General features: G+C 65.7%; 54 protein-coding genes and 1 riboswitch (1 of these 55 cut by a window edge). Of the genes, 32 read left to right on the top strand and 22 right to left on the bottom strand.

The features are described 5' to 3' along the window. A protein-coding gene (locus FOY53_RS07955; protein WP_146587522.1) for an Mrp/NBP35 family ATP-binding protein crosses the window boundary here: on the top strand, positions 1 to 852 show its 3' portion. It extends 213 nt beyond the left edge of the window; only the last 852 of its 1065 coding nucleotides appear in the window; its start codon lies off the left edge, out of view; its stop codon occupies positions 850 to 852. Between the two features lie 33 nt (positions 853 to 885). On the opposite strand, the gene FOY53_RS07950 is transcribed toward FOY53_RS07955, so the two are convergent. The 8 genes from FOY53_RS07950 to FOY53_RS07915 form a co-directional block, all read right to left on the bottom strand. Continuing rightward, positions 886 to 1899 carry a TonB family protein gene (locus tag FOY53_RS07950; protein WP_146587520.1) on the bottom strand — a complete coding sequence of 338 codons (1014 nt, stop codon included), beginning with the start codon at positions 1897 to 1899 and terminating at the stop codon, positions 886 to 888. After that, the gene (locus tag FOY53_RS07945) at positions 1899 to 2288 is read right to left on the bottom strand and encodes an ExbD/TolR family protein (RefSeq protein ID WP_246107323.1); all 390 of its coding nucleotides are present in this window, start codon (positions 2286 to 2288) and stop codon (positions 1899 to 1901) included. The genes FOY53_RS07950 and FOY53_RS07945 overlap by 1 nt, the downstream gene beginning before the upstream one ends. Then, entirely contained in the window at positions 2285 to 2671 is a 387-nt protein-coding gene (locus FOY53_RS07940; protein WP_146587518.1) for an ExbD/TolR family protein, read from the bottom strand. Before FOY53_RS07940 ends, FOY53_RS07945 begins: the two co-directional genes overlap by 4 nt. Next, complete coding sequence (locus FOY53_RS07935) at positions 2671 to 3354, bottom strand: MotA/TolQ/ExbB proton channel family protein (protein ID WP_146587516.1); 684 nt, start codon at positions 3352 to 3354, stop codon at positions 2671 to 2673. The genes FOY53_RS07940 and FOY53_RS07935 overlap by 1 nt, the downstream gene beginning before the upstream one ends. Beyond that, positions 3348 to 4133: a cobalamin-binding protein gene (locus FOY53_RS07930; RefSeq protein ID WP_146587514.1), complete on the bottom strand. Its 786-nt coding sequence runs from the start codon at positions 4131 to 4133 to the stop codon at positions 3348 to 3350. Before FOY53_RS07930 ends, FOY53_RS07935 begins: the two co-directional genes overlap by 7 nt. Continuing rightward, the gene (locus tag FOY53_RS07925) at positions 4130 to 4888 is read right to left on the bottom strand and encodes an ABC transporter ATP-binding protein (protein ID WP_146587512.1); all 759 of its coding nucleotides are present in this window, start codon (positions 4886 to 4888) and stop codon (positions 4130 to 4132) included. Before FOY53_RS07925 ends, FOY53_RS07930 begins: the two co-directional genes overlap by 4 nt. Next, positions 4885 to 5865, bottom strand: coding sequence for a FecCD family ABC transporter permease (locus FOY53_RS07920; protein ID WP_146587510.1), 981 nt, complete (start codon positions 5863 to 5865; stop codon positions 4885 to 4887). The genes FOY53_RS07925 and FOY53_RS07920 overlap by 4 nt, the downstream gene beginning before the upstream one ends. A 93-nt stretch (positions 5866 to 5958) precedes the next feature. Beyond that, positions 5959 to 7854, bottom strand: a complete 1896-nt coding sequence (locus tag FOY53_RS07915) for a TonB-dependent receptor plug domain-containing protein (RefSeq protein WP_246107322.1) — start codon at positions 7852 to 7854, stop codon at positions 5959 to 5961. A gap of 79 nt (positions 7855 to 7933) precedes the next feature. Continuing rightward, positions 7934 to 8144, bottom strand: a riboswitch (cobalamin riboswitch). A 422-nt stretch (positions 8145 to 8566) separates the two neighbouring features. Between FOY53_RS07915 and FOY53_RS23415 the strand changes: the two genes are divergently transcribed. The 9 genes from FOY53_RS23415 (at position 8567) to murD (ending at position 18321) form a co-directional block, all read left to right on the top strand. Next, the gene (locus FOY53_RS23415; RefSeq protein ID WP_146587508.1) at positions 8567 to 8890 is read left to right on the top strand and encodes a hypothetical protein; all 324 of its coding nucleotides are present in this window, start codon (positions 8567 to 8569) and stop codon (positions 8888 to 8890) included. Positions 8891 to 8956: 66 nt separating this feature from the next. Further along, positions 8957 to 9463 (top strand): division/cell wall cluster transcriptional repressor MraZ, encoded by a 507-nt coding sequence (gene mraZ / locus FOY53_RS07905; RefSeq protein ID WP_146587506.1) that lies wholly within the window; start codon positions 8957 to 8959, stop codon positions 9461 to 9463. 3 nt (positions 9464 to 9466) lie between these two features. Beyond that, positions 9467 to 10453, top strand: coding sequence for a 16S rRNA (cytosine(1402)-N(4))-methyltransferase RsmH (gene rsmH / locus FOY53_RS07900; RefSeq protein WP_146587504.1), 987 nt, complete (start codon positions 9467 to 9469; stop codon positions 10451 to 10453). Further along, positions 10453 to 10800, top strand: a complete 348-nt coding sequence (gene ftsL, locus FOY53_RS07895; RefSeq protein WP_146587502.1) for a cell division protein FtsL — start codon at positions 10453 to 10455, stop codon at positions 10798 to 10800. The genes rsmH and ftsL overlap by 1 nt, the downstream gene beginning before the upstream one ends. After that, positions 10797 to 12584 (top strand): peptidoglycan D,D-transpeptidase FtsI family protein, encoded by a 1788-nt coding sequence (locus FOY53_RS07890; protein WP_146587500.1) that lies wholly within the window; start codon positions 10797 to 10799, stop codon positions 12582 to 12584. Before ftsL ends, FOY53_RS07890 begins: the two co-directional genes overlap by 4 nt. 42 nt (positions 12585 to 12626) lie before the next feature. Then, positions 12627 to 14111, top strand: a complete 1485-nt coding sequence (locus FOY53_RS07885) for a UDP-N-acetylmuramoyl-L-alanyl-D-glutamate--2,6-diaminopimelate ligase (protein ID WP_146587498.1) — start codon at positions 12627 to 12629, stop codon at positions 14109 to 14111. Next, positions 14108 to 15544 carry a UDP-N-acetylmuramoyl-tripeptide--D-alanyl-D-alanine ligase gene (locus tag FOY53_RS07880; protein ID WP_146587496.1) on the top strand — a complete coding sequence of 479 codons (1437 nt, stop codon included), beginning with the start codon at positions 14108 to 14110 and terminating at the stop codon, positions 15542 to 15544. Before FOY53_RS07885 ends, FOY53_RS07880 begins: the two co-directional genes overlap by 4 nt. 33 nt (positions 15545 to 15577) lie before the next feature. Continuing rightward, positions 15578 to 16660 (top strand): phospho-N-acetylmuramoyl-pentapeptide-transferase, encoded by a 1083-nt coding sequence (gene mraY / locus FOY53_RS07875; protein WP_146587494.1) that lies wholly within the window; start codon positions 15578 to 15580, stop codon positions 16658 to 16660. Positions 16661 to 16914: 254 nt separating this feature from the next. After that, positions 16915 to 18321: a UDP-N-acetylmuramoyl-L-alanine--D-glutamate ligase gene (gene murD / locus FOY53_RS07870; protein WP_146587492.1), complete on the top strand. Its 1407-nt coding sequence runs from the start codon at positions 16915 to 16917 to the stop codon at positions 18319 to 18321. Here murD and FOY53_RS07865 read toward each other — a convergent pair. From FOY53_RS07865 to FOY53_RS07855, 3 genes are all read right to left on the bottom strand, one after another. Beyond that, positions 18318 to 19007 carry a hypothetical protein gene (locus tag FOY53_RS07865; protein WP_146587490.1) on the bottom strand — a complete coding sequence of 230 codons (690 nt, stop codon included), beginning with the start codon at positions 19005 to 19007 and terminating at the stop codon, positions 18318 to 18320. The two genes, murD and FOY53_RS07865, sit on opposite strands and share 4 nt — an antisense overlap. Positions 19008 to 19177: 170 nt before the next feature. Continuing rightward, on the bottom strand, positions 19178 to 20371 hold the full coding sequence (locus tag FOY53_RS07860) for a BaiN/RdsA family NAD(P)/FAD-dependent oxidoreductase (RefSeq protein WP_146587488.1): 1194 nt from the start codon (positions 20369 to 20371) through the stop codon (positions 19178 to 19180). A 160-nt stretch (positions 20372 to 20531) separates the two neighbouring features. Then, positions 20532 to 21152 (bottom strand): VPLPA-CTERM sorting domain-containing protein, encoded by a 621-nt coding sequence (locus FOY53_RS07855; RefSeq protein WP_186766542.1) that lies wholly within the window; start codon positions 21150 to 21152, stop codon positions 20532 to 20534. Between the two features lie 546 nt (positions 21153 to 21698). On the opposite strand from FOY53_RS07855, the gene ftsW reads away from it, so the two are divergent. The 14 genes from ftsW (at position 21699) to recN (ending at position 36163) form a co-directional block, all read left to right on the top strand. Then, the gene (gene ftsW / locus FOY53_RS07850; RefSeq protein ID WP_146587483.1) at positions 21699 to 22865 is read left to right on the top strand and encodes a putative lipid II flippase FtsW; all 1167 of its coding nucleotides are present in this window, start codon (positions 21699 to 21701) and stop codon (positions 22863 to 22865) included. A gap of 45 nt (positions 22866 to 22910) precedes the next feature. Beyond that, positions 22911 to 24023, top strand: coding sequence for a UDP-N-acetylglucosamine--N-acetylmuramyl-(pentapeptide) pyrophosphoryl-undecaprenol N-acetylglucosamine transferase (locus FOY53_RS07845; protein ID WP_146587481.1), 1113 nt, complete (start codon positions 22911 to 22913; stop codon positions 24021 to 24023). 26 nt (positions 24024 to 24049) lie between these two features. After that, the gene (gene murC / locus FOY53_RS07840) at positions 24050 to 25459 is read left to right on the top strand and encodes a UDP-N-acetylmuramate--L-alanine ligase (protein ID WP_146587716.1); all 1410 of its coding nucleotides are present in this window, start codon (positions 24050 to 24052) and stop codon (positions 25457 to 25459) included. A 118-nt stretch (positions 25460 to 25577) separates the two neighbouring features. Beyond that, a complete protein-coding gene (locus FOY53_RS07835) occupies positions 25578 to 25832 on the top strand; it encodes a DUF2484 family protein (protein ID WP_146587479.1) in 255 nt (84 codons plus the stop codon). Then, a complete protein-coding gene (locus FOY53_RS07830; RefSeq protein ID WP_146587477.1) occupies positions 25829 to 26083 on the top strand; it encodes a DUF2484 family protein in 255 nt (84 codons plus the stop codon). Before FOY53_RS07835 ends, FOY53_RS07830 begins: the two co-directional genes overlap by 4 nt. 4 nt (positions 26084 to 26087) lie before the next feature. Next, positions 26088 to 26375, top strand: a complete 288-nt coding sequence (locus tag FOY53_RS07825) for a hypothetical protein (RefSeq protein ID WP_146587475.1) — start codon at positions 26088 to 26090, stop codon at positions 26373 to 26375. After that, complete coding sequence (gene murB, locus FOY53_RS07820) at positions 26368 to 27318, top strand: UDP-N-acetylmuramate dehydrogenase (protein WP_146587473.1); 951 nt, start codon at positions 26368 to 26370, stop codon at positions 27316 to 27318. The genes FOY53_RS07825 and murB overlap by 8 nt, the downstream gene beginning before the upstream one ends. Before the next feature lie 84 nt (positions 27319 to 27402). Further along, complete coding sequence (locus tag FOY53_RS07815) at positions 27403 to 28317, top strand: D-alanine--D-alanine ligase (RefSeq protein ID WP_146587471.1); 915 nt, start codon at positions 27403 to 27405, stop codon at positions 28315 to 28317. A gap of 38 nt (positions 28318 to 28355) precedes the next feature. Then, positions 28356 to 29171 carry a cell division protein FtsQ/DivIB gene (locus FOY53_RS07810; protein WP_146587713.1) on the top strand — a complete coding sequence of 272 codons (816 nt, stop codon included), beginning with the start codon at positions 28356 to 28358 and terminating at the stop codon, positions 29169 to 29171. Then, positions 29172 to 30506: a cell division protein FtsA gene (gene ftsA, locus FOY53_RS07805; protein ID WP_146587469.1), complete on the top strand. Its 1335-nt coding sequence runs from the start codon at positions 29172 to 29174 to the stop codon at positions 30504 to 30506. It abuts the gene before it with no gap. A gap of 172 nt (positions 30507 to 30678) precedes the next feature. Next, a complete protein-coding gene (ftsZ, locus tag FOY53_RS07800) occupies positions 30679 to 32319 on the top strand; it encodes a cell division protein FtsZ (protein WP_146587467.1) in 1641 nt (546 codons plus the stop codon). 243 nt (positions 32320 to 32562) lie between these two features. Beyond that, positions 32563 to 33486 carry a UDP-3-O-acyl-N-acetylglucosamine deacetylase gene (gene lpxC, locus FOY53_RS07795; RefSeq protein ID WP_146587465.1) on the top strand — a complete coding sequence of 308 codons (924 nt, stop codon included), beginning with the start codon at positions 32563 to 32565 and terminating at the stop codon, positions 33484 to 33486. 133 nt (positions 33487 to 33619) lie between these two features. Beyond that, positions 33620 to 34474 carry an outer membrane protein assembly factor BamD gene (locus FOY53_RS07790; protein ID WP_146587711.1) on the top strand — a complete coding sequence of 285 codons (855 nt, stop codon included), beginning with the start codon at positions 33620 to 33622 and terminating at the stop codon, positions 34472 to 34474. 39 nt (positions 34475 to 34513) lie between these two features. Then, positions 34514 to 36163 (top strand): DNA repair protein RecN, encoded by a 1650-nt coding sequence (gene recN, locus FOY53_RS07785; protein ID WP_146587463.1) that lies wholly within the window; start codon positions 34514 to 34516, stop codon positions 36161 to 36163. Here recN and FOY53_RS07780 read toward each other — a convergent pair. Next, complete coding sequence (locus FOY53_RS07780) at positions 36149 to 37537, bottom strand: FAD-binding oxidoreductase (protein WP_146587461.1); 1389 nt, start codon at positions 37535 to 37537, stop codon at positions 36149 to 36151. The genes recN and FOY53_RS07780 overlap by 15 nt on opposite strands. 74 nt (positions 37538 to 37611) lie before the next feature. Here FOY53_RS07780 and FOY53_RS07775 point away from each other — a divergent pair, with 74 nt between their 5' ends. Then, positions 37612 to 39294: a chloride channel protein gene (locus FOY53_RS07775; RefSeq protein WP_146587459.1), complete on the top strand. Its 1683-nt coding sequence runs from the start codon at positions 37612 to 37614 to the stop codon at positions 39292 to 39294. Positions 39295 to 39472: 178 nt separating this feature from the next. Here the strand turns inward: FOY53_RS07775 and FOY53_RS07770 are convergent, their stop codons facing one another. The 3 genes from FOY53_RS07770 to cobT form a co-directional block, all read right to left on the bottom strand. Continuing rightward, positions 39473 to 39817: a DUF427 domain-containing protein gene (locus FOY53_RS07770; RefSeq protein WP_146587458.1), complete on the bottom strand. Its 345-nt coding sequence runs from the start codon at positions 39815 to 39817 to the stop codon at positions 39473 to 39475. Between the two features lie 75 nt (positions 39818 to 39892). Then, positions 39893 to 41677, bottom strand: a complete 1785-nt coding sequence (locus FOY53_RS07765) for an aminopeptidase P family protein (RefSeq protein WP_146587456.1) — start codon at positions 41675 to 41677, stop codon at positions 39893 to 39895. A gap of 294 nt (positions 41678 to 41971) precedes the next feature. Beyond that, positions 41972 to 43849 (bottom strand): cobaltochelatase subunit CobT, encoded by a 1878-nt coding sequence (cobT, locus tag FOY53_RS07760; protein ID WP_146587454.1) that lies wholly within the window; start codon positions 43847 to 43849, stop codon positions 41972 to 41974. 119 nt (positions 43850 to 43968) lie between these two features. Between cobT and FOY53_RS07755 the strand changes: the two genes are divergently transcribed. Next, on the top strand, positions 43969 to 44793 hold the full coding sequence (locus tag FOY53_RS07755) for an alpha/beta fold hydrolase (RefSeq protein ID WP_146587452.1): 825 nt from the start codon (positions 43969 to 43971) through the stop codon (positions 44791 to 44793). Here the strand turns inward: FOY53_RS07755 and FOY53_RS07750 are convergent. After that, positions 44785 to 45195 carry a hypothetical protein gene (locus FOY53_RS07750; RefSeq protein WP_146587450.1) on the bottom strand — a complete coding sequence of 137 codons (411 nt, stop codon included), beginning with the start codon at positions 45193 to 45195 and terminating at the stop codon, positions 44785 to 44787. The two genes, FOY53_RS07755 and FOY53_RS07750, sit on opposite strands and share 9 nt — an antisense overlap. 173 nt (positions 45196 to 45368) lie before the next feature. Then, positions 45369 to 46355, bottom strand: a complete 987-nt coding sequence (gene cobS / locus FOY53_RS07745) for a cobaltochelatase subunit CobS (RefSeq protein WP_146587448.1) — start codon at positions 46353 to 46355, stop codon at positions 45369 to 45371. A gap of 142 nt (positions 46356 to 46497) precedes the next feature. Here cobS and FOY53_RS07740 point away from each other — a divergent pair, with 142 nt between their 5' ends. The 4 genes from FOY53_RS07740 (at position 46498) to msrB (ending at position 49001) form a co-directional block, all read left to right on the top strand. After that, positions 46498 to 47043 (top strand): sigma factor, encoded by a 546-nt coding sequence (locus FOY53_RS07740; RefSeq protein WP_146587446.1) that lies wholly within the window; start codon positions 46498 to 46500, stop codon positions 47041 to 47043. Continuing rightward, positions 47040 to 47750: an anti-sigma factor gene (locus FOY53_RS07735; protein ID WP_146587444.1), complete on the top strand. Its 711-nt coding sequence runs from the start codon at positions 47040 to 47042 to the stop codon at positions 47748 to 47750. Before FOY53_RS07740 ends, FOY53_RS07735 begins: the two co-directional genes overlap by 4 nt. Positions 47751 to 47874: 124 nt before the next feature. Continuing rightward, a complete protein-coding gene (locus FOY53_RS07730; RefSeq protein ID WP_146587442.1) occupies positions 47875 to 48438 on the top strand; it encodes a fasciclin domain-containing protein in 564 nt (187 codons plus the stop codon). A gap of 101 nt (positions 48439 to 48539) precedes the next feature. After that, on the top strand, positions 48540 to 49001 hold the full coding sequence (gene msrB / locus FOY53_RS07725) for a peptide-methionine (R)-S-oxide reductase MsrB (protein ID WP_146587440.1): 462 nt from the start codon (positions 48540 to 48542) through the stop codon (positions 48999 to 49001). 287 nt (positions 49002 to 49288) lie between these two features. On the opposite strand, the gene FOY53_RS07720 is transcribed toward msrB, so the two are convergent. Beyond that, complete coding sequence (locus tag FOY53_RS07720) at positions 49289 to 49912, bottom strand: J domain-containing protein (protein ID WP_146587438.1); 624 nt, start codon at positions 49910 to 49912, stop codon at positions 49289 to 49291. A gap of 74 nt (positions 49913 to 49986) precedes the next feature. On the opposite strand from FOY53_RS07720, the gene FOY53_RS07715 reads away from it, so the two are divergent. Then, complete coding sequence (locus FOY53_RS07715) at positions 49987 to 50244, top strand: BolA family protein (RefSeq protein ID WP_146587436.1); 258 nt, start codon at positions 49987 to 49989, stop codon at positions 50242 to 50244. A gap of 24 nt (positions 50245 to 50268) precedes the next feature. Here FOY53_RS07715 and FOY53_RS24055 read toward each other — a convergent pair whose 3' ends face one another. From FOY53_RS24055 to FOY53_RS07700, 3 genes are all read right to left on the bottom strand, one after another. After that, positions 50269 to 50943: a DUF4177 domain-containing protein gene (locus FOY53_RS24055; RefSeq protein WP_342783965.1), complete on the bottom strand. Its 675-nt coding sequence runs from the start codon at positions 50941 to 50943 to the stop codon at positions 50269 to 50271. Positions 50944 to 51109: 166 nt separating this feature from the next. Then, a complete protein-coding gene (gene gatB / locus FOY53_RS07705) occupies positions 51110 to 52624 on the bottom strand; it encodes an Asp-tRNA(Asn)/Glu-tRNA(Gln) amidotransferase subunit GatB (RefSeq protein WP_146587434.1) in 1515 nt (504 codons plus the stop codon). A 139-nt stretch (positions 52625 to 52763) separates the two neighbouring features. Beyond that, positions 52764 to 54011, bottom strand: a complete 1248-nt coding sequence (locus tag FOY53_RS07700) for a hypothetical protein (RefSeq protein WP_146587432.1) — start codon at positions 54009 to 54011, stop codon at positions 52764 to 52766. 183 nt (positions 54012 to 54194) lie between these two features. Between FOY53_RS07700 and FOY53_RS07695 the strand changes: the two genes are divergently transcribed. Continuing rightward, on the top strand, positions 54195 to 54872 hold the full coding sequence (locus tag FOY53_RS07695) for a transglycosylase SLT domain-containing protein (RefSeq protein ID WP_146587431.1): 678 nt from the start codon (positions 54195 to 54197) through the stop codon (positions 54870 to 54872). Between the two features lie 126 nt (positions 54873 to 54998). Here FOY53_RS07695 and FOY53_RS07690 read toward each other — a convergent pair whose 3' ends face one another. After that, positions 54999 to 55865 carry a lysophospholipid acyltransferase family protein gene (locus FOY53_RS07690; RefSeq protein WP_146587428.1) on the bottom strand — a complete coding sequence of 289 codons (867 nt, stop codon included), beginning with the start codon at positions 55863 to 55865 and terminating at the stop codon, positions 54999 to 55001. Positions 55866 to 55868: the final 3 nt, after the last annotated feature.

Below are 55868 nucleotides of genomic sequence, written 5' to 3'. Positions count from 1 at the left end.
GTTTCCGTTTCCGTTGCGCTGACGGCGCACGGTCCGGCGAAAGCCGCGCCCTCGCTGAAAATCGGCGGACATCCGAAACCTCAGGACGGGCCGGTCAGGCCGGCAGGGGTCGATCGCATCCTGGCGATCGGGTCAGGCAAGGGCGGCGTGGGCAAGTCCACGGTCTCGTCCAACCTTGCTGTGGCCCTGGCGCGACAGGGGCGGCGGGTGGGACTGCTGGATGCGGATATCTACGGACCGAGCCAGCCGCGGATGATGGGCGTGAGCGCCCGCCCGGAAAGCCCGGACGGCAAGACGATCATTCCGCTGAAGGCGCATGGCGTGACGCTGATGTCCATCGGCCTGATGCTGCCGCCGGAAAAGGCGGTGGTCTGGCGCGGACCGATGCTGATGGGGGCTTTGCAGCAGATGCTGGGTCAGGTCGCCTGGGGCAACCTGGATGTCCTGATTGTCGATCTGCCGCCGGGCACCGGGGACGTTGCGATGACGCTGTGCCAGAAATCCGACCTGGCCGGGGCAATCGTGGTGTCGACACCGCAGGACGTGGCGCTGCTGGACGCGCGCAAGGCGCTGGACATGTTCGCCACCCTGAAGACACCGGTTCTGGGGCTGATCGAAAACATGTCGGTGTTTCACTGCCCGCATTGTGGCGGCGAGAGCCATATCTTTGGCGACGGCGGTGTGCGCCGCGAGGCCGAGGCGCTGGGTGTGCCGCTGCTGGCGTCCCTGCCGATCGATCTCGAGACCCGGCTGGCAGGCGACGGGGGTGTGCCGGTGGCGGTGGGAGACGGCGCCATGGCGCAGGCTTATGCCCGGCTGGCCGAAGGTCTGGTGCGCGACGGCATGGCCTGAACCGTCCCTGTGACGGGGATTTCGCCGCGCCGCTCAGCGCCGGGCAAATTGCAGGGGCAGGTTAAAGCTGTAACTCGCCCCGGTCAGCTCTTTCGGGGCACGTGGCAGGCGGGCGGTCCGGGCGGCGGCGAGGGCGGCACGGTCCAGAGCCGCCGTGCCCGAAGAACCGGTGATGCTGGCCCCGGTGAGCCGACCGGACGGGCTGACGGAGATCCTGAGTGTGACAACGCCGCGGGCTGTGGTGCCGCGTGGGTAGCGCTGGGCGCGGGCCACGCTTTGGCGGATGGCACCGCCCCATTGCGCCTGGGCACTGCGCAGCTGTGACTGGCTGGGGCCGGCGCGGGGTTTTGCCGGCGCCACGGTCTGCGCCGCGCCTCCGCTATTGCCACTGCCTTTGGCGCGCTGCGCCGCCCGGGGGGCCGAGGCCGCAGGGGCGGACCGGGAGGTGTCGGAGCGTGGGGCGGGGGCCTGTGCAGTTGCGGGCTGGGCCGGGCGTGTCCGGGGGCGGAGCGAGGTCAGCGGCGCCTCTCCGGGCTGTGCGGGCGCGGTGTCCGGACCGGCGGGCTGCGGCAGCGCCGCACTGACCGGTGGGCGCGGCGCGGCAGGACGGACAGGCATGTCGAATTCGCGGCCGACCGGCGATGCGTCGCGTCCCGGCGCGGCCAGAGTGAGCGGTGCATCAGGCGCCGTGGCGTTCAGCGTTGCTGGCGCGGGCGACAGCGCGGCGATCTCGGGTTCCGGCCGCATCTCCTGAGGTGCGGGCATCCCGGGCGCCTGCGGTCGCGCCGGGGCGGGCATGCCGGCGACCGGCAGAGGCGGCAGGTCGGTTTCAGACACTGCCGCCATCGCGGACACCGGCGCGGTTTCGGGGGGCGTCTCCCAGCGCTCGGCCAGCGCGGCGAGGCTGTCCGGCGCGGCCTGCAAGGTCACGCTGTCCGCACCCGAGGCGCCACCCGTGCCTGCGCCGGGCAGCTCTGGCAGGGTCAGCGCGGCCAGGTGCAACGCGCCGGCGAGGGTCACAAAGACGGTGGCCTCGAGTATGCGCATCACGGGTCCCCCTGTGTCACGAGGCGAATGTCGCGGGCGCCGTGGCCCGAAAGCTCGCCCAGCACCCGCGCCAGTGTGCTCGCCGAAAGCCGCGCATCCGCCTGCAGCGTCAGCGGCGTCCGGGCCGCCGCCGCAACAAGCGCCGCAGGTCCGCGCAGCGTCTGGTAAGCAAGATCGCCGGATGCGGAAATATAGAGCGTGCCTGTCGTACTGTCGTCCTGCGCGGCGGCATGGGGCAATGTCAGGTCGAAAGGGGGCGGTGCCGTGATTTGCGCGGTCATCAGGAAAAAGATCAGCAGCAGGAAGACGACGTTGATCATCGGCACCACCGGTTCCGGGGCCTGGCGCCGTCTGGGCGCGCTCACAAGCGGTGCGCGGCGCCGGATCACGGGCGGCCCTCCAGCACGGCAAGCTGTGACAGTCCGGCAGACCTGAGCCGGGTCATCACATCCAGCAGGCGCTGCACGTCCGCCCCGGCACCCGGGCGCAGCAGGATCACGTCAGAGGGGGCCTCCATCAATGCCGCAAGAGCCCCGGGCAAGGCGTCGGGCGACACCACCGCGCCGTTCAGGGTCAGAACCCCGGGGAACACGGTGACAAGCCGCGGTGGCCCGGCATAGGCCGCGCTGCCGGCGACAAGGGTCAGCGGCACACTCTGGGTCAGGCCGAACCGGGCCGCGAGCATGAAGAACACCAGCAGCAGGAACACGACGTCGATCATCGGCGTCAGGCTGGGGCGTCTGCGGCGCCGGGGTTCGGGCAGCATCAGCATCAGGGCACGTCTGGGGCGGGGGGGGCATTTTCCGGCGACATCCCGGTCGGGACGGACTGGGCTGGTGTCGGAACGGGGGCGGTGAACAGGCGGGTTGCGATGTCCTCGAAGTCATGGGCGACGCGGTCGGTCACCGAATCGAACCAGCTGAGGGCCAGAGCGGCGGGGATCGCCACCGACATGCCCGCAGCGGTGGTCAGCAGTGCTTCCCAGATCCCGCCGGCCAGCGCCGAGGGATCTGCGCGCGCGCCGCTGTCCTGCAAAGCCTGGAAGGCCTCGATCATGCCCAGAACCGTGCCCAGCAGCCCCAGCAGCGGCGCGATGGTGATGATGAGATCCAGCGGGCGCAGCCCGCTGCGCGCCTCGGCCAGTCCGGCGCGGGCGATTCGGGCGCATTCCTCGCGCGCCGTGTCGGCATCCCGCTGCATCAGCGTCGCCATCGCGGCGCGGGCGGTGCGGGCACGCAGCGAACTGCGTTGCGCCAGCAGCGCCACCGCCTGCGACCGCCGCCCGATCTGCCACAGCGCCACCGCCTGTTCGGCATGTCGACCGCGCCACGCCCCCAGTCGCAGCAGGTGCCAGATCTTCCACAGGATCAGCGCCATGGTACAGACCGATAGCGCCCCGATCGCCCAGAGCGCGGGGCCGCCCCGGTCCAGAAACTGTGCACTGTCTGTCAGCATGACGCGGCCTTTCCATTGATTATCAGACACAGGGCGTCCAACCCGTCACTCAGCGCCGCCGGACCGGGTTGCAGGATCAGCGGCGATTTGATCTCGAACAGCGCGCCGCACTGCACCGCGGGGATGCTGGTCCAGCCGGGGCGCGCGACCACCCTGTGCGGTGCGAATTTCTTGCCACACCATGACCCGATGATGATGTCGGGGCGGGCGTCAAGCACATCCTCCGGGGCAATGATCCGGTCCTTTGCCGCCTGATGGTGGCGCAGGTGGGCGAAACAGTCGATGCCGCCGGCGATTTCGATCAGTTCGGACACCCAGCCGATGCCGGTGATCATCGGCGCGTCCCATTCCTCGAAGTAGACCCGGGGACGGTGGCGCGGTTCGCGGGCGCCCTGCACGTCGATCCGGTATTCGAAGCCGTCGGCCAGCGCTTCGGCCCGGTCGGTGCAGTCCAGCAGTCGCCCCAGCGTGCGGATCATTGCCAGAATGCCCGCGACACTGCGCTGGTTGAAGGCGTGCACCTCGATCCCGGCGCGGATCAGGTCGGCGGCGATGTCGGCCTGCAGATCCGAAAAGGTCAGCACCAGATCCGGGTTCAAGGCAAGGATCTTGGGCACATCCGCAGTGGTAAAGGCCCCGACACGCGGCTTTTCCCGACGCACCCGTTTGGGCCGGACGGCATAGCCGGTGACCCCGACGATGCGGTGCTCCTGACCCAGCAGATACAAGGTCTCGACGGTTTCCTCGGTCAGGCAGATGATGCGCTGCGCTCCGCTCATGACAACACGCCCAGCGGCTGAAACAGCGGGCCGTCTTCGGTCAGGTGGACCCGGGCACGCAGATGAAACACTTCGGCCAGTGTCTCCGGGGTCAGCACGTCGGTGGGCGCGCCGTCGGCATGCAGGCGGCCCCGGTGCAGCAGGATCAGCCGGGTGCAATAGCGTGCCGCAAGGCTGAGGTCGTGCAGCGAGGTCAGCACCGCGTGGCCTTCGCCCGCAAGATCCGCAAACACCTGCAGGGTCGAAATCTGCGCCGCCGGGTCCAGCCCGGCGATGGGTTCGTCCGCCATCAATAGCGGCGTACCCTGCGCCAGGGTGCGGGCGATCAGCACCCGGGCCTGTTCCCCGCCCGAAAGCTCGGTGGCCAGGCGATGGCGGTAGGCGGCGAGCCCCATGCGCTCGAGCGCGGCGTCGACGGCGGCCTGATCCTGCGGCCGCAGGCGGCTGCCGCGCGCCAGGTGTGGCAGGCGTCCCAGGGCCACAACGGATTCGACCGTGACCGGCCAGGCGATCTCGCGCGATTGCGGCAGCCAGGCGGCCTGTGCGGCCCGCGCCCGGGGCGGCAATTGTGCAAGCGAACTGGTGCCGGTGTGCGGCAGCAGGCCAAGCGCGGCGCGCATCAGGGTGGTCTTGCCCGCCCCGTTGGGGCCGATCAGCCCGACACATTCACCGGCGGCAATGTCCAGCGATACATGATCGACCACGGGGCACTGGCCCCTTGTGACGGTCAGATCCGTAAGATGCAGCAGGGTCATGGCAGCTCTTTCCGGGTCTTGAAGATCAGGTGCAGGAACAGCGGCGCGCCGATCAGCGCCATCACCACGCCCAGCTTCAGATCCCGTGTCGGCAGCACCAGCCGCACCGTTATGTCTGCCGCCAGCACCATCGCCGCCCCGCCCAGCGTCGAGGCCCAGAGCAGCGCCGAGGGGCGACCGGCGGTGAGACGGCGCAGCAGGTGTGGCACGATCAGCCCGACAAAGCCCACCGCACCGGCGACGGCTGTGGCCGCCCCGACGGCGGCGGCCGTTCCGATCAGCAGCCGCAGCCGAAGCGAGCGCAGCGACAGCCCGAGCGCCTGCGCCGCGTCCTCTCCCAAAGTCAGCGCATCCAGACCGCGCCCCAGCGTGGCCAGCAGCGCCCAGCCCAGTGCCATGACCGGCAGTGCCAGTGTGACATGGTCCATCGAGCGGTCGGCAACCGAGCCCATCATCCAGAAGATGATTTCGGAGGCGGCATAGGGGTTGGGGGACAGGTTCAGTACCAGCGAGGTCAGTGCCCCGGCCAGCGCCGAGATGGCGATGCCCGCCAGGATCAGGGTCAGCGAGGCGCCGCGCGGCCCGGCCAGCAGCAGGATCAGACAGACGGCGACCAGCGCAAACAGCAGTGCCATCAGCGGCAGCGCCAGCATGAACAGCGCGGCGATGCCGGTCTGCAGGGCGATGACCGCGCCCAGGGCCGCCGCTCCCGAGACGCCGATCAGCCCGGGCTCGGCCAGCGGGTTGCGCAGATAGCCTTGCATCGCCGCGCCAGACAGGCCCAGCGAGGCGCCGACCATCGCCGCCAGCAGCGCGCGCGGCAGACGGATGTCCTGCAGGATCATCACATGCAGCCGATCCCCTGTTCCGACCAGCGCCGCCAGCGCTTTCAACGGCGTGATGCCGACGCTGCCCAGGCAGAGCGAGGCGGTGAAGAGGGCGACCAGCAGCGCCAGAAGGCCGAAGATCAGCTTCATGCCCCCGCAACCCTGCTGTTGCGCCGACCAATTCCGAACGCCAGCACCCTGGCCGCCCCGGTCTCAGCCGGGGCGGCAGCGGCGCCTGGGCGCTCAGAACGACGCGACAACGCCAAAATACGCGGCCCGGTCAGAGGTCTGGAAATCCGGAATCACCTGATAGTCTGCGTCGGTCAGGTTCTCGACCCGGAGGTAGGCGCTGACGTTGTCGGTGATCGCAAAATTGGCCGAGGCGTTGAGCAGCGTGTAATCCTTGACGTCTCGGTCCGGGGTAAAGCTGGTCAAACCGTAATCGTCCGGCAGATCGGCAATGTGCTGCACCGTCAGCGAGGTGCGCAGGCGATCGGTAACCTGCGCGTCCACCCCGACCGACAGGTCATAGCGCGGCACCCGCAGACGCGGGTCGTCACCGGGGTCGCGGGAATCCGTGAAGGTAAAGGCACCGGTCAAGGTCACACGGCTGGACACCGGCACGCGCCCCGACAGCTCGAGGCCCTTGGTGACTGTGGTGCCAGAGGTCTGGACGTAGCCCGCAGGGAAGGTGAACCCGATCAGATCCTCTATCTCTGTATAAAAGAGGGTCGCACTGGCAGAGGCCCCGTTGCCGAAGGTCTTTTCGACGCCCAGCTCCGCATTGCGGCTGGTTTCGGGCTTGAGCCCGGCATTGCCGTAGGTCGGTTCGTACAGTTCATACAACGACGGTGCACGGAATCCGTTCGACAGCACCGCCCGCAGGGTGAGATCCGTCACCGGACGCCAGGCCAGCGCCGCACGCGCAGAGGTCTGGCCGCCGAATTCCGAGTGGTTGTCGTGACGCAGCGACAGGCTCAGGTCCAGATCGTCGCGCGGCGCGTACAGCGCTTCGGCAAACAGGCCGGACACAGTGGTTTCGTTGCCCGACTCGGTGTCCTCGCGGGTCCAGTCGGCGCCGAAACTCAGGGTTGTCGCGCCCAGTTGCGTGGTGCCCTTGTAGGCGACCGCGTCCCGTTCGCCGTCAAACGAGGTGGTGGCGCCGTCTGCGGTGGTATCGCGGTCGATGCGGAACCGGGTCAGGTCAAGGCTGTGATCCACGTTGCCGGTCGTCAGTGCGGCGTAGGTCCGCACGGCGCGGGTCGTGGTCTTGGCCAGACCGCTTTCCGGGGCGGCGGCAAAGGCGCCGGCATCATACTCCGCCTCGGCCTCCAGCGCATAGGCGGCCACACCCACCCGCAGGGTGTCCGTCAGATCGACGTAGCCGTCAAAGGTGAACTGGGTGCCGGAATAGCTGTCATCTTCGGAATACCCCGGGGCCTCGATCGCGGAAAATCCGTCACTGGTGGCGCGCGACAGGCTGAACGCCAGTCCGGAACGCTCAGTCGCGGTGCCCACCGACAGTCCGGCGCGCCGGGTGTTGTGGCTGCCCGCCTCGACCCGCAGGGTGGTGCTGGTTCCGGGCTCTTCGGGAGCGCGGGCGGTGGTGATGGCGATCAGCCCGCCGATGGCTTCCGAGCCGTACAGCGCGGATTGCGACCCCTTGACCACTTCGACCCGGGCAATGTCGCCCATGACGAGATTGGACCAGTCAAAGCTGGTCTGGGTGCCGGAGGGGTCGGTCACGTCGATGCCGTTGATCAGCACCGGCACATAGGCCCCGGCCAGGCCGCGCAGGCGGACGGTTGTCGTCGCGCCCATGCCGCCGTTGGATGACACGCTGACGCCGGGCAGGGTGGCAAGATAATCGGCCAGTCGGGTCTGTGGCGCGGCTTCCAGCGCCTCCTCCTCGACCACGTCCACCGAGGCGCCGGTGCGTTCGAGCGCAACGTCGCTCTGGCTGGCGTAGACGGTGATCATCTCCAGATCAATCGTCTCCTGAGCGCGGGCGGCAGAGGGGGCAACAGTCGGCAGAGTGGCCAACGCAAACAGCGAGGCCCCACACAGAAGGCGGGTCATGGCGATCCTTTCCAGATCCTGCCCGCCGTTCCGGCGGGGCTTTGGGTCGTATGGTGTCATTGGAAAGGCTGTCCTTCCGCAAACGGTGAATGTCGTCACCACTACGGAGAACCGTAACCCCTGCGCGCCCCGCGCTGGGGTAGGGGTGATCACCTCGGCAGGTCTCCTGACTCGCGGGTCGTCGCGGGATCCGGGCCTTCCCGGGGTTGAACCCCCAGTGGCATGTACCGGTCACGCTCGCCGCTCACAGTTGCGGGGGCAGTCGGGGATTGGCAGAGGGCCTGATCCCTGCGCACCACGTTCCCTTTTCACCGGATGTCACCATCCGGACCGAGGCAGCCTTTCGTTAGGCCGGCCGGGCCGGGAAATCAAGCCGAGATGCGCGATCTGCGGCACCCGGTCACAAACGCGGTCAGGCCAGGGGCGGAATTTGGCGTGGCGCGACCTCGCCGCGATGCGATTGCACAGCCGACGCGACGGATCGTCCGCCGCTGGGTTTACGGCGCTAGAGGCTGGTCGTGCATGGGATCAGATGGACGTCACGGGATTTCATGGTCCTAAGGTGGAAAATTCCGCCTTCAGTCGAATCAAACGGTCGTGATTTCGATTGATTCGGCTGAAATTGGCTCACATAAGCGGTTCGGGAGGTGCGATCTGCCCCCGGGGTGGGGCGGATTTGTGGCATGGCCGGGATTTTGTAGGAATTTCTGGGAAATTTTAGACTTACCACATTTTGTGTGCATTTTTTCAATACATACCACTTGAGCTATGCATGTCTGTGGATAAGTCGCAATATGTTGTTTCCGACGTGACCAAAAAACAACATTCTGGGGTGGTTGCCCGTAGAAACCAGTTGATTACCATGAAATCCCGTGGCATCCATAGTTCACACGATGAGGGACGGGAAAGACAGAGGGTCAACAAGAACCCCGACAACAATCCCAAGACCATAAAACAAAGAAAACCGGCAGGTTTCATACAGGCCCCGGCTTTCATCGTGACGACAGAGATCCGGCGCGCGAGCGAGCAGACATCCCCCCAGATGGCGCGCGCAGCTGGACACTCCCGCCAGAGCGGGACGAAGACGCCGGGATGATCAGTGGCAGCGGATCATCCCGGCATTTTCATTTTCAGGGGGCAGTCATAAAGGGCACACGGGACAGTGGGTCGCAGGTTCAGAGGCGAAAGCCAGCACAAGGTGGACGGTAAGGGCAGGGTGTCGATCCCGGCCTCTTTTCGTCGTGTGCTCGAGGCCTCTGACCCGAACTGGAGCGAGGGCGCGAACCCGGAGGTGGTCATCGTCTACGGGGATCACCGCCGCAAATACCTGGAATGTTATACCATGCAGGCGATCGACGAGGTCGACGACAAGATCGACGCCCTGCCGCGCGGCTCGATGGAGCGTCAGCTGCTGCAACGCATGTTCCACGGTCAGAGCCATCCGACCAACGTCGACGAAACCGGCCGCCTGGTGCTGCCGGCAAAGCTGCGCCAGAAGATCGGGCTTGAGGGCGAGGCGTTCTTTATCGCCAGCGGCGACACCTTTCAGATCTGGAATCCCGAGACCTACGAAACCGAAGAAGTCGCCAAGACCGAGGCCTTCCTGGACGATCTCCCCGATGATTTCGATCCGCTCAGCTTCCTGGATGGCGCGAAGTTGGAACGCTAGGCCATGGCAGAGCAACCCCCCGGCAAAGCCCCCCATGTTCCGGTTCTTCTGCGCCCGCTTTTGCGGGCGGTCGCCCCTGTAGGGGGTATCTGGATTGACGGCACCTTCGGAGCGGGCGGCTACGCGCGCGGGCTTCTCGAGGCGGGGGCCGATCAGGTCATCGGCATCGACCGCGACCCGCTGGCCCACCAGATGGCGGCCCCCTGGGCTGCGGACTACGGCGACCGGCTGCGGCTGGTGCAGACCAATTTCGCCCAGATGGACGAGGTTGCCACGGGTGTGGACGGCGTGGTGCTGGATCTCGGCGTCAGCTCGATGCAGCTGGATATCGCCGCGCGCGGCTTTTCCTTCATGAAAGAGGGCCCGCTGGACATGCGGATGAGCCAGGACGGCCCGTCCGCCGCCGATCTGGTGAACGAGCTGGACGAGGTCGCGCTGGCCGAGATCCTGTTCGTCTACGGCGAGGAACGGGCCTCGCGCCGGATCGCCAAGGCGATTGTCCGCTCGCGGGCCGAAGCGCCGATCACCTCGACACTGCGTTTGTCAGGTCTGATCGAATCCTGCCTGCCGCGCTCGAAGCCCGGACAGAGCCACCCGGCGACGCGCAGCTTTCAGGCGCTGCGAATCGCGGTGAACGACGAATATGGCGCCCTGTTCGAAGGTCTGATGGCCGCGGAACGGGCGCTGAAACCCGGCGGACAGCTGGCGGTCGTGACCTTTCATTCCGTCGAAGACCGCATGGTCAAACGCTTTCTGCAGGCGCGGGCCGGCGCGACCGGCAACGCCAACCGGTTTGCCCCGGTACTGGACACCGCGCCGCCGCAGTTCGAATTGCTCGGGCGCAAGGCCATTGGCCCGGATCCGGACGAACTTGAGCAGAATCCGCGCGCCCGGTCGGCCAAGCTGCGCCTTGCACGGCGCACCGACGCGCCCTCCGGTGAAATTGACGCCAAATCCATAGCCATGCCCCAGCTGAAGGGATCCCGCTGATGCGCTCGCTGCTCTATGTCACGACATTCCTGGGCATGATCGGTCTGGCATTCTGGGCCTACCACGAAAACTACAAGACCCAGGCGGCGCTGGGCAAGGTGGAACAGCTTCAGCGCGAAATCGGCGCGGCCCGGGAACGTCTGTCGGTGCTGCGGGCCGAATGGGCCTATCAGAATCGCCCCGACCGGCTGCGCGACCTTGCCGACATCAATTTCGAACGTCTGGGGCTGCTGCCGCTGCGGCCCGGGCACTTTGGCCGCGTCGACCAGATCGCCTATCCTGCCGAACCGGAACTGCCCATCACCGACCCCGTAGATGTCTCGAGCGCAGGAGCACAAGAGCCATGATCCGCACCCCGCTGCGCCCGCTGGCGCGTATCCTGCATGCCCGTGCGCAGGGCGAGAATCCGGATGCGATCGAACGCGAGAACCTGCGAATCCGTCATGAACAGATGCGCGACAAGGCCCGCAACCGCGCCGAGGGTCGTCTGCTGGTTCTGGGGGTTGTGTTCTTCTGTGCGTTTTCCGTGATCGGCATCCGCATGGGGGTTCTGGCCGGGTCGGAACCGTCCGAGCCGCGCGCGCAGGTTGCCGGGGCATCCATCATCGCCCAGCGTGCCGACATCGTTGACCGGCGTGGCCGCATTCTGGCCACCAATATGGAAACATACAGTCTTTATGCGCACCCGCACCAGATGGTCGACCGCGAAAAGGCGATCCGTGAACTGAAGGCGATCTTTCCCGAACTGGAAGAAGAGCGGCTGCGCAAGGACTTTACCGGCCCCCGCAAATTTCTCTGGGTGCGCAAGAAACTGTCACCCGAGCAGAAGCAGGCGGTACATGATATCGGCGAGCCTGGTCTGCTGTTCGGCCCGCGCGAGATGCGGCTTTATCCCAACGGTCACCTGGCAGCCCACATCATGGGCGGCACCAGTTTCGGCCGCGAGGGGGTCCATTCCGCGGAAGTCGTCGGCACCGCCGGCATCGAGAAATTCTTTGACGAACAACTGCGCGACCCGGCCCGCGAAGGCGCGCCGCTGGAACTGTCCATCGACCTGACCGTACAGGCGGCGATGGAACGGGTTCTGGACGGCGGCATGCGTCTGATGAACGCCAAGGGCGCGGCGGCGGTGCTGATGGATGTGCACTCGGGCGAAGTGATCGCGATTGCCAGTCTGCCGGACTTTGACCCCAACGACCGCCCGGCCAATCCGGTCAAGGGCAGCCCCAGCGACAGCCCGCTGTTCAACCGGGCGGTGCAGGGGGTTTACGAACTGGGATCGACCTTCAAGATCTTTGCCGCCGCCCAGGCAATGGAGTTGGGTTTGGTCAATCCGCAGACCGTGATCGACACCTCGCCGCCGTTCAAGGTCGCCAATTTCAAGATCGGCGAATTCAACGGCAAGAACTATGGCAAACAGACGGTCGAAGGCATCATCGTGCATTCCTCGAACCGCGGCACCGGCAAGATGGCGCTGGCCATCGGCGCGCGGCGTCAGCAGGATTTCCTGTCCGAACTCGGCTTTCTCAAGGCAACCGGGCTTGAGATCGTCGAATCCAATGGCGGCAAGCCGCTGCTGCCGGCCAAGTGGACGGATCTGAGCACGGTGACCATTTCTTATGGCCACGGCATCAGCACCTCGCCCCTGCACCTGGCGGCCGGATATTCCGCCATCGCCAATGGCGGGCGGGCGGTCACGCCGACGCTGCTCAAACAGACGCGGCCGCAACTCGGCCCCCGGGTGATGTCAGAGGCCACGGCGGCGGCGGCCCGCACCATGCTGCGCAAGGTGGTGACCGAAGGCACGGCAAGTTTCGGCGAGGTCGAAGGGTATTCGGTCGGTGGCAAGACCGGCACCGCCGACAAGCCCAAGGAAAAGGGCGGCGGCTATTACAAGGACAAGGTCATCGCGACCTTTGCGACGATCTTTCCCACCACCGATCCGAAATATGCACTGATCGTGACGCTGGACGAGCCGTCCGAGAACAGCGGCGACAAGCCGCGCCGCACCGCAGGCTGGACTGCCGTGCCGGTCGCCGCCGAGCTCATCGGCCGGGTTGCGCCGCTTCTGGGCTTGCGTCCCGAGGCCGAACCGGGGCAACAAGCTGACATCGTGCTGACCCGCAACTGACGGGTCGGTGCTGCGCATCCGACCGAAGGCTGGGGGGCTTTCATGAGCGACACCGTCAAGACACTGGCCGACCTGGGTCTGACCGCCCGGGCCGGGCGCGAAACACAGGTCCGCGGGATTGCGGTGGACAGCCGCGATGTCAAGCCCGGCTACCTGTTCGCCGCGCTTCCCGGCACCCGTATCCACGGCGCGACATTCATCCAGTACGCACTCAGCCTTGGGGCCAGCGCGGTTCTGACGGACGCAACCGGCGCGCGGATTGCCGGCAGCGAACTGGCCGCATCCGACGCCGCTTTGGTGATCGCCGCCGATCCGCGCCAGACGCTGGCCTATACGGCAGCGCTGTGGTTCGGCGCACAGCCCGACGTGATGGTCGCGGTGACCGGCACCAACGGCAAGACCTCTGTGGCCACCTTTGTGCGCAAGATCTGGCAGGAACTCGAGCTGTCTGCGGTCAACGTCGGCACCACCGGGGTCGAGGGGGACTGGCAGGCGCCGCTGCGCCACACCACCCCCGAGCCCGTGACGCTGCACCGGGTTCTGGCGGCAGCGGCCGCGGCCGGTATCGACCATGCGGCGATGGAGGCCTCTTCGCACGGTCTGGAACAGCGGCGCCTGGACGGTGTACAGCTGCGGGCCGCCGGGTTCACCAACTTCACCCAGGATCATCTGGATTACCACGCCTCGTTCGAGGACTACTTTGCCGCCAAGGCCGGGCTGTTTGCCCGGGTGCTGCCCGAGGACGGTGTGGCGGTGGTCAACATCGACGACGCCCGCGGCGTGGACATGGCCGCGATTGCCCGCGCCCGGGGGCAGTCCCTGATCACCGTCGGCACCGGCGAAGGGGCGGACCTGTGCCTGATGGCGCAGCGCTATGACTCCACCGGACAGGATGTGCGCATCCGCTGGGACGGCCGCGTGCGACAGTTGCGGCTGGATCTGATCGGTGGGTTTCAGGCCGAGAACGTGTTGCTGGCGGCAGGTCTGGTGATCGCCTGCGGTGCCGACGCACAGCGGGTGTTCGAGACCCTGCCGTTCCTCAACACCGTGCGGGGCCGGATGCAACTGGCCGCGACGCGTGAAAACGGCGCGGCGGTCTTCGTGGACTATGCCCACACGCCGGATGCGGTGGAAAAGGCGATCCGGGCACTGCGACCGCATGTGATGGGCCGGCTTATCGCCATTGTCGGCGCGGGGGGGGACCGCGACGCCGGCAAACGGCCGCTGATGGGCCGCGCCGCGCTTGCGGCGGCGGATCAGGTGATTGTCACCGACGATAATCCGCGCTCGGAAGACCCGGCGCTGATCCGCGCGGCGGTGCTGGAGGGCGCCCCCGGCGCGCTGGAGGTCGGTGACCGCGCCGAGGCCATCCTGCGCGGTGTCGACGCACTGGGACCGGGCGATGCGCTGCTGATCTGTGGCAAGGGCCACGAGACCGGGCAGACCGTTGGCGAGACGGTGTTTCCCTTTGATGATGCCGAACAGGCGAGCGTCGCGGTTTCGGCGCTGGACGGGAGGCTGGCATGACACTCTGGACATCCGATGACGCGGTGGCGGCGACCGGGGGGCAGACCACCGGGGCGTGGGCGGCTTCGGGCGTGTCCATCGACACCCGGACCCTGCGGCGCGGCGATCTGTTCGTGGCGCTGACGGCGGCGCGGGACGGACATGACTTTGTCGCTCAGGCGCTCGAGGCAGGGGCGGCGGCGGCGCTGGTCGAACGGGTGCCCGAGGGGCTTGCTGCGGATGCCCCGCTGCTGATCGTCAGGAATGTGCAGGCGGCACTCGAGGCATTGGGGGTGGCGTCCCGGGCGCGCAGCCGGGCCCGGGTGGTGGCGGTGACCGGCTCTGTCGGCAAGACCTCGACCAAGGAGATGCTGCGCAAGGTGCTGGGCGGGCAGGGCAAGACCCATGCCGCCGAGGCGAGCTACAACAACCACTGGGGCGTGCCGCTGACCTTGGCGCGGATGCCGGCAGACAGCGATTTTGCGGTGATCGAGATCGGCATGAACCACCCCGGAGAGATTGCACCGCTCAGCCGCATGGCGCGTCCGCATGTGGCGGTTGTGACCATCGTGGCGCCGGCGCATCTGGCGGCGTTCGAAAGCCTGGAAGGCATCGCGCGCGAAAAGGCCGCGATTGTCGACGGGCTGGAACCCGGCGGCGTGGCGATCCTCAACGGGGATCTTGCGACATCGGACATCCTGATCGCGGCGGCACGGGAAAAAGGTGCCCGAGTCGTGACATTCGGCGAATCCGCACAGTGTCATCACCGGGTCAGCGACCTGCGCATCGGCGATCAGACGACCGTGGTGCAGGGACGGGCCTGGCGCGCGCCGGTGCTCTACAAGATATCGGTGCCGGGGCGGCACTTTGCCGTCAACGCGATGTCGGTGGTGGCCGTGGCAGGCGCCCTGGGTCTGGACCGGGCGACAGCGCTGGCGGACCTCGGGCGCTGGACACCCGGAGCAGGGCGCGGGATGCGCGAAGTCATCGCCATGGACGCGGTCGACACCCACATGACATTCGAGCTGATCGACGATGCCTATAACGCCAACCCGGCGTCGATGGCGGCGGCGCTCGAGGTTCTGGCCTCGGCCGAAGTCAAGCACGACATCGGCCGGGTCAGTCTGGGCCGCCGCATTGCCTATCTGGGCGACATGAAGGAGCTGGGCACGTCAGAGGCCGAATTGCACGCCGAACTGGCAAGCCAGCCCGCCATCGCGGCGGTGGACGTGGTGCATTGTGTCGGCCCGCTGATGCGCCACATGCACGCGGCACTGCCGGAGACCAAGCGTGGCCGCTGGACCAGCACCAGCGCCGAGATGGCCGAAGGTCTGCGCCATGATCTGGACGCCGGCGACGTGGTTCTCGTCAAGGCGAGTTTGAGCATGGGGCTGGGACGGGTAGTTGACGCTATCCGCAAAATGCGCCAAGGCGCTGGCCTGACCGACGCCTGACGGCGCCTGAGCACGTGAAAAGGGAAGACTGACATGCTGTATTGGCTGACCGGACTGTCGGATGGCGGCGATTTCTTCAACCTTTTCCGTTATATCACCTTTCGCGCCGGCGGGGCCTTCATGACGGCGCTGGTGTTCGGGTTTCTGTTCGGCCAGCCGTTGATCAACGTCCTGCGGCGCACGCAGGGCAAGGGCCAGCCGATCCGGACCGACGGTCCCGAGGGGCATTTCGTCAAGGCCGGCACGCCGACGATGGGCGGCCTGCTGATCGTCGGCGCGTTGCTGACCTCGACGCTGTTGTGGGCACGGCTGGACAATCCCTTTGTCTGGATGGTGCTGTTTGTGACCATGTCCTTTGCCGCCATCGGCTTTGCCGACGATTACGCCAAGGTGCGCAAGCAGACCTCGGCCGGGGTGTCGGGCCGGGTGCGGCTGCTGCTGGGGTTCTTCATCGCCGGGGTCGCCGCCTACTGGGCCTCGCTGTACCATCCCGCCGACCTGACCAACCAGCTGGCATTGCCGGTGTTCAAGAACACGTTGCTCAACCTCGGATGGTTCTTTGTGCCGTTTTCGATGTTCGTGATCGTCGGTGCGGCCAATGCCGTGAACCTGACCGACGGGCTCGACGGGTTGGCGATCATGCCGGTGATGATCGCCGGGGGCACTCTGGGGGTGATTGCCTATGCCGTGGGACGTGTCGACTTTACCGAATACCTGGATGTGCACTATGTGCCGGGCACCGGCGAGATCCTGATCTTTACAGCGGCGCTGATCGGCGGCGGACTCGGCTTTCTGTGGTACAATGCGCCGCCGGCGGCGGTGTTCATGGGCGACACCGGATCGCTGGCGCTGGGCGGGGCTCTGGGGGCCATTGCCGTCGCCACCAAACACGAGATCGTGCTGGGCATCGTCGGCGGGCTTTTTGTGGTCGAGGCGCTGTCGGTGATCATTCAGGTGCTGTACTTCAAGCGCACCGGCAAGCGGGTGTTCCTGATGGCGCCGATCCATCATCACTATGAGAAAAAGGGCTGGGCCGAGCCGACCATCGTGATCCGGTTCTGGATCATTTCGCTGATCCTCGCCATCATCGGACTGGCAACCCTCAAGGTGCGCTGATCCGGGCACCGTGATCGGGCCGGGCGCGCCCGGCTGTTCCATCTGTGTCATACCGCAGCCGCTGCGCGACCTCTGGCGCGCGTGGCGACCAATTCGGTCGTCGGCCGGTCCTGCGCGATGGTTGGGGGGCTGCCCCCGCCGCTCGGCAAGCGGGCGCCCCCCCCGGGATATTTAGACCCCGGAGAAGATCCGCTCTCTGGAAAGCCCGCGCAATTTCCGGTAGCGCTGCACAAAAGACCAAGAGGGCATGTGCAATGATACCGGTTCAGGGATTTGAGGGGCAGTCGGTGGCTGTGCTGGGGCTGGGGCGATCCGGCCTGTCGGCGGCGCGGGCTCTGGCGGCCGGGGGGGCTGTTCCGCTGTGCTGGGACGACAATCCGGCGGCCCGGGATCTGGCCGCCGCCGAAGGTCTGGAGCTGCGGGATCTGAGCCGCGACGGGGCCTTTGACGGGGTCGCCTGTCTGATGGTCAGCCCCGGGATTCCGCATCTCTATCCGGCGCCCAACCCGGTGATCGCTGCCGCCTGGGCGGCAGGGGTTCCGGTGGACAATGACATCGGGCTGTTTTTCCGCTCGCTCGCCGTGGCGGACTGGGACCAGTATGACGTGACGCCACGGGTGGTGGCGGTGACCGGATCCAACGGCAAGTCCACCACTTCGGCGCTGATCCATCATATCCTGAGCGAGGCCGGGCGCGGCAGCCAGCTGGCGGGCAATATCGGCCGTGGCGTGCTGGACATCGACCCGCCCGGCGAAGGCGGTGTGGTGGTGCTGGAACTCAGTTCCTATCAGACCGATCTCGCCCGCGCGCTGACGCCGGATGTGGCGGTGTTCACCAATCTCAGCCCAGACCACCTGGACCGGCACGCCGGGCTGGGCGGATATTTTGCGGCCAAGCGTCGGCTGTTTGCCGAGGGCGGGCCGGACCGCGCGGTGATCGGCGTGGACGAGCCCGAGGGCCGGTCGCTGGTCAACCAGTTGAGCGAGGGGCCGGGGGATGACCGGGTGATCCGGGTGTCCTCGGGGCAGAAGCTGGGCGGGCCGGGCTGGGATGTCTTTGCCCGCAAGGGGTTCCTGAGCGAGTGGCGCAAGGGGCGGCAGGTTGCCTCGCTTGACCTGCGCGGCGTCAAGGGGCTGCCGGGCGCGCACAATCACCAGAATGCCTGTGCTGCCTTTGCGGTCTGTCGCAGTCTTGGCATGGGCCCCAAACAGATCGAGGCGGCGCTGCAGACCTTCAAGGGTCTGCCGCACCGCAGCCAGATCGTCGCGGAAGCAGCGGGAGTCACCTATGTCAACGACTCCAAGGCGACAAACGTCGACTCGGCCGTCAAGGCATTGCTGGCCTTTGACAACATCCGCTGGATCTGCGGCGGGTTGCAGAAGGACGGTGGCCTGGACGGGCTGGTCCCGGGGCTGGGTCACGTGCGCAAGGCGTATGTCATCGGGCGCGAGGCGGCAGGCTTTGCCATGGGCCTGGGCGGGATCTCGACCGAGGTCTGCACCACGATGGAGCGAGCGGTGGCGCAGGCCATGGCCGACGCCGAGCCGGGTGACGTGGTGCTGCTGGCACCGGCGGCGGCGAGCTTTGATCAGTATGACAATTTCGAGCAGCGCGGCGATGATTTCGCCGCCCGCGTGGGCCACGGGCTTGGCCTGAGCTAACCGTGGTGGATCGATTTGCGCAGCGGGGCCAGCAGGTTCATGTAGAGCGCCTGCGGATGCACGACGCCCAGCTGCGCCGGAATCTCGGGCAGGTCCAGAATTCGGGCGATGGCGAAACGGTGCATGCCGCCACTGGCGCGCAGGAACGTGCCGTCGCGGCCCAGGTGAATGAGGATCCCGCCATGTTCGCGGCGAAAATACTCGGGCATCTCTGAACGGGTGAGCAGGCGGCCCCGGCGCTGAACCTCGTCATAGACGCGGTCGAGCGCGGCATACCGTGCAATCACGTCGGCGCGGGTGGCGCAGCCGTCCGGCACATGGCCCTTGGCGATTTCCGCCAACATGCGGTCGAACAGCGGCGTTTGATCCCAGGGAACACCATCGACAAAGTGCAACCGGCTGCTGGACAGTTTGACATGTGTATCCAGCAGGTACCGGCTCTGATCCCAGTCGCCGTCGACGACCAGACCGCTTTCCTGGCGGCGCAGGGGACGTTTGCCGCCTGACTTGTCGTAGCCGAACAGCACATCGGCGGGGCGGACGTAGATACATTCGTCCGACAGCGGCGCGTCGGCCCCATAGAGCACGCGGTTCCACCAGTCGCGCATTGCCTTGCGCGGCACATGCGCCTCCAGGGTGCGCCCCAGATTGAGAGGGTGCAGGGTGGGGTGATCGGCAAAGACCATGAAACCGCCGGATGTGACTGTGTGGTAAGGATTATATGACGTTTGTGCAGGGCTTCAAGAGTGGCTGCGGTCGGGGCCGGGCAACTGTCTGCAAGCGGTGCGGAAGGGCTACGGCCTGTCGTGGTGCCGGTCTGTTGCGGCCTTGCTGCGGGGAATGGGACTGGGGGTGGTCAGCCCGCCCGGGCCTGCGCGGTGCGGATCGCGGTGCCTGCCGCATGGCCCGACGCCCACGCCCATTGGAAGTTGTATCCGCCGAGCCATCCGGTCACATCCACGGCCTCGCCGATAAAGTACAGGCCCGGAACGGTTTTTGACATCATGCTGGCCGAGGACAACCCGGCAGTGTCGATCCCGCCCAGGGTGACTTCGGCGGTGCGATAGCCCTCTGAACCGTTTGGCATGACGGTCCAGGATCCAAGTGCGGTGGCCAGGGACTCGATCCGGGCATCGGACAGATCGCCGAGGTTGCCTTTCAGGTCCAGCGTCTGGCCCAGAAACTCGACCAGTCGCGACGGCAGGTGCTGGGTCAGTTCGGTGGTCAGATTGCGGCGGCCTTCGACCCGGCGCTTGTCGCGCAGGATCCGTGCCAGCGCGGTTGTCGGCAGCAGGTCGATGCTGATGCTTTCGGATTCGGTCCAGTAGCTGGAAATCTGCAGGATTGCCGGGCCGGACAGGCCGCGATGGGTGAACAGCAAGGCCTCGTCAAAGCTGGCGCCGCCATGGCAGATCCGCACCGGCGTGGCGACACCGGCAAGCGGGGCGAACCGGTTCTCGGGGAAGGTCAGCGGCACCAGGCCCGGGCGGGTTTCGGTGACCGGCATGTTGAATTGGCGGGCGATGTCGTAGGCCATTCCGGTGGCCCCCATCTTGGGAATCGATTTCCCCCCTGTTGCGACCACCAGATTGTCGGCGGTGACCGTCACACTGCGGCCGTCGCGTTCCAGGGAGGCGACGAAACCGGCATCGGTCCGGCTCAGGTCACGCAGCCGGGTCTGAAGCCAGAGCGTGGCCCCCGCCGCCTGGGTTTCGGCCACCAGCATGGCGACGATGTCGCGGGCGGAGCGATCGCAGAACAACTGGCCCAGTGTCTTTTCGTGCCACGGGATATTGTGTCGTTGCACCAGGTCAAGGAAATCCCACTGCGAATATCGGCTGAGCGCTGATTTGTGGAAATGCGGGTTGGCGCCGAGGAAGTTGCCGAAATCGCAGTGCATGTTGGTGAAATTGCACCGGCCTCCGCCCGAGATGCGGATCTTCTCGCCCGGCGCACGTGCGTGATCGACAAGCAGCGTGCCGGGGCCTGCCTGCGCGGCTGCCATGAGCCCGGCCGCGCCGGCGCCAAGGATGAGTGTGGTGTAATGCATCACGCTGATTAGCCGCGTGGTGGCGTGGCGCGCAAGGGGCGGTGCGGCGATCCGCGCCGGTCAGGGGCCGGAAAATTGAGCAGTCCACGCCAGCCGGTGGTTGGATTGCAAACGGGCGGCCTGCTGGCCGCCCGTCTTTCAGCGCGATGGTGTCGGTCCGTCAGGCCGTCTTGCGGCGGCGCGCCGTCACGCCCATGCCGCCAATGGCAAGCAGGATCAGCGGCAGGGTGGCGGGCAGCGGCACTGCGGCAACCTGCTGGTAGATCACGTTGTCCATATAGAGGTTGTGGATGGTGTCGCGGTCCGGAACACTGGCAAGCGCATAGCTGATCAGGTTGGCGCCAACGTCGAGGCCGAAGAAGCCGGAGATCCCGCCGTAATTCGTCGGCGATGTCAGGCTCGAGTCAAGCAGGTTGCCGGCGGCACCGAACACCTGAAACAGCACCGGAGCGTTGTTGTAGTAGCCGTCAAAACCGACGGCAGACACGAGCGATGCAAAATCAATCCGCAGGAAACCGCCCGGACCCGAACCGCCGGCGCCGTTGTTGGTGTAGGATTGGCCAGTCATCGGCCCATTGTTCAGAGACGAGACATTGCCATCCGAAAACGATGCAAAGCCGTCTCCGGCCGTGGCGGCTCCGCTGACCGCGTTGTCAAAGCCATAGGACACGGCGCTCGGGCCGAAATCATTCAGCGCGATAGTGGCGGCCTGCGCCGATGTGGTCAAAGCGGCTGCGGACAAACCCACGGCAATCAGGGCGTATTTAAACTTGTTGAACATCTGAATTCCTAACATCTTCTTCTTTCTATGGCTGTCCGCTGTGGCGCAGCGCGTGACGCACTATTTCCACGAGCAGTGGGGCCGATTTGTGGCAAAAAAGTGTAGAATTTCGGCTATATATTTATTTAGGAATTTTAAGGTGTTAGTGGCCTGTCCGCTGGTTTTTTCGCCCGAAATTCCGCCCTGTGATCACGGTAAGCGCAGCGCGCGTCCGGCGGGCGTGAGCCCCTGATTCCAGCGCCGGTGCCAACTGGAAAGGTGGCGTGAAAGCACAGTGCCGGAGGGCATGTATCTGCACCACCCGGACGGAACCGGCAGCCTGCGCGCGTCGGTTCGGGGGGCGCCGCAGCCGTTGCCGGCGGCCTGTGAACCAGTGGCCCGGCCGGTCAGACACGGCGCGGACGGTCAACCGCCGCTGCTCCGACGCCGAGCCGATCTGACAGTGAAAACCGGCGTGTTTCCTCTGGCTTGAGGGGCTCGAATTCGCTACACTTGCGCTCAGATCCGGACAACCGGGCGTTCAGAGGCAGTGATGGCGGTATTCCCATGACCGAAATGGTTTACGGCACGGTTTCCGTGCGCGACAGCGAACCTGTGTTGCCGAAATGGTGGCGGACAGTCGACAAATGGTCTCTTTCCTGCATCCTGATGTTGTTCGGGATCGGCATCCTGCTTGGTCTCGCGGCGTCCCCGCCCCTGGCGGAGCGCAACAATCTTCAGCCGTTCCACTATGTTCAGCGACAGGCGTTCTTTGGCGGCCTGGCCCTGACGGCGATGTTCCTGACATCGCTGCTGTCGCCGGTTCTGGTGCGGCGCCTTGCGGTGATCGGTTTTCTCGGGGCGTTCGTGGCGCTGGCGCTGCTGCCGTTCTTTGGCACAGACTTTGGCAAGGGCGCGATGCGCTGGTACTCGCTGGGTTTTGCCAGCGTGCAGCCCAGCGAATTCCTCAAGCCCGGCTTTGTGGTGGTCGCAGCCTGGATGATGGCCGCGAACCAGGAGGTCAACGGCCCGCCGGGCACTCTGTGGTCCTTTGCGCTGGCCGTGGCGATCGTGCTGATGCTGGCGCTGCAGCCGGATTTCGGTCAGGCCTGTCTGGTGCTGTTTGGCTGGGGCGTGATGTACTTTGTCGCCGGAGCGCCGATGGTGTTGCTGGTGGGGATGGCCGGGCTCGTGGTTTTCGCCGGCACCATCGCCTATGAGAATTCCGAACATTTTGCCCGCCGAATCGACGGGTTCCTGAACCCCGAGGTCGATCCGAACACGCAGATGGGTTACGCCACCAACGCCATCCAGGAGGGCGGGTTCTTCGGGGTCGGTGTCGGCGAGGGACAGGTGAAATGGTCGCTGCCGGATGCGCACACCGATTTCATCATCGCCGTCGCCGCCGAGGAATACGGGCTGGTGCTGGTGCTGTGCATCCTTGCCATCTATGCCGCCATCGTGGTGCGCAGCCTGATTCGCCTGATGCGGGAACGTGACCCGTTCATCCGCCTCGCGGGGACAGGTCTTGCCTGCATGTTCGGCGTGCAGGCGATGATCAACATGGGTGTCGCGGTGCGGCTGCTGCCCGCCAAGGGCATGACCTTGCCGTTTGTCAGCTACGGCGGGTCTTCGCTGATTGCGGGCGGAATTGCGGTCGGGATGCTGCTGGCCTTTACACGGGCGCGCCCTCAGGGTGAAATCGGCGATATTCTGAGAGGGAGAGGCCGATGAACACTCTGATGTACAGGGCGCCGCAGGGCGCCTGCTGGTCGGGTCATGGCTGAGCAGGCAAAGCCGCCGTTGCTGGTGATCGCAGCGGGCGGCACGGGCGGACATATGTTCCCGGCGCAGGCGCTGGCGGAACTGATGCTGCGGCGGGGCTGGCGTGTGAAGCTGAGCACCGACGCACGCGGTGCGCGCTATACCGGGGGCTTTCCGCATTCGGTCGAGATCGAGCAGGTGGATTCCGCCACCTTTGCCCGGGGCGGGCCGCTGGCCAAGGCGGCGGTGCCGTTCAAGGTCACGCGCGGCGTGCTGAGCATGGCGCTGCGGATGCGGCGCGACCGCCCCGCGGCGGTTGTCGGGTTTGGCGGCTATCCCAGCATTCCGGCGCTGGGTGCGGCGGTGCTGCTGGGACTGCCGCGGATGATCCACGAACAGAACGGCGTGCTGGGTCGGGTCAACCGGATCTTTGCCAAGCGGGTGAACGTGGTGGCCTGCGGCACCTGGCCGACGACCCTGCCTGAAGGGATCAGCGGCGTGCATGTCGGCAATCCGGTGCGGCTGTCGGTTCATGAACGGGCCGGGTCATCCTACATCCCCCCTGGCGAATACCCGATGTCGATCCTGGTGATCGGCGGCTCGCAGGGCGCGCGGATCCTGTCGGACGTGGTGCCGCCGGCCATTGCCGCCCTGCCGATGGAAGCGCTGCGTCACCTGCGCATTGCGCATCAGGCGCGGGACGAGGATGGCGAACGGGTGGCAACCTATTACGCCGAACAGGGCATCGACGCCGAGGTCCAGCCGTTCTTTCACGACATCCCGACGCGGATGAGCGAGGCGCAGCTGGTGATTTCGCGCTCCGGTGCCTCGTCGGTGGCGGATATCAGCGTGATCGGTCGCCCGTCGATCCTGATCCCCTTTGCTGCCGCGACCGGCGATCACCAGACCGCCAACGCCCGCGCACTGGTCGAAGCGGGCGCGGCGATCCGCATCCCCGAGGCAAAATTGAGCGTCGACTCGCTCTCCGAGGCGATCCTGGCGGTGCTGGACAACCCCGGCGGTGCCTTGCAGATGTCGCAGGCCGCGTTGTCGGTGGGCCGCCCCGACGCGGCAACAGAACTCGCGGCCCTGGTCGAGCAACTGGCAGAGCAGGAGCCAAGCAGATGAACAAGACAATAAGAGGGGCCGAGATGATGCGCGCCGCAACCAAGCTTCCCGGCGATGTCGGGCCCATTCATTTTGTCGGCATCGGCGGCATCGGCATGTCCGGCATCGCCGAGGTGCTGCTGAATCTGGGCTATCAGGTTCAGGGCTCGGATCTGAAACGGTCCAAGATCACCGACCGGCTGGAAGGGCTTGGTGCCGAGATTTTCGAGGGCCAGTCGGGCGCCAACCTCGAGGGCGCCGAAGTGGTGGTGATTTCCTCGGCGATAAAGCCGGGCAATCCCGAACTGGACGAGGCGCGCCTGCGTGGCCTGCCGGTGGTGCGCCGGGCCGAGATGCTGGCGGAACTGATGCGGCTCCGGTCCAATATCGCGGTGGCGGGCACCCACGGCAAGACAACGACGACAACTCTGGTGGCCGAACTGCTGGTGGCCGGCGGCATCGACCCGACAGTGGTCAACGGCGGCATCATCCACAACTACGGCTCGAACGCCCGCATGGGCGAAGGCGAATGGATGGTGGTCGAAGCGGACGAAAGCGACGGCACCTTCAACCGGCTGCCGGCAACAATCGCCATCGTGACCAACATCGACCCCGAGCATATGGAACACTGGGGCGATTTCGACGCGCTGCGCCGCGGGTTCTACGACTTCGTGTCCAAGATACCGTTTTACGGCCTTGCGGTCTGTTGCACCGATCATCCCGAAGTACAGGCGCTGGTGGGCAAGATCACCGACCGCCGGGTGCTGACCTATGGTTTCAACGCCCAGGCGGACGTGCGCGCCGTGAACCTGCATTATGCCAAGGGTGTGGCGCAGTTCGACATCGCGCTGCAGGCCGAGGGTCTGATGATCGAGGGATGCACGCTGCCGATGCCGGGTGATCACAACGTCAGCAACGCCCTGTCGGCGGTGGCCGTGGCCCGGCACCTCGGGATGGAACGGGACGAGATCCGCACCGCGCTGGCGGCCTTCGGTGGCGTCAACCGTCGCTTTACCCGGGTGGGCGAGGTCGACGGCGTGACGATCATTGACGACTACGGGCACCACCCGGTCGAGATCAACGCCGTGCTCAAGGCAGCGCGGCAGGCAACAGAAGGCCGGGTGATCGCGGTTCACCAGCCGCACCGCTATTCGCGGCTGTCGTCGCTGTTTGACGATTTCTGCGCCTGCTTCAACGATGCGGACGTGGTGGCCATTGCCGAAGTGTATGCTGCCGGAGAAGATCCGATCCCGGGGGCGTCGCGCGACGATCTGGTGGCGGGCCTGATCCGCCACGGCCACCGCCACGCCCGGGCGATCCGCGACGAGGCCGACCTGGAACGGCTGGTTCGGGAACAGACCCAGCCCGGGGATATGGTGGTCTGTCTCGGGGCGGGCACGATCAGCACCTGGGCCAATGCGCTGCCCGGGAAACTGGCCGGAAAGCTGGCCGGGTGACGTCGGTGCTGCGCGGGTTGGCACCGGGGCAGGGGCGAGCGGCTGGCCTGAGTGCCGACCGCTGCCCTGGCAAGGCTTGCGTGCCCTACCACCTGGCTGGTCCCGAGGCGCGCAAGAGATGAGCACCTCGCTGATCATTGGCTGTTTCTGGGTGCTGGCGTCCTGCGTGACGGCGATGCTGCCGCTGCGGCGGCAATATGTTCCGGGCGTGCTGCTGATGCTGGCGGCCCCCGTACTGCTGGTCTGGATCGGCTTTGACGTCGGACCGGTCTGGTCTCTGCTGGGACTGGTGGCCTTTGGGTCGTTGTTCCGCAATCCGCTGCGTTATTTCTGGGCAAAGGCCCGAGGCCGAAACCCCGAGGTGCCCAGATGAACCTGTCGATCGTACTTGCCCTGATCTGGGCCCTGGCGGCGAATGTTCTGGCGATGATCCCCAGCCGCGACAATCACTGGACCCGGGCCTATGTGCTGATTGCGGTAGGCATCCCGCTGCTGGGCTATGTCACCTGGCAGAACGGTCCCTGGATCGGGCTGCTGGTGCTGGCGGCGGGCATGTCGGTACTGCGCTGGCCGCTGCGGTATCTCGGACGCTGGGTCGCGGCACGGCTCGGACGCGGAACCTGAGCGGGTGATCGTCTATGGCCTGCCGCTGCTGTGTTACGTGGGGGCACTGATCGGCACGCTGGCCGCACTGCGCTTCGGGCTTGCGCGCCTCGTCTGGGGCGGTCTGGCGGTCTGTGTGCTTCTCCTGGGCTGGGCGATCCATGCCGGGCAGGCACATCAGGGCTGGGACGCCATCGGTGTTTCCATCCTTGCGGTGCTGACGGTGCTGCCGGTGTTTCTTGGCGGTGTCACCGGGCTGCTTACGGGGGTTTACCGCAGCCGCAAAGACAGGCAGAAACCGCCACATGACTGACATTCCCCAAAACGTGCGCGGCTCTCTGACCCGCGACAGATTGTTGTCCGACCTGACCTGGCTGCGCGTGGGCGGGCCGGCCGACTGGCTGTTCCAGCCTGCCGATCTGTCCGACTTGCAGGCGTTCCTGAGCGCGCTGCCGTCCGGAACGGCGGTGTTTCCCATGGGGGTGGGGTCGAACCTGATCGTCCGGGACGGCGGCCTGCGCGCCGTGGTGATCCGCATGGGGCGCGGCTTCAACGATATTGTGATCGACGGCACCCGGGTGACGGTCGGCGTGGCGGCGCTGGACGCGCATGTGGCGAAAAAGGCTGCCGTTGCCGGACTTGACCTGACGTTCCTGCGCACCATTCCGGGGGCGATCGGCGGCGCGGTGCGGATGAACGCCGGCTGCTATGGCTCTTATGTCGCCGACGTGCTGGTCTCGGCGCAGGCCGTAACGCGTGCGGGCGCCTTGGTGACGCTGGCACCGGAGACGCTCAACCTGGGGTACCGCAGCAGCGATCTGCCCGAGGGCTGGGTGCTGGTCAGTGCCACCTTTGAAGCGCCCACCGGTGATCCGGCAGAGCTTGCCGAGCGGATGGCGGCACAGATTGCCCGCCGCGACGCCAGCCAGCCGACAAAAGAGCGCACCGCGGGCAGCACGTTTCGCAACCCGGCCGGTTTTTCCAGCACCGGGCGCGCGGACGACGTTCATGATCTCAAGGCCTGGAAAGTGATAGACGACGCCGGGCTGCGTGGCGCGCGAAGGGGCGGGGCGCAGATGAGCGAGATGCATCCCAACTTCCTGGTGAATACCGGCGGCGCAAGCGCCTCCGATCTTGAGGGGTTGGGCGAGGAAGTGAGAAAAAAGGTTTTCCAACACAGCGGAATAGAGCTACACTGGGAAATCATGCGGATCGGAGAACCGACGCGCGAAACAGCGGCCGATAACGACCGCTGAAATAAGAAAAAAACGACGTGGCCACAGGCAGGCTGCACATAAAAACAAGGGCGACACGCCCGGGACATATTGAGGCGGTTTGGGATGTCGAGCGGGACACTCCCGAAAGTAGCGGTACTGATGGGCGGACCCTCGGCTGAACGCGAGGTATCGCTCAGCTCAGGGCGAGAGTGCGCCGTTGCTTTGCGGGAATTCGGATATGATGTGACCGAGGTCGATGCCGGCCCGGACCTGGCGCAGCGTCTTGCCGACGCCGCGCCCGACGTCGTTTTCAACGCCCTGCATGGTCGCTGGGGCGAAGATGGCTGTGTCCAGGGACTGCTGGAATGGCTGCGGATTCCCTACACACATTCCGGCGTGCTGGCCTCGGCGCTGGCGATGGACAAGGAACGCACAAAGCAGGTGTTCCGCGATGCCGGGCTGCCGGTGGTGCAGAGCCTGCTGATGGCCCGGGACGCGGTCCGCCGTGCGCATGCGATGGCGCCGCCCTATGTGGTCAAGCCGAACAACGAAGGTTCCTCGGTCGGGGTGTATCTGGTGCAGGATGCCGCGAACGGGCCGCCGCAACTGTCCGACGACATGCCCGATGTGGTGATGGTCGAAACCTTTGTCCCGGGGCGCGAACTGACCACCACGGTGATGGGGGACCGGGCGCTGACGGTGACGGATATCCTGACCGACGGGTGGTACGACTACGACGCCAAGTACAAGCCTGGCGGATCGCGCCATGTGGTGCCGGCCGTCATCCCGCAACAGATCTTTGACGCCTGCATGGAGTACGCGCTGCGGGCCCACCGGGCGCTGGGCTGCCGCGGGGTGAGCCGCACCGATTTCCGCTGGGACGAGGCGCGCGGCCTCGAGGGGTTGTTTCTGCTCGAGACCAACACCCAGCCCGGCATGACGCCCACGTCGCTGTCGCCCGAACAGGGCCAGACCGTCGGAATGAGCTTTCCCGAGATGTGTTCCTGGATGGTGGAGGACGCATCGTGCAACAGATAAGCCGCGCCGATCCCGCACCATCCAGACTGCGATACCGCATGAACCGGATGATGCTGACACCGCTCTACCGTATCCTGTTGCGGGTCGGCTTGCCCTTCGCGATTGCCTTCGGGGGGGCCTCGCTGTGGTTTTCCGCGCAGGACAACCGCGACGCCTTTACCGGCATGATCGCCAACGCCCGGGCTGTGGTCGAGCAACGCCCGGAATTCATGGTCAAGCTGATGGCCATCGACGGCGCCAGCGACGGGGTGTCCGAGGACATCCGGGAAATCCTGCCGGTGGCCTTTCCGATCTCTTCCTTTGACCTTGATCTGGATGTGATGCGCGAAGCCGTTGCGGGGCTGGACGCGGTTGAATCCGCGCGCTTGCGCATCCGGCAGGGCGGGGTGCTGCAGATTGATGTTGTCGAACGCGTGCCGGTTGTCGTCTGGCGCAGCGTCGACGGCCTTGAATTGCTGGACCGCAACGGCGTGCACGTCGGACCGGTCGCGCGGCGCGGCGATCAGGCGGAACTGCCGCTGATCGCGGGGCGCGGTGCGGACGGGTACGTCCCCGAGGCGCTGGCGCTCCTGGCGGCCGCCAAGCCGCTGTGGCCGCGTCTGCGGGCGGTGCAGCGGATCGGGCAGCGGCGCTGGGACATTGTCCTGGACCGGGATCAGCGGGTGATGCTGCCCGAAAACGGTGCCGTTCAGGCGCTGGAGCGGGCCATTGCGATGGATCAGGCGGTGGACCTTCTGAACCGGGATTTGCAGGCGGTCGATCTGCGGCTGCCGCAACGGCCGACGTTGCGGTTGAGCGAACACGCGGTGCAGGAAATGCTGCGCATGAAGACGATAAAAGTTGGGGATAACTGAATGATCGAGCTGTACGAATCCCAGCGCGCGATGCGCAACATGCGCAAGGCCGCGATGCAGCGGGGGGTGATCGCGATTCTGGACGTGGGATCATCCAAGATCGCCTGCCTGGTGCTGCGGTTCGACGGTTCGGAGAAGGGCGGCGAAAACGACGGCATCGGATCTCTGGCGGGGCAGTCGGGGTTTCGCGTCATCGGCGCGGCGACCACCCGGTCGCGCGGCGTACGCTTTGGCGAGATCGACGCCATGGGAGAGACCGAGCGCGCAATCCGCACTGCCGTTCAGGCCGCGCAGAAGATGGCGCAGATCCGGGTCGATCATGTCATCGCCTGTTTTTCCGGCGCCGAGCCGCGGTCCTACGGGTTGGACGGCAAGGTCGAGATCGAAAACACCACAGTGTCCGAGCAGGACATTGCCCGCGTGCTGAGCGCCTGCGACGTGCCGGATTTCGGACACAGCCGCGAAGTGCTGCACGCGCAGCCGGTGAACTTTGCGCTGGATCACCGTTCGGGGCTGGGCGATCCGCGCGGCCAGATCGGCCAGACCCTCAGCACCGACATGCACATGCTGACCGTCGAAGGCATGGCAATCCAGAACCTGGCGCACTGCGTCAAGCGCTGCGACCTGGAACTGGCCGGCATCGCCTCATCCGCCTATGTCAGCGGCGTTTCGGCGCTGGTGGAGGACGAGCAGGAGCTGGGCGCCGCCTGCATCGACCTTGGGGGCGGTGCGACCGGTGTGTCGATCTTCATGAAAAAGCACATGATTTATGCCGACAGCGTGCGGATGGGCGGCGATCACGTCACCGGCGACATCTCGATGGGTCTTCAGGTGCCGATGGCCACGGCCGAACGGATCAAGACGTTCTACGGCGGGGTAGTCGCCACCGGCATGGACGACCGCGAGATGATCGAGATCGGCGGCGACACCGGCGACTGGCACCACGACCGCCGCACCGTCAGCCGCGCGGAACTGATCGGCATCATGCGGCCGCGGGTCGAAGAGATCCTGGAAGAAGTGCGCGCCCGTCTGGACGCCGCCGGATTCGAGCATCTGCCCAGCCAGCAGATCGTGCTGACCGGGGGCGCAAGCCAGATTCCCGGGCTGGACGGGCTGGCCAGCAAGATCCTTGGCCAGCAGGTCCGGCTGGGCCGGCCGATGCGGGTGCATGGCTTGCCACAGGCCGCGACAGGTCCGGGTTTTGCCAGCGCCGTCGGTCTGTGCCTGTTCGCAGCGCACCCGCAGGACGAATGGTGGGACTTTGAAATTCCGGTTGAACGTTACCCGGCGCGATCCCTGAAACGGGCGGTAAAATGGTTCCGAGACAATTGGTAAACGCAATATCTGGCCGATTCGGCGAAATCCCGCGAGTCGCGGCTAGAAAAGCGCCACATTTGGTGGCTTTAAAGTGTTTTTCGCGTGACGCGATGGGCATGATTCGTTAAACTTGGCGGGAATAGGCGCAAAAAGGGCCTGAAACAGGCCATAACAGCAGGCGGAAAAATCAATGACTTTGAACCTTTCGGTGCCCGGACACGACGACTTGAAACCCCGGATCACGGTGTTCGGTGTTGGCGGCGCCGGGGGCAACGCAGTCAACAACATGATCGAAAAGGCGCTGGATGGCGTCGATTTCGTAGTGGCCAACACGGACGCTCAGGCGCTGCAGCAAAGCAAGTCTGAAAGCAAGGTCCAGTTGGGTGTGAAAGTCACCGAGGGTCTGGGGGCCGGGGCACGCGCAAGCGTTGGTGCCGCCGCCGCCGAGGAAAGCATCGAGCAGATCGTCGATCACCTGGCCGGGGCGCACATGTGCTTTATCACCGCGGGCATGGGCGGCGGCACCGGGACGGGTGCGGCGCCGATCATCGCCCAGGCGGCGCGCGAGCTCGGTGTTCTCACCGTCGGTGTCGTGACCAAGCCGTTCCAGTTCGAGGGCAACAAGCGGATGAAGCAGGCCGAGGATGGTGTCGAAGCCCTCCAGAAGGTCGTGGACACGCTGATCATCATTCCGAACCAGAACCTGTTCCGCCTCGCCAACGAAAAGACCACCTTCACCGAAGCCTTCTCGATGGCGGACGATGTCCTTTATCAGGGCGTCAAGGGCGTGACCGACCTGATGGTGCGTCCCGGCCTGATCAACCTCGACTTTGCCGACGTGCGCGCGGTGATGGACGAGATGGGCAAGGCGATGATGGGCACCGGCGAGGCCGAGGGCGAGGATCGCGCGATCCAGGCCGCCGAGAAGGCGATTGCCAACCCGCTGCTCGACGAGATCAGCCTGCGCGGCGCCAAGGGTGTTCTGATCAACATCACCGGCGGCCACGACCTGACGCTGTTCGAACTGGACGAGGCCGCGAACCGGATCCGCGAAGAAGTGGATCAGGACGCCAACATCATCGTCGGCTCGACCCTCGACAGCACGATGGAAGGCAAGATGCGCGTCAGCGTCGTTGCCACCGGCATTGATGCGATGGACGTGAACACCGAAATGCCGGTGCCGCGGCGCTCGCTTGCCCAGCCGCTGAAGCAGCAGTCGATCGAAGCTCCGGCCCCCAAGCCGCAGCCCAAGCCCGCAGCCCAGCCCGTTGCCGCACAGCAGGCCGAGCCGCAGTACGAAGAAGAAGAGCCGTCGCTGTTCGAGGGAATGTCGCAGTCCGCAGACGCGCAGAACGACGTCTTCGAAGAGGATGACCGCTACGAGGAGGCCGCCCAGAGTGACGGCCTGCCGCCGCCGGCCTACAAGCCTCAGGTTGCACAGTTCCAGCCGCGTGCCGAAATCGAAGCCGAGCCCGACACCTTTGTCGCGCCCCGCGCCCCGGCGCCGGGCACACCTTCGGCAGAAACCATGTCGCGCCTGCAGGCCGCAGCCGCCCGCGCCCGTCCGAACCAGCCTCAGGGAATGGGGCGCACTGCCGCCGCCCAGGCCGCACAGGAGGCGTCGGAAAACGACCGCAATCCGCGCTTTGGCATCAACTCGCTGATCAACCGGATGACCGGACACGGACAGGAGACACCGGCGACCCGTCGCCAGCAGCCGTCGGTTCAGGCCCGCAAGCAGGTACAGCCCGATCCGATGATCGAGCCGGAAAATGATCCCGATCAGGAGCGGATCGAGATCCCCGCATTCCTGCGGCGTCAGGCCAACTGAACCAAATCGTTCACTCCCTAGAGGAGATGACGCAAACGCCCCCGGATTTCGGGGGCGTTTTTCCGTTTTATAACAGTATGTTGTCTGGCCCGTTCCGGCGATGGGCGGGGTTGTGCCGACCCCCACACAGTGATGTTTCAGACCGTTGCAATCTTTGATTTGAGACAGCAGGGGGGACCGCTTATCTCATGCTCAAGCGTTAACGGGCGTTAAGCGTTTTCGCCAAGTCCTGAGGAGAGAGCCGTGCAGACAACCATCAGATCAGCGATCTCGTTTTCGGGCGTCGGCCTTCACTCGGGCAAGTCCGCCCGCCTGACCATCCGTCCGGCTTCGGCGGAACACGGGATCTGGTTCAAGCGCACCGATATCGCCGTCGGGGATGCGATGATTCCGGCGCGCTGGGACGCGACCGAACACACACCGCTGTGCACCCGGATTTTCAACCGCGTCGGCGTTTCGGTGTCCACCATTGAACATGTGATGGCCGCTCTGGTCGGCTGCGGCGTGCACAACGCCCTGATCGAGATCGACGGTCCCGAAGTGCCGATCCTGGATGGATCCGCGGCGCCGTTTGTGCGCGGCGTTCTGGCGCGTGGCGTACGCGAGCTTGACGCTCCGGTGCGCGTGATCGAGATCCTGGCACCGGTCGAGGTCAAGACAGACCAAGGCTGGGCGCGTCTGGAGCCGGGCAATGGCGGTCTGACGATGGATTTCCACATTTCGTTTGCGGACGGGGCGATCGGCACCCAGAACAAGTCTCTGGACCTGCGCAACGGCACCTTTGTGCGCGAGCTGTGCGACAGCCGCACCTTCTGCCGTCAGGCGGATGTGGATGCGATGCGTGAAATGGGTCTGGCCCTGGGCGGCACGATGGACAACGCTGTTGTGGTCGATGGCGACAAGGTGCTGAGCCCTGGTGGCCTGCGCCATGCCGACGAAGCGGTGCGCCACAAGATGCTGGACGCTCTGGGCGATCTGGCGCTGGCCGGTGCCCCGATTCTCGGGCACTACACCGGCCACAAGGCGGGTCACACCCTGACAAACCTGCTGCTGCGCGCCCTTTTCGACACACCCGACGCCTTTCGCATGGTGTTCGTCTCTGCGGAAACTGCGGCCCGTTTGCCGGGTGCTGGTGTCGACTGTCACGAAATTCCGGCAGTCGCCTGAACCGACTGGTTCAGAACTTGCCACAGCGTCGGCGGAAAACGGTGCAAAGGCGTTTTGCACCAGAATTTTCTGTGCTAGGACCGGGGCCAGAGCAGGGCACAAGTCCCGCATTGCGCAATCAAGGGTGAGCAGCATGACAGGCGGCAGGTCGCGACTATCTGTGATCGGGGCAGTTCTGGTGTTGGGCCTCGTTTCGGCCTGCGGTGACCGCACCGAGTCCACCGCTCTGGGGGGTGATCCCGCGCTCGAAAACTATACCGCCGAGCAGATCTATGAACGGGGCGAGTTCGAACTGAACCGCAACGATCCCACGCGGGCTGCCTTTTACTTTGGCGAGATCGAGCGGCTGTACCCTTATTCCGAGTGGGGCAAGCGCGCGCTGATCATGCAGGCGTTTTCCTATCACCGTGACAAGGACTACGAAAACAGCCGTTCTGCGGCTCAGCGGTATATCGATTTCTATCCGCTCGAGGACGATGCAGCCTATGCGCAATATCTGCTGGCCCTGTCTTATTATGACCAGATCGAGGAAGTCGGCCGCGATCAGGGCCTGACGTTCCAGGCGCTGCAAAGCCTGCGTACAGTGATCGAACGCTATCCGGACAGCGAATATGCCCGCTCGTCGGTTCTCAAGTTCGATCTGGCCTTTGACCACCTGGCCGGCAAGGAGATGGAAATCGGGCGCTACTATCTCAAGCGGCGCAACTATGCGGCTGCGGTCAATCGGTTCCGTGTGGTTGTCGAGGATTTCCAGACCACCACCCACACCGCCGAGGCCCTGCACCGTCTGGTCGAATCCTATCTTTCGCTGGGTCTGACCCAGGAGGCGCAGACCGCGGGAGCGATCCTGGGGTACAACTATCAATCGACGCAGTGGTACGATGACAGCTACAAGCTGCTCACCGGGCGTGGGCTCGAGCTGGAAGCGGCGGGCGACAGTTGGCTGGCCAAGATCTACCGGCAAATGATCAAGGGTCAGTGGCTTTAAGTCCGGGGCGGCCCGGGGCCGTTCGTAAGGGGGCGTTCCATGCTGCGCGCGCTTGAAATCCGCGACATGCTCATCATCGACCGGCTGGAACTTGCCTTTCAGCCGGGCCTGAACGTGCTGACCGGGGAAACCGGCGCGGGCAAGTCGATCCTGCTGGATTCGCTGGGGTTTGTGCTGGGCTGGCGCGGGCGCGCGGAACTGGTGCGCGCGGGGGCGGATCAGGGTGAGGTCACGGCCGTATTCGAGCTCGCACCCGAGCACGCGGCACGGGCGGTGCTGGAGGATGCCGGGCTTCCGGCGGGCAGCGAGCTGATCTTGCGCCGGGTCAATGCCGCCGACGGCCGCAAGACCGCCTGGGTCAATGACCGCCGCTGTTCAGGCGAGGTGCTGCGCGCCCTGTCGGAAACACTGGTCGAATTGCACGGCCAGCATGACGATCGCGGGTTGCTGAACCCGCGCGGGCACCGCACGCTGCTGGACAGCTATGCCGGACTCGAGGCGGCGCTGGATGCCACGCGGCAGGCCTGGACCCGGCGCACCAAGGCCACCCGGGCGCTGGACGCCGCCGAGGCCGCCCTTGACGCGGTGCGCGCCGAAGAGGATTTCCTGCGCCATGCGGTGGCCGAGATGGACTCGCTCGATCCGCAACCCGGCGAAGAAGCTCAGCTCGACGCACAGCGTCGCCACATGCAGGGCGCCGAGCGCATCCGCGAAGACATCAGTCGTGCCCGCGTCGCGCTTGCAAACGGCGCCGAGCAGGCGATGGGAGACGCCCTGCGCTGGCTGGATGGCGTGGCCCAGCAGGCCGAGGGCGCGCTTGAGGCGCCGCTGGCGGCGCTGGAACGCGCCATGGTCGAACTGGGCGAGGCGACGGCAGGGGTGGAAAGCTGTCTTGACGGGCTGTCGTTCGATCCCCATGCCCTCGAAGCCGCCGAAGAGCGGTTGTTTGCGATCCGGGCGCTGGCGCGCAAACATCAGGTGGCCCCGGACGAATTGGCGGAGTTTGCCGCCGGGCTGCACGGCAAACTGGCGGCGCTGGATCAGGGGGCCGAGGATCTGGCCGCCCTCAAGGCCGAGCTGCGCCGCGCAGAGGATGGGTATGATACGGCTGCCGCGGCGTTGTCCCTGGCCCGCCGCAGCGCGGCCGCACGGCTGGACGCTGCCGTCTCGGCCGAACTCGCGCCGCTGAAAATGGAGCGCGCGGTTTTCGAGACGGCACTGGACGAGGGGCCCGCCGGACCCGAAGGCCGCGATGTGGTGGCCTTTACCGTTGCCACCAACCCCGGTGCTCCGGCCGGGCCTCTGGGCAAGATCGCGTCGGGGGGCGAACTCAGCCGCTTTCTTCTTGCTCTAAAAGTCTGCCTGAGCAAGGAGCGCAACCGCGGCGTCACCATGATCTTTGACGAAATCGACCGGGGGGTCGGGGGCGCCACCGCCGATGCCGTCGGGCGGCGGCTGTCGGCGCTGGCGCAGGGCGGGCAGGTGCTGGTGGTGACCCATTCACCGCAGGTGGCAGCCCTTGGGGCACATCACTGGCGGGTGGAAAAGCGGATCGAGGCCGAGGTGACCACCTCGACGGTTGTGCCCCTGGACGCCGATCAGCGCGAAGCCGAGATTGCCCGTATGCTCGCTGGTGACATCGTGACCACCGAGGCGCGCGCCGCTGCTCGGGCCCTATTGGCGGGATAGCCCGGGGCTCCGGACAAGCTTGCCCGGGTTCAGGATGCCCTTGGGGTCCAGCGCCTGTTTCAGGGTGGTCATCACATCCCAACCGTCGCCGTGTTCGCGCTGCATGTAGTCCAGCTTGCCCAGACCGACACCATGTTCACCGGTTGCGGTACCGCCAAGGTCCAGCGCCCGCTCCACCATGCGGTGCGACAGTGCCTTTGCTTCGGCCAGATCCTCGGGGCGGGCGGGATCAACCAGCAGAACACTGTGAAAGTTGCCGTCTCCGACGTGGCCAAGGATCGGGCCGGGGATCGAGGCGCGCGACAGGTCTGCCTGGGTTTCCGTCACTGCCTGAGCCAGCCGCGAAATCGGCACGCAGATGTCGGTGACCAGGGCCCGCGCGCCGGGGCGGGATGCGAGTATGGCGTAATAGGCGTTGTGGCGCATCGCCCACAGCGCGCGACGGTCTTCTTCGCGGGTCGACCACTGAAACCCGCGGCCGTGATGTTCGGCGGCAATCTCGCCAAAGCGTTCAGAGTCCTGTTTGACGCTGTCCGGACTGCCGTGAAATTCAAGCATCAGATGCGGGCACTCCGGCAGGCTGGTCCCGGCATAGGCGTTGAAGGCGGCCGCCGTGGCGGCATCGACGAATTCGATCCGCGCCACCGGAATGCCCATCTGGATGGTGTCGAGCACCGCGTTCACCGCATCCTCGATCCCGGCAAAGGCGCAGACCCCGGCCGAGACCGCCTCGGGCACGCCATGCAGACGCAGGGTGAGTTCGGTGATCAGGCCCAATGTGCCTTCGGAGCCGACCATCAACCCGGTGAGATCATACCCGGCCGAAGATTTGCGCGCCCGCCCGCCGGTGCGGATGACACGGCCATCCGCCAGCACGACCTGCATCGCCAGGACATTGTCGCGCATCGTGCCATAGCGCACCGATGTTGTGCCGGAGGCGCCTGTCGCCGCCATCCCCCCAAGCGAGGCATTCGCTCCGGGATCGACCGAAAAAAACAACCCCGTCGCGCGCAGTTGCTGGTTCAGCGCTTCGCGGGTCACGCCGGGCTGCACCGCCACATCCATGTCTGCGGCGCGGATTTCCAACACCCTGTCCATCAACCTGAAGTCCACCACCACGCCGCCCGCGACCGCCAGCGCATGGCCTTCGAGCGAGGTGCCGGTGCCCCAGCCGGTGACGGGCACCCCGTGTTCGTGGCAGATCCGCAGGATCTGCTGCACCTCCTCGGTGGACTCGGGATAGGCCACCGCATCCGGCGGGGTCAGGGCAAAATATGACTCCGACCGGCCGTGCAGGTCCAGATCGGACTTGGACGTGCTGAGCCGTTGGCCTAGGAAAGTACCAAGGGCAGACAGGGCCTGGGGCTGGGGCATGAAACGACTCCGGTAAATCAGGCGTGATCCTAGCCCGGGTGTTGCACATGCGAAACCCTGATGACGGAGACGGTATGGCAACGGACCCTTTGGTCAGACGGCAGTGGAACGAGGCAAAGGCCAGCTGTGGGCGCGGCTGGCAATTGCTGCGGCACCGGGGGCCCGGACAGGTGCAGTTCTGGTTCATCGCCCTGGCCATCGGTATCGCTGCCGGCACCGCGGCGCTGCTGTTCCGCAAGGCGATCGAGGGTTTGCAGACCGCGCTCTACGGCACCGAGGATGTCAACCTTCTGGCCAGTTTCGCCGAGACACTGCCCTGGTATCTGGTGCTGCTGATCCCGGTGGCCGGGGGCCTTGTCGTCGGATTGATCGTGCATTTTTTCACGCCGGACGGTCGGGTGCGCGCGGTTGCGGATGTGATCGAAGGGGCCGCACTGTACAACGGCCGGGTGGAACGCAAGGCCGGCATCGCGTCGGTCCTTGCCTCCTGGATCACCCTGTCGACCGGGGGCTCGTCGGGGCGCGAAGGCCCGGTGGTGCACATGGCGGCGATGATCTCGAGCTGGGTCAGCAACCTGATCCGCGCGGATGGAATCACCGGGCGCGACCTGCTGGGCTGCGCCGTGGCCGCCGCCGTTTCAGCCTCGTTCAATGCCCCCATCGCCGGCGCACTGTTTGCGCTCGAGGTGGTGCTGCGGCACTTTGCCCTGCATGCCTTTGCGCCGATTGTGGTGGCATCGGCGGCCGGCACCGTGATCAACCGGCTGGCGTTTGGCGACGTGACCGAATTCCGTCTGCCCGGCACCACCGTCGTCGAGTTCTATCTCGAGCTTCCGGCCTTTCTGCTGCTCGGACTGGTCTGCGGACTTGTCGCGGTGATCACCATGCGCGGGATCTTCTGGGCCGACGATCTGGGCAGTCGGCTGCAACGTCGCCTGAGCCTGCCCAACCTGCTGCGCCCGGCCACCGCAGGGCTGCTGCTGGGCGCGCTGGCGATCTGGTTCCCGCACATCATCGGGGTCGGCTACGAGACGACCAGCCGCGCCCTGACCGGGGATCTGATCCTCTACGAAGCCATTGTGTTTGCGGTGCTCAAGGTCATGGCCGTTGCCATCACCTTTGCCGGGCGCATGGGCGGCGGCATATTCTCGCCCGCGCTGATGATCGGGGCGCTGACCGGCATGGCGTTCGGCCTGATTGCCACCGGGCTGTTCCCCGACCAGTCCGGGGCCTCGACGCTCTATGCTCTGGCCGGGATGGGGGCTGTGGCGGCGGCGGTTCTCGGGGCACCGATATCGACCACCTTGATCGTGTTCGAACTGACCGGAGACTGGCAGACCGGACTGGCGGTGATGGTGTCGGTGTCGCTGTCCACCAGCCTGGCCTCGCGTCTGGTGGACCGCTCGTTTTTCCTCACCCAGCTGGAGCGACGCAATGTCCATCTGGCGGCCGGGCCGCAGGCCTATCTGCTCAGGATGTTCCGGGTCAGCGGCGTGATGCGCAAAATGCAGGATCTGCCGCCGGAAGATCTTGAAGCCTGCGGCGAGATGGTGGCGCAGGGCCTGTTTGTCAACGCAACCTCGACACTGGACGTGGTGCTGCCTCTGTTCGACACGTCAGGTCGGCCGTTCCTGCCGGTGGTGGAGATTCACGGCGTCGAAAAGCGACCCGTGCTGCAGGGCGCCTTGTTCCACCTCGACGCGCTGAAGGCCTATAACCGGGCATTGGCGGCAACGGCTGCCGAAGAGCACAGCTGAGGCGCTGACAGCCCGCGCACGGCGCAGCCCGCACCGCCAGGCAGCACAGCGGTCACCACAGAGGCACCGCATGTCTGAAGCTGGGGTCCTGGCCGATGTACGCGGAGCGGAGGCGTACAGGCACCGCCCGCCAGCCTGGCGGGCAACACGGACATGATTTCTGCCGACCGGGCCGGGGTCAGATCTGTTCGACCATCACGCCGTCCTGGACGTGGAACGCCAGATACCCCTTGATTCCGGCCACATCCTGTTTGGGGTCTTCGTAACACCAGGCGGCGTTGGCATAGGTCCGGCTCTTGGACATGATCGAAAAATATGACGCCTGACCCACGTGCGGGTTGGCGGTGGTGTGATCCGTGCTGTCCAGCAGCGCCATGGCGATGTCCGACTTCGGAAAGTAAATCACGAAAGGAAGGTCGCCTTCGCTCAGTTCCAGCGCCGCATTGCTTTCGCCCAGCACCGCGCCGCCGGCGCGCACGACCCAGGTGCCCTCGGCGGGCCGGATGGTGATGTGTTTGCTCATCGTGTCTCTCCCAGAATTCCATTGTCATCAATCACCCGCGTAACGGGCGTGTGTCATCTCAGATCCGCCGCGCCGTCAGAGCGGCTCGGTCGCTGCCGTCAGCCAGTCCCGTGCCGCACCCTCGACCAGGGGGGCGATGCGTGCGCGACAGGTCGCGTGATAGGCATTCAGCCAGTCGGTCTCGGCTCTGCTCAGCATCTCCCTGACGATCAGCCGCCGGTCGATGGGGACGTAAGTCAGTGTCTCGAAGGACAGCATTTCCGGAACCGTCGCACCGGCCAGCGCCTCGGCCCGGGCCACCACAATCAGGTTCTCAATACGGATACCATAGGCGCCTTCGCGGTAAAAGCCCGGCTCGTTCGACAGGATCATGCCTTCGATCAGCGGCACGGTCCCGGTGCGGGCCAGCCGCTGCGGCCCCTCGTGTACACAGAGGTAACTGCCCACCCCGTGCCCGGTGCCATGGCCGTAATCCATCCCGGCCTCCCACAGCGGCACACGTGCCAGCGCATCCAGATCGCGCCCGGCAAGCCCCTGAGGCCAGCGCGCCCGGCTGATGGCGATCATGCCGCGCAGCACGCGGGTAAAGGCACGGGCCTCTTCCGCGCCCACCTGGCCCACTGCGACGGTGCGGGTGATGTCGGTGGTGCCGTCCACATACTGCCCGCCGGAATCCACCAGCAGCAGATGGCCGTCTTCGACCCGGGCGTTGGTCTTTTCCGTGACGCGGTAATGCACGATCGCGCCATGCGCCCCGGTGCCGCTGATCGTCTCGAAACTGATGTCGCGCAGCGCATTGGTCGCCCGGCGTTCCGCCTCGAGTGCGGTCACCACATCAATCTCGGTCAGGCTGCCGGGAGCCTGCGCGTCCAGCCAGGCCAGAAAACGCACCATCGCGGCGCCGTCGCGCAGATGCGCGGCGCGGCTGCCGGCGATCTCGGTTTCGTTCTTGGTGGCCTTGGGCAGCACGCAGGGGTCGGGCATTTCGATGACCTCGAGCCCGGCACCCGACAGGGTCTGCGCGACTGCCACCGGACAGCTGGCGGGATCAATCGCCACCGGGCCGCCAAGCGCTGCCAGCGCGGCGAGAAAGCTGTCCTGCGGGGCAACAGTCACCCGTGGCCCGAGATGCCCGTCCAGACCGCCCAGCTTGGCCGTGTCGATGAACAGCGTCACCGTGGCATCCGCATGCAACAGGCCAAAGCCATGCGCGACGGGATTGCGCGGTATGTCCGATCCGCGGATGTTCAACAGCCAGGCAAGCGAGTCCGGCAGGGTGATCACACAGGTTTCGGCCCGTCCCAAACCTTTGGCCAGTCTGGCAATCTTGTCGCCATGCGCTTCGCCGGCAAGCTCGATCGGATGCGCAAAAACCGCGCCGCAGGGCGGTGCAGGCTGATCCGTCCAGATCCGGTCGACCAGGTTGTCCACAGGGTCGAGCGTGACCGACGGCAGGGCGGCCCGCAGCGTGCGCAGCGGCTCGACGGCGTGCAGCCAGGGGTCGAACCCGACGCGCCCGCCGCCGGGCAGCGCCTTGCCGATCCACTCTGCCAACCCGACCTCGGGCCAGTTCACCGGTGTGAACGCCTCGTCGACCTGTGTCCTGACCTGAACCCGGTAGCGACTGTCGACAAAGACGCCGGCCGTTTCGTGCAGCGCCACGCAATATCCGGCGGATCCGGTGAAACCGGTCAGCCAGGCCAGCCGGTCGTCACGCGGGGCCACATATTCGCCCTGATGCGCATCGGCGCGCGGCACGATGAATCCGTCCAGATTTTCGGCCCTCAGCACCGCGCGCAGCGCCTCAAGCCGTGCCGGGCCCTGCGCGGGGGATGCGGTTTCGACAAAATTCTGGAACATGGCGTCTCCCGTCTCTGCGCCGCAGAATACCGCTTTCCGGACAGTCTGCCAGTGCAACCTTTGGCCACAGGCCGATGATCGACCCCGCGGTCCGCCGGGCCCTGTCATGACTTCGCCAAGTGGCCGGGAAAATGGTCGCCGCAACCACCGCTGCCGCGCCCTTGGACCTGCTTAGGGCAGAAATATTCCGGGGGAGTCGCGCGCAGGGGCGTCGGAGCCAGCGCCCTCATCCGCCGCCCGCCCGGGGCGCAATGCCAGATCACCGTCAGTCAGCGCAGCCGTGCCGCAACCCGGTCAGGAAGCGCGCTTGAGTCCCATAACCCGGGCCCGGGCCCGCGGATCGGAATCAAACAGCGACGCCAGTTGTTCGGTCATCGCCCCGGCAAGCTGTTCGACATCGGTGATCGTCACTGCCCGGTTGTAGTAGCGCGTCACGTCATGGCCGATGCCGATGGCGAGCAGTTCGACCTGACGACGCCGCTCGACCATGGCGATCACATCGCGCAGGTGCTTCTCCAGAAAGTTGGCCGGATTGACCGACAGCGTCGAATCATCCACGGGCGCACCGTCTGAAATCACCATCAGAATCTTGCGCGCCTCGGGGCGGTGCACCATGCGACGGTGCGCCCATTCCAGCGCCTCGCCGTCGATGTTTTCCTTCAGCAGGCCCTCTTTCATCATCAGACCCAGGTTGGCGCGCGTCCGCCGCCAGGGCGCATCCGCGGCCTTGTAGATGATATGGCGCAGGTCATTCAGCCGCCCGGGCTGCTGTTCGCGCCCGGCGCCAAGCCATTTCTCGCGCGCCATGCCGCCTTTCCAGGCCTTGGTGGTAAAGCCCAGGATCTCGACCTTGACGTTGCAGCGCTCGAGCGTGCGGGCCAGAACGTCGGCGCAGATCGCAGCGATCGAGATCGGTCGACCGCGCATCGAGCCCGAGTTGTCGAGCAGCAGCGTCACCACCGTGTCGCGGAATTCGGTGTCCTTCTCGATCTTGAAGGACAGCGGCGTCGTCGGACTGACCACCACCCGCGCCAGACGTCCCGCGTCGAGCATGCCTTCTTCCAGATCGAATTCCCACGACCGGTTCTGCTGCGCCTGGAGGCGGCGCTGCAACTTGTTGGCGAGACGGCTCACCGCACCCTTCAGCGGTTCGAGCTGCTGGTCGAGATAGGCGCGCAGGCGTTCCAGTTCGACCGGCTCGGCCAGATCCTCGGCCTTGATCTCTTCGTCGTGCGCGCTGTCATAAACGGTGTAATTCGGGTCGGCGTCGGAAACCGGCTGCGGGGCAGGGGGCTCCATCGGAGCTTCGCCTTCGGGCATCTCGGCCTCGTCGCCCAGTTCCTGATCCGCAAGTTCGTCCATCGAAACCTGCGCCTGGCTGCTGTCCTGCGTCTCGTCCTGCGACGATTCGGGGCTGCTCTCGGAATCTTCCTCGCCGTCCTCGTCGTCGCCGGTGCTGTCGGGATCCTGCTCTTCCTCGCCGCCGTCTTCGGCCTGATCGTCCGAGTCGTCGTTCATGTCGTCCGGATCATCGCCCAGCTGGTCGCCGTATCCGAGGTCGGAAATGATCTTGCGGGAGAATTTGGCAAATTCCCCCTGATCGGCCAGCTTGTCCTGCAACCCGTCCAGTGTTCCGCCGGCCTGATCCTCGATAAAGCCGCGCCACAGGTCCATGACGTTCTGCGCGCCCGGCGGCAGGGCCCGACCGGTCGCCAGATGCCGGATCAGATAGCCTGCGCCGACCGCCAGCGGCACATCGGATGCCTGCTTTACCTGATCGTATCCGCGCCGGGCGGCCTCGTGGCTGATCTTCACGTCGATGTTGCCGGCGGTGCCGGGCATGTCCCGTGCGCCCATCGCCTCGCAGCGGGCCGTCTCCATCGCTTCGTAAAGCTCGCGCGCCATGTCGCCCGGAGGAGCATAGCGGCTGTGGGTGGCTGTGTCGTGATACCGACGATAGAGCGCGAGGGCATCCGCCGTGCCGCGCGCCAGCAAGACTTCATCCCGGGTCATGCGGCGCGACACCTGCGGCAGGCGCATCGCGTCGCCGGACACGCCCGAAGGGTCGACCGAATAGCTGACCGTCAGGTCGCGGTCGTGGGCCATGACCTTGGTCGCCTCGGCAAGGGCTTTCTTGAAGGGATCTGCGGGGTTGTCGGAATGCTGAGCCATACCCAGACTAATTGGACATCCCACCGAGTTTGACAAGGGCAGATCTGTGCCGCGCCGTGCTTGTCGGCCGTGGCAGGGCACCGTAGTCTGCGCGCGACCGGAACCGAAGGCCGCGCCACATGCACTCACTTTACCTCCCGCAGCACGACGCCTTGGTGCATTGGCACGATCTCGCCGGGACCGGCCTGCCGCTGGTGTGTCTGCCTGCGCTCAGCTTTGCGGCGGCGGCGAATTTCCTGGATGTGGTCTGTGATCCGGCGCTTGCCGATGCGCGGCGGATCCTGATCGATCTGCCGGGGTCGGGTTTCAGCGAGGCGGCACAGGATTTCGACCATACCCCGCGTGCGCATGCCGCTGTTGTCGCCAGGGTGCTGGATCACCTGAAGCCGGGGCCCTGCGTTCTGTTCGGGCATTCGATGGGCGGGTCCGTCGCCATGGCGCTGGCCGCCGCGCGGCCGGACCTGGTGCATCACCTTGTGGTGGCCGAGGGCAACCTGCGCCCCGGGGGCGGTGCCGCGTCGCGAGGCATCGCACAGCAGGACGGCGCGGCCTATCCGGCCGGTGGCTATCCGGCGCAAATGCACGACATCCGCGCCAAAGCGATCAGCGGCCAGCCGTTCTATGGATTCCTGCACGCGTCCTGGCGGCTGGCCGATCCGGGTGCGCTGCATGGAAATGCCAGCGGCCTGGTCGATCTGGACCCGGAGCTCGAGCAGAGCTTTCTGAATCTGGCCTGCCCCCGCACCTATCTTTACGGGGCAAAAAGTCTGGCCCGCAATGTCGGATCCGCGGATGTTCCCGAGCCGGAGCTGCTCCGCGCCCGGGGCGTTGGTACCGAGGTGATCCCCGACGCCGGTCATTTCATGACCCGTGACAACCCGGCGGCGGTCGCCCGGGTGCTGGCGCGTATCCTGGCGCAGCCCCAGGGGCACAGGTCATTTTAGCAGAACGTCTTCACACTCTGACAGATACAGCTCTGCGGCGCGGCTCGCCTGGCTCCGCAGTCGGTCGTCGCGCCCGAACGTGGCGAGATTGAGCAATCGGCTGTGCGCCATCTTTGCGTCGATCCGCCAGTTCAGCGCGTCACGCCCCGTGGCCCCGGGACCAAGGGCCGCTTCGAGCAGCACATCGAAGTCTCTGAGCGTCTCGCCGGTGCGTTCCGAAGCGGCGCCGTCGAAGCTCCACTGAAACTCCATCATCGCGGTCATGCGTCCGGCGCAGGTCGCAAACATCCGTGCCAGGTCGCCGGGCCTGTCGGGCAGGGCTGTGGCTGGCCCGGCCAGTACGGTGAACCAGATCAATGCGGCACAACGCGTACCGGAATATCGCGGCGCGGTCTCCATCATGGACACAGTGCACCACAAAAATGGCTCAAAAATTAAGCGGAATGAAAACTTTTTCGGAAAGTGCTACAAATGGTACTGATATCCCGCGTCTGCACGGAAAAACCCCGCCGGACGTGGCGGGGTTGCATGGTCGGGTTGTGCATCAGGGCAAGCGGCGACTGGTCGGGTCGCGATCAGCTCATGCTGAGGGACGCCGCACTTTCCGGCAGTTCCTCGTCAAAGCAGCGCTGATAGAACTCGGCCACGGTCTGACGCTCGAGTTCGTCACACTTGTTCAGGAAAGAGACGCGGAACGCATAGCCGAGATTGTGGAAAATTTCGGCATTCTGCGCCCAGGCGATGACCGTGCGTGGCGACATGACCGTCGAGAGGTCGCCGTTCATGAAGGCCGTCCGGGTCAGATCCGCCACCGTCACCATCTGGCGCAGGGTCTTGCGGCCCTTCTCGGTGTTGTAGTGCGGGTTCTTGGACAGCACGATGGCGGTCTCGGCGTCGATCGACAGGTAGTTCAGGGTCGCCACCAGCGACCAGCGGTCCATCTGGCCCTGGTTGATCTGCTGAGTGCCGTGATACAGGCCGGTTGTGTCGCCCAGGCCGACCGTGTTGGCGGTGGCGAAGATGCGGAAATACTTGTGCGGTGTCAGCACCTGGTTCTGGTCCAGCAGCGTCAGCTTGCCGTCGGTCTCGAGCACGCGCTGGATGACGAACATCACGTCGGCCCGGCCAGCGTCGTATTCGTCAAAGACGATGGCGCAGGGGTTGCGCAGGGCCCAGGGCAGGATGCCTTCCTGAAACTGAGTCGTCTGCTTGCCGTCCACCAGCTTGATCGCATCCTTGCCGATCAGGTCGATCCGGCTGATGTGCGAGTCCAGATTGACCCGGACAGCAGGCCAGTTCAGACGCGCCGCCACCTGTTCGATATGGGTCGATTTGCCGGTGCCGTGGTAGCCCTGGATCATCACCCGGCGGTTGTTGCGAAAGCCCGCGAGGATGGCCAGAGTGGTGTCGGGGTCGAACTTGTAGGTGCTGTCGATATCCGGCACCCGCTCGGTCCGGTCGGGAAAGCCGTGCACGATCATGTCGGTATCAATTCCGAAAACCTCGCGGACGTCGATTTCCTCGGTAGGTTTTGCGTTGATGTCGATTGTACCGTCAGCCATGGTGGAACCGTCCTTTAGCGTCGCGCGTTTTCGTCTCGTGCCCGTCGTGCAACATAACGCGCTGAGGGGCAAGGGGAAGCGCGCATGTTCGTTCGGGCCGCAGCCGAGTTGAAGCCGCCGAGTTGAACAGGTCCGCACCGGTATGGATACCCAAGAGCAGTTGGCAGCGGTGATTGCGCGCGTCGCCCTGGGCGACCGTCCTGCATTGCGCGTCCTGTACCAGGGCACCGCACCAAAGCTTTATGCCATCTGTTTGCGGATCTTGCCCGATCAGGACAGTGCCGAACGGGCGTTGCAGGAGGTGTATCAGGAAATCTGGAACTCGGCGGCGATGTCGCGTGCCAACAGGAGTTCTCCGATGACATGGATGATGGCGGTGGCCCGCACCGTCGCGACAGGTCACAGGCGTCGCCTGGGTGCGGCACCCTGTGACCAGCCTGACTGTGCCCCGGTCCTTGCCGATCTGAGCGTTCTTTCCGGGGCGCAGGCCAAGGCTCCGGGCATTGGTGGTCCGTTGGGCCTGTGCCTGCGGGAACAACAGGTCGCAGACGTCGACATGCTGCGGCAGGTCTGCCTTGACGGCTTGTCCTACAGCGATATTGCGGACACGATGGGAGTCGACCCCGCTGCTGTGCAAAGCAGGATGCGGCGCTGTTTCACGCAGTTGAGGGAGTGTCTGCGCCGATGACAGGCCGTTCGGATGACAGTGACCGCCCGCCGCCGGACCTTTCCGGAACAGACAGCGCCCTTTGCGCGGAATATGTGCTGAACCTGCTGTCTGATGACGAGGCGCGGGCCTTTGAACGTCGCCTGGAGAGGGAACCCGTCTTGCAGACGGAAGTGACCTACTGGGCCGAACATTTTGCCGACATTTCCGATTCCCTGCCCGAAGTCGCTCCGGCGGCTGCGGTTCTGCGCCGGATCGAGACAGAGATCTTCGGAACGGGACGGCAGACGCTGTGGCGCGCGTTGCTACCCTACCTGCTGGGGGCACTGGTTGCGGCTGCGCTCGCCTGGGTGGTCAATACCAAGGGCCTGCTGAACACCGCTCCCCCCGCGCCGGACCTGTACGCGGATCTTGTGGCCGCCGACAGCGGGCTGGCCCTGCAAGCACATTACGCGCCTGACACCGGAGTCCTGACGTTGCGCGGGCCTGTGGATGACCTGCCTCCGGGGCGGGTGTTGGTGGTCTGGGTCCATCCGGCCGACGGTGGGGGGCCTGTGGTCCTGGGGCCGCTGGAAACCGGAGTCCCGGGCACGCTTTACGTTCCGGAGGTCCTGTGGGGCGATTTGGCGGGTGCGACGCTCGTGATCTCGGATCTGGCGGCGGACGCGGCGACGGCATCCGCCCCGACAGGGCGGGAGCTGGCACGCGGAACTCTGACCCCGGGTTGACGGCAAAAAGGGCTTCACAGTGACGTGAACCGCGATTTTTACGCGACATCTGAAACTTGTGGGCACGGGGTGCCGTGGTTGCAACTGACCCAGCGATAAACGCCGGGGATGGAGGAATACCTGAATGACCCTGAAGACAACCCTTGCCGCGCTGCTGGTTTCCACAATCGCCACGGGCGCTTTCGCCGCCAACAAGATGGATGGCAACCCGATGGTTGGTGGCGCCGAAATGTTCGCCACAAAGAACATCGTCGAGAACGCCGTGAACTCGGCGGATCACACCACGCTGGTGGCCGCCGTGAAACAGGCCGGTCTGGTCGATACGCTGATGAGCGAAGGCCCCTTTACCGTGTTTGCGCCGACCAACGCGGCCTTTGACATGATCTCGAAGGATTCGCTCGGCGCGCTGATGATGGACGAGAACAAGGCGCAGCTTGCCACGATCCTGACCTGCCACGTGGTCGCAGCGAATGCCATGTCCGACGCCATCGCCGGCATGATCGCCGATGACGGTGGCGAGCATGACGTTGCCACCGTCGGCGGTTGCGTGCTGAAGGCCAAGATGACGGGCGGCAAGATCACCCTGACCGACGAACAGGGCCGCGTCGCCAATGTCACGATCGCGGATGTCAAACAGTCCAATGGCGTGATCCATGTCATCGACCGGGTGCTTCTGCCCGCGATGTAAGCTGCGAGTCTACACGCTCCGGTCGCGCGAATGTGCGGGCCTTGCTCTTGCCCCGGCAGGGGTGGGGCCGCCACATTGAGGCAAGAGAAAGGGAGGATCACATGAACCGACGCCTGTTCCTGTTCGCTACGGCTGCACTTGGCCTTGGTCGCGGGCCTGCAATGGCCGCCAGGACATTTGAAGTCACCCGCAGCGACGCCGAATGGAAAGCGATGCTGTCCGCGCTGGAATACAAGGTCATGCGCGAGGAAGGCACGGAACGCGCCTTTACCTCGCCGCTCAATGACGAGAAACGCCCCGGGACCTATGTGTGCCGGGGGTGTGATCTGGCGCTTTACGACTCGGACACAAAATTCGACAGCGGCACCGGCTGGCCCAGCTTCTTTGCCGCCAAAGCGGGCGCTGTCGGCAACAGGACCGACTGGTCGCTGTTCGGTGCCCGGACCGAAGAGCACTGTAGCCGCTGCGGATCGCACCTCGGCCACGTCTTTGACGACGGACCGGCCCCCACAGGCAAGCGACACTGCATCAACGGTGTCAGCCTGGTGTTCCGGCCTGCCTGACCCCCTGGGGTCTGTCGCCAGCAGCAGTCCAGCAATTGTGCCGGGCACCTACCCGGGTTGCCTCGACTGTCAGCGGCGGCACCCGGAGCCGGAAGTCACGAGTATGCGGCGCGCTCCTTCCCCGGAGCGCGCCTTTTTTCTGTGTTCCGACCGGCGGTTGTCAGGCGGCGTTCACACGGCGCTGCAGATGTGCCGGTGCGCGCAGCGGCAGGCCGACGGTCGTGGCCCGGTTCGGAACAGGGAGATACGGCGGTGCAAAGCGTAACCGCCCTGCGCCGGTGCACCCATCACTTGAAGTTCCGGCTGTCCTTGATCTGGTCCCAGGCCCAGACAACTTCCTGAAGCTGTTCTTCCTGCGACCGGTCCCCGCCGTTGATGTCCGGGTGCAGCACCTTGATCAATGTCTTGTAGGATTTGCGCACCTCAGCCTTGGTCCAGTGATCCTTGGCTTCGAGAATCTCGATCGCGCGACGCTCGGTCGGGGGCAGGCGGCGGGTTCCGGTGATCGACTTGCCCGGATTGCGGGTGGCGTTGTCACCCAGCACCTGATGCGGATCCTCGATCCCCAGCCGGGCCCAGGCGCGGGCCTCGGTGTCGCGGAAGTCCTTGGTCTTGCGCTCCCAGACCTTGTCAGAGGTCTCTTGCGCGTTCATTTCGGCCTCGGTCTTGCCGTGGAAGAAGTTCCACTTGAGGTTGTACTCGCGGACATGGTCCTTGCAGAACCAGAAATAGTCGTCGAGCACATCCGGGGCCTTGGGGGCACGGAACTTGCCCGGCTCGTCGCAGCCCTCGTGTTCGCACAGCCGCACAGAGGTCGTGCTCTCACCTGACATGCCGCGGCGTCCGCGCGGATTTTTCTTTTTCGAAGACGACACCGACATGTCGAAACCGAAGGGATCTGATTTGCTCATGGGAACACCTTTCCGACTCGGACGCCAAACACTAGACTATCCACCGACAGATGACAGAGGTTGAACCGGAAAAAATGACCAGAACTCAGGAAATCGAGACACGGCTGCGCGAGGCATTCGCACCGGAGGCGCTATTGGTGCGCGATGACAGCGAAAGCCACCGTGGCCATTCCGGGTTTCAGGAAGGCGGCGAAAGCCATTTTCACGTGGTGATCCGAAGCCCGGCCTTCGAGGGGCGGTCGCGGTTGCAGAACCACCGCGCGGTGCATTCCGCCCTGGGCACCGACCTGATGGGCCGCATTCACGCGCTGTCCCTCGATCTCGGGACCTGAGGCGGGCAGCGGGCTTCGGCGGGGTCAGCTGTTGCCGTCGGCGGGGTCCTTGTCTGTCACAGGCTGCAACCGCGCGGCGCGTGCGCGCAGGGCCGAAGTCAGATGCGACAGTTCTGCGGTTTTCCCGTCTTCGTTGTCCGGCGTCGCCGGGGGACCGGAAAAGCCGTCGCCAGAGGCCTCTGCCTCGGCAGGTGTGACCGTGCCGGAACCGTTGCTCCCGGTGTGCGTCTCAGGCTCCGGCGCCCCGGAACTCTTTCCCGACGATGGGACCGCCGCCACAGTGTCTGCCGTCTGATCCGGGTCGTGCTGCGACGCGCCGGGCGGCACCCTCGGCTGCCCGAGCCGCAGGCCCGCGGCGCCCAGACCCGCCGAACGTGGCACCGGACGTTCGGACACGTCCTCTTCGACCGCGGAGGAGGAGACAGGGGCGTCCAGCAATCTGGGCTGATGTGCGGCGACGTCGGCGTCGCGCGGGCGGCGGAACACCAGCAGGTTGCGCCACTGGGTCACCGATCCTGTCAGCCCGGATCGCTCGGAACTCGGCAGGGTTTCGGCCCGCTGGTATTCCCAGCCATCGGCAGCCATTTCGTTCATGACCAGTTCCAGTGCATGGGCAAACCGGGCTTCCGGACCTTTGACACCCTTGCCTTTCTCACCGCGCGCCGGGGCGGGTATCACCTTGTACTCGAAATTGTTCATGGGCTCGCAAACATGCCTATCCAGGGTTTTGGCGACCCTACACCGCAATCTGCGGGCCGCCAAGCAGTCGCAGGGCGCGGCAGGCTCGCCGCCGTCGCGGGTGGCACCCCGCAGATGCGGCTGCCATCCGTCCGAACCAGCAGCTTTGGCGGCGCCGTCGCGGGCGTTACAGCCCCAACTTGGCCGCGACGATCTGGTTGACTGCCGCCGGGTTGGCCTTGCCGCCGGTGGATTTCATCACCTGGCCCACGAACCAGCCCGCCAGTTTCGGATTGGCCTGCGCCTTTTCCACCTGCGCCGGGTTGGCGGCGATGACCGCGTCCACCGCCGCTTCGATCGCACCGGTGTCGGTGACCTGCTTCAGGCCGCGCGCCTCGACGATTTCGGCCGGATCGCCGCCGTCGCTGAACACGGTCTCGAACACGTCCTTGGCGATCTTGCCGTTGATGTCACCCGATTTGATCAGCGTAATCAGGCCCGCCAGCTGTTTCGGAGTGACCGGCGAGTCGCCGATATCCCGGTCGTCCTTCTTGAGCCGTCCGAACAGTTCGTTTATCACCCAGTTGGCCGACAGCTTGCCATCCGAGCACAGTCCGACGACCTCTTCGAAATACGCCGCATGCGCCGTGTCCGCCGTCAGCACCGAGGCGTCGTATTCGGACAGGCCGAAGTCCTGGACAAAGCGCGCCTTCTTGGCATCGGGCAATTCGGGCAGGCGGGCGGCGATGTCGTCGACCCAGGACTGCTCGATCTCGAGCGGCAGCAGGTCGGGGTCCGGGAAATAGCGGTAATCATGCGCTTCTTCCTTGGAGCGCATCGACCGGGTTTCGCCCTTGTCGGGATCGTAGAGCCGGGTCTCCTGATCAATGGCCCCGCCCGCCTCGAGGATGGCGATCTGGCGCTTTGCCTCGTAGTCGATGGCCTGCTGGATAAAGCGCATGGAGTTCATGTTCTTGATCTCGCACCGGGTGCCGAGATGGCCGAAGTCCTGCGTTTCCTGATACTTTTCGTACTGACCCGGACGGCAGACCGACACGTTGACGTCGGCCCGCAGGTTGCCGTTCTGCATGTTGCCGTCGCAGGTGCCCAGATAGCGCAGGATCTGGCGCAGTTTGACGACATAGGCGGCGGCCTCTTCGGGGCCACGGATGTCCGGACGGCTGACGATCTCCATCAGCGCGACGCCGGTGCGGTTGAGATCGACAAAGGACATGTTCGGGTCCATGTCGTGAATCGACTTGCCCGCATCCTGTTCGATATGGATGCGCTCGATCCGCACCCGCCGTGCGACACCCGGCTCCATGTCGACGATCACCTCGCCCTCACCCACGATCGGGTGGTAGAGCTGGCTGATCTGATAGCCCTGCGGCAGATCGGGATAGAAATAGTTCTTGCGGTCGAATGCACTGAAAAGGTTGATCTTTGCCTTCAGGCCCAGACCGGTGCGCACCGCCTGTTCGACGCAGTATTCGTTGATCACCGGCAGCATGCCGGGCATGGCGGCGTCCACAAAGGAGACGTTGGAATTGGGTTCGGCCCCGAATTTGGTCGACGCGCCCGAAAACAGCTTGGCCTGTGTCGCGATCTGGGCGTGGACTTCCATCCCGATCACCAGTTCCCAGTCGTATTTCGCCCCGGCGATGACCTTGGGTTTCGGGGAGTCGTAGCTCAGATCCAGCATACCTTGCGTCCTCGTGCCTGTGAACGACCCGGTCTTAGGCCAGAGGCCGCGCCGGGGCAAGGGGGGCGGCCCCTGCTGATCCGGGCGGACCGAGATTTTGGCGCGACGCGCAGGGGGAGGCGCACGCGCCGGGACGGGCTCAGTGGATGTGCAACCCGTCCGCCTCAAAGCTGATCTTGCGATTCCGGCGGATCTCGGGGGCAAAATGCTCGGCGAGGGTCGACAGGGCGCGGGCGCGGCCCCGGGCCACGGTCTCGGCGCAGCCACCCCGCGGCGCAGATCCGGCATATGGCAATGCTGCGGCCCAGACCATGGGGTGCACTTCGCACAGATGGTCGCGCACGATCCAGTCAAAGCAACCTGCAACCCTTGCGCGGCCACTGCCCGGAGCGGCAGCCCGGGCCAGTGTCAGCCCGGTGTGCGCGGCCAGAAGATTGACAGTGTGCTGATCCGGGCGGCGCGCCAGAATGTCGTGCAACCCTTCGACAAAAAGTTCGGAATCAAGGCGGCGGAACGTGCCGGGGTCAACCGCAAGGGCGTCAAAATGCACCCAGGCATAGGCGCCGGCCCCCCAGATGTCGCGCGTGCGCGCCGCCGTGCGGCGGGCCTGAAGCTCAAGCTGCTCGTAGCTGCCGAACCAGCGCGGCAGCATGTGGTTGCCCAGGCTGCGCATGTGGCGCGGGCTGCGCGGGTCAAGATCGATGACATCTTCATAGTCATCCGCAACCCGCAACGACGGGCGCATGTCTGCGGCCAGCAACGCACAGCGCGCGGCGGCCAGCGCCGGGGCGTCGAGTTCAAAGGCATCAAAGCCGTCAATGATCTGAGCGGCTGCGCGAAAGTGGCTGTGAAAGGCCGCCATGCGGGCGGCGGGGACTTCCTGGGTCCAGCCTTCGCCGCGCCAGGCCCAGCCGGTGTCGATATGTGCAAGCGCCACCACCAGCCCGACGCCATGATCGCCGGAATGTTCGGCCCAGATGTCTTCGAGCGCGGCAAGCGGCGCGTGGGCGCCGTGCACGTCCCCGCGGCGCACCGCATCGCGCGCGGCGTCCACCGCATCGGCCCGGGCGCCCAGGGCCAGCACGTCCGCCACCGGTGTGCCGCCGGGCGTGGTCACCCTGTGGCGGTCGAATGTCCGGATCAGGCGGGACAGTTCTTCCCACTGCTCCTGCCGCGCGAGAAACTGGCCCTGGGCAAAGTAACGTGCACGCTCGTGCTCTTCGGGCGTTCTGTCGCAGGTTTCGATTCTGAGGCTGGGCAACTGCGGCGCCGAATTGGCGGGGCGCGGTGCGGCCGGGGCGCGGGTGGCGAACACCGACCGCAGGGCCTCGACTCGGGGGCCAAGGTGGACGCTCAGTGAGCGCATCGGGGGGAGGAGATCTGTCATGCTCATGGGCAAAGAGTGCCGGGGCATTTGGGCTCAATCATGGCAAGGACGCAGCAAGGTAAGGCATTCTGCCGGCTTTCATGGGAAGAAATCCGCCGATTTGGGGGCACCGCCCGCCTGCGCCGGGACTCCGGGCGCCTTGATGCTTGCGCGATCGCGTCGATCCGGGGCAGGGTTTGCGCCATGCTGCGCCTCGCTGTCCTTCTCGCCCTGTCCGTCGCTCCGTTTTCAGGAGAGGCGGCGACGTCACTGGCGTTCCCGTCGCTGTCACCACAGGCCGTCACCGAGTCGCTGCGCCCGAACGCCCGCTCTGAAGTTTTGCCGACAGCCCGCTGGAGCCACCGAAGCCGGGGTCTGTTGTGGACCCGGGCGGCCGTTTCGGCGCTGCGCGGCCATGCCAGCACGCTGCCCCGGCAGGTGCCCCGCGATATCGACGCCTGGTGCCCGGGCTACAAGGCCGCCGACACGGTCCAGCGCGAGGCATTCTGGGTCGGGCTGGTGTCGGCGCTGGCCAAACACGAAAGCACCTACCGGCCGACGGCGGTGGGGGGCGGCGGACGCTGGTACGGCCTGCTGCAGATCTTTCCCGCCACGGCCCGCAGTTATGGCTGCCGGGCGCGCAGTGGCGAGGATCTGACCGAGGGGCCCGCCAATCTGTCCTGCGCCCTGCGGATCATGTCGCGCACCGTCGCCCGTGACGGCGTGGTGTCGCACGGAATGCGCGGTGTGGCCGCTGACTGGGGGCCGTTCCACAGTGAAAGCAAACGCGCCGACATGATGGCCTGGACCAAGGCCCAGACCTATTGCCAGCCGGTATTTGCCACCCGCCCAAAGGCGCGCCCCCTGAGCTATGGCAGCTAGACAGGCGAAAGCCCGTCCGTGATCCCGGGCATCGAACAGGTGCGCGTGCAGTTCCGGACCATACGAATCCAGATGCACTGGCACCGCTTTGGACGCGCAAGCATCTGGAACTGGGGGGATTTGTGGTCAATAAGCCTTGAGCCAGGAGGGTCGGCGCGTGCTGTCGACCAGCGACACAGCCGGGGCGCGAGCGCCCCCCAGAGCCAGAGTTGCACGCCGCAGCATCTCGATGCTGTCCTCGGACTTTGCGGGCAGGGCGCTGGCAGAAATCGGCTCGCCCACAGTCACGCGGTAGGGCTGGCGATGCTTGTTCAGGGTTTCATGAAACAGGGTGATGTCCCGCAGCGTCGGGTGGATCAGATCGAACAGATAGAACAACACCGAGTTGCGCGCCCGGATGTTCACCGGGATCACCGGCAAATCGAACTTGCGCGCGATCATCGCGGCTGAGGGCATCCACGGCCGTTCATGCAACGACAATCCGCGCCGCTTGGCCAACCGCCCGGACGGGAAAATCACTCCGAGCCGCCCGTCGTTTACCGCCCGGCGGGTAAAGGCCATCGTCTCGCGGGTCTTGCCGTGGCTGCGCTTTTCCTGCCGCCATTCGACCGGAGCAATCATGTCCGCCATTTGCGGCAGAACCCGCAGGATGTCATGATTGGCAAAGAAATACGCGTCCGGCCGGACCGTGGTCAGCAGGTGATTGAGGATGATGCCGTCAGCGATGCCGGTTGGATGGTTCGCCACGATGAGTGCCGCTCCGTGACGGGGAACGTGGCCCAGCCCCGCGACCTCAACGTCGCGCGCCAACAGCTGGCCCATCGCTGCCATGATCTGATTCGAGGGCATGTCCTCGAACGCCGTGGCCAGCGAGACGGTCTTCTCGTAACCGAGAAGAAAATTCAGTGCCTTGCGCGCAGGACGCGTTCCCGGACGCGTCGCAAACAGCCACGGCGCGCGTTCCTGGATCAATGGGTCAATACGGTCCTGCATCCG

It is taken from the genome of Puniceibacterium confluentis (genome assembly GCF_007923445.1).
In the GTDB taxonomy this organism is placed as follows: domain Bacteria; phylum Pseudomonadota; class Alphaproteobacteria; order Rhodobacterales; family Rhodobacteraceae; genus Puniceibacterium; species Puniceibacterium confluentis.
Note: the sequence above shows the minus strand (reverse complement) of the source record. Positions and strands in the feature narration are given on the sequence as shown.

Coding starts and splice junctions, on each gene's coding strand:
- FOY53_RS07950 (WP_146587520.1), bottom strand. CDS start 1,899: ATGCGCATACTCGAGGCCACCGTCTTTGTGACCCTCGCCGGCGCGTTG.
- FOY53_RS07940 (WP_146587518.1), bottom strand. CDS start 2,671: ATGCTGATGCTGCCCGAACCCCGGCGCCGCAGACGCCCCAGCCTGACG.
- FOY53_RS07935 (WP_146587516.1), bottom strand. CDS start 3,354: ATGCTGACAGACAGTGCACAGTTTCTGGACCGGGGCGGCCCCGCGCTC.
- FOY53_RS07930 (WP_146587514.1), bottom strand. CDS start 4,133: ATGAGCGGAGCGCAGCGCATCATCTGCCTGACCGAGGAAACCGTCGAG.
- FOY53_RS07925 (WP_146587512.1), bottom strand. CDS start 4,888: ATGACCCTGCTGCATCTTACGGATCTGACCGTCACAAGGGGCCAGTGC.
- FOY53_RS07920 (WP_146587510.1), bottom strand. CDS start 5,865: ATGAAGCTGATCTTCGGCCTTCTGGCGCTGCTGGTCGCCCTCTTCACC.
- FOY53_RS07915 (WP_246107322.1), bottom strand. CDS start 7,854: ATGACACCATACGACCCAAAGCCCCGCCGGAACGGCGGGCAGGATCTG.
- FOY53_RS23415 (WP_146587508.1), top strand. CDS start 8,567: ATGTCTGTGGATAAGTCGCAATATGTTGTTTCCGACGTGACCAAAAAA.
- rsmH (WP_146587504.1), top strand. CDS start 9,467: ATGGCAGAGCAACCCCCCGGCAAAGCCCCCCATGTTCCGGTTCTTCTG.
- ftsL (WP_146587502.1), top strand. CDS start 10,453: ATGCGCTCGCTGCTCTATGTCACGACATTCCTGGGCATGATCGGTCTG.
- FOY53_RS07890 (WP_146587500.1), top strand. CDS start 10,797: ATGATCCGCACCCCGCTGCGCCCGCTGGCGCGTATCCTGCATGCCCGT.
- FOY53_RS07885 (WP_146587498.1), top strand. CDS start 12,627: ATGAGCGACACCGTCAAGACACTGGCCGACCTGGGTCTGACCGCCCGG.
- FOY53_RS07880 (WP_146587496.1), top strand. CDS start 14,108: ATGACACTCTGGACATCCGATGACGCGGTGGCGGCGACCGGGGGGCAG.
- mraY (WP_146587494.1), top strand. CDS start 15,578: ATGCTGTATTGGCTGACCGGACTGTCGGATGGCGGCGATTTCTTCAAC.
- murD (WP_146587492.1), top strand. CDS start 16,915: ATGATACCGGTTCAGGGATTTGAGGGGCAGTCGGTGGCTGTGCTGGGG.
- FOY53_RS07865 (WP_146587490.1), bottom strand. CDS start 19,007: ATGGTCTTTGCCGATCACCCCACCCTGCACCCTCTCAATCTGGGGCGC.
- FOY53_RS07860 (WP_146587488.1), bottom strand. CDS start 20,371: ATGCATTACACCACACTCATCCTTGGCGCCGGCGCGGCCGGGCTCATG.
- FOY53_RS07855 (WP_186766542.1), bottom strand. CDS start 21,152: ATGTTCAACAAGTTTAAATACGCCCTGATTGCCGTGGGTTTGTCCGCA.
- ftsW (WP_146587483.1), top strand. CDS start 21,699: ATGACCGAAATGGTTTACGGCACGGTTTCCGTGCGCGACAGCGAACCT.
- FOY53_RS07845 (WP_146587481.1), top strand. CDS start 22,911: ATGGCTGAGCAGGCAAAGCCGCCGTTGCTGGTGATCGCAGCGGGCGGC.
- murC (WP_146587716.1), top strand. CDS start 24,050: ATGCGCGCCGCAACCAAGCTTCCCGGCGATGTCGGGCCCATTCATTTT.
- FOY53_RS07835 (WP_146587479.1), top strand. CDS start 25,578: ATGAGCACCTCGCTGATCATTGGCTGTTTCTGGGTGCTGGCGTCCTGC.
- FOY53_RS07830 (WP_146587477.1), top strand. CDS start 25,829: ATGAACCTGTCGATCGTACTTGCCCTGATCTGGGCCCTGGCGGCGAAT.
- murB (WP_146587473.1), top strand. CDS start 26,368: ATGACTGACATTCCCCAAAACGTGCGCGGCTCTCTGACCCGCGACAGA.
- FOY53_RS07815 (WP_146587471.1), top strand. CDS start 27,403: ATGTCGAGCGGGACACTCCCGAAAGTAGCGGTACTGATGGGCGGACCC.
- FOY53_RS07810 (WP_146587713.1), top strand. CDS start 28,356: ATGAACCGGATGATGCTGACACCGCTCTACCGTATCCTGTTGCGGGTC.
- ftsA (WP_146587469.1), top strand. CDS start 29,172: ATGATCGAGCTGTACGAATCCCAGCGCGCGATGCGCAACATGCGCAAG.
- ftsZ (WP_146587467.1), top strand. CDS start 30,679: ATGACTTTGAACCTTTCGGTGCCCGGACACGACGACTTGAAACCCCGG.
- FOY53_RS07790 (WP_146587711.1), top strand. CDS start 33,620: ATGACAGGCGGCAGGTCGCGACTATCTGTGATCGGGGCAGTTCTGGTG.
- recN (WP_146587463.1), top strand. CDS start 34,514: ATGCTGCGCGCGCTTGAAATCCGCGACATGCTCATCATCGACCGGCTG.
- FOY53_RS07780 (WP_146587461.1), bottom strand. CDS start 37,537: ATGCCCCAGCCCCAGGCCCTGTCTGCCCTTGGTACTTTCCTAGGCCAA.
- FOY53_RS07775 (WP_146587459.1), top strand. CDS start 37,612: ATGGCAACGGACCCTTTGGTCAGACGGCAGTGGAACGAGGCAAAGGCC.
- FOY53_RS07770 (WP_146587458.1), bottom strand. CDS start 39,817: ATGAGCAAACACATCACCATCCGGCCCGCCGAGGGCACCTGGGTCGTG.
- FOY53_RS07765 (WP_146587456.1), bottom strand. CDS start 41,677: ATGTTCCAGAATTTTGTCGAAACCGCATCCCCCGCGCAGGGCCCGGCA.
- cobT (WP_146587454.1), bottom strand. CDS start 43,849: ATGGCTCAGCATTCCGACAACCCCGCAGATCCCTTCAAGAAAGCCCTT.
- FOY53_RS07755 (WP_146587452.1), top strand. CDS start 43,969: ATGCACTCACTTTACCTCCCGCAGCACGACGCCTTGGTGCATTGGCAC.
- FOY53_RS07750 (WP_146587450.1), bottom strand. CDS start 45,195: ATGATGGAGACCGCGCCGCGATATTCCGGTACGCGTTGTGCCGCATTG.
- cobS (WP_146587448.1), bottom strand. CDS start 46,355: ATGGCTGACGGTACAATCGACATCAACGCAAAACCTACCGAGGAAATC.
- FOY53_RS07740 (WP_146587446.1), top strand. CDS start 46,498: ATGGATACCCAAGAGCAGTTGGCAGCGGTGATTGCGCGCGTCGCCCTG.
- FOY53_RS07735 (WP_146587444.1), top strand. CDS start 47,040: ATGACAGGCCGTTCGGATGACAGTGACCGCCCGCCGCCGGACCTTTCC.
- FOY53_RS07730 (WP_146587442.1), top strand. CDS start 47,875: ATGACCCTGAAGACAACCCTTGCCGCGCTGCTGGTTTCCACAATCGCC.
- msrB (WP_146587440.1), top strand. CDS start 48,540: ATGAACCGACGCCTGTTCCTGTTCGCTACGGCTGCACTTGGCCTTGGT.
- FOY53_RS07720 (WP_146587438.1), bottom strand. CDS start 49,912: ATGAGCAAATCAGATCCCTTCGGTTTCGACATGTCGGTGTCGTCTTCG.
- FOY53_RS07715 (WP_146587436.1), top strand. CDS start 49,987: ATGACCAGAACTCAGGAAATCGAGACACGGCTGCGCGAGGCATTCGCA.
- FOY53_RS24055 (WP_342783965.1), bottom strand. CDS start 50,943: ATGAACAATTTCGAGTACAAGGTGATACCCGCCCCGGCGCGCGGTGAG.
- gatB (WP_146587434.1), bottom strand. CDS start 52,624: ATGCTGGATCTGAGCTACGACTCCCCGAAACCCAAGGTCATCGCCGGG.
- FOY53_RS07700 (WP_146587432.1), bottom strand. CDS start 54,011: ATGACAGATCTCCTCCCCCCGATGCGCTCACTGAGCGTCCACCTTGGC.
- FOY53_RS07695 (WP_146587431.1), top strand. CDS start 54,195: ATGCTGCGCCTCGCTGTCCTTCTCGCCCTGTCCGTCGCTCCGTTTTCA.
- FOY53_RS07690 (WP_146587428.1), bottom strand. CDS start 55,865: ATGCAGGACCGTATTGACCCATTGATCCAGGAACGCGCGCCGTGGCTG.